This is a genomic window from Candidatus Devosia phytovorans (assembly GCA_029202405.1).
Taxonomy (GTDB): Bacteria; Pseudomonadota; Alphaproteobacteria; order Rhizobiales; family Devosiaceae; genus Devosia; species Devosia phytovorans.
The window spans coordinates 4,244,831-4,301,090 of sequence record CP119312.1; the positions used below are offsets into that span (position 1 = coordinate 4,244,831).

The 56,260-nt window shown below is 61.7% G+C and carries 54 protein-coding genes, 1 tRNA gene and 1 pseudogene (2 of these 56 cut by a window edge); 32 read left to right on the forward strand and 24 right to left on the reverse strand.

The window, feature by feature from the left end:
• From P0Y65_20960 to P0Y65_21000, 9 genes are all read left to right on the forward strand, one after another.
• Positions 1–1,001, forward strand: the 3' portion of a protein-coding gene (locus P0Y65_20960; protein ID WEK04614.1) for an ABC transporter permease. 31 nt of this gene lie to the left of the window's left edge; only the last 1,001 of its 1,032 coding nucleotides appear in the window; the start codon falls outside the window, past its left edge; its stop codon occupies positions 999–1,001.
• Entirely contained in the window at positions 985–1,890 is a 906-nt protein-coding gene (locus P0Y65_20965) for an ABC transporter permease (GenBank protein WEK04615.1), read from the forward strand. Before P0Y65_20960 ends, P0Y65_20965 begins: the two co-directional genes overlap by 17 nt.
• Before the next feature lie 3 nt (positions 1,891–1,893).
• Positions 1,894–2,856 carry an ABC transporter ATP-binding protein gene (locus P0Y65_20970; GenBank protein ID WEK04616.1) on the forward strand — a complete coding sequence of 321 codons (963 nt, stop codon included), beginning with the start codon at positions 1,894–1,896 and terminating at the stop codon, positions 2,854–2,856.
• On the forward strand, positions 2,853–3,866 hold the full coding sequence (locus tag P0Y65_20975) for an ATP-binding cassette domain-containing protein (GenBank protein WEK04617.1): 1,014 nt from the start codon (positions 2,853–2,855) through the stop codon (positions 3,864–3,866). The genes P0Y65_20970 and P0Y65_20975 overlap by 4 nt, the downstream gene beginning before the upstream one ends.
• Positions 3,863–4,870 carry a DUF6282 family protein gene (locus tag P0Y65_20980; protein ID WEK04618.1) on the forward strand — a complete coding sequence of 336 codons (1,008 nt, stop codon included), beginning with the start codon at positions 3,863–3,865 and terminating at the stop codon, positions 4,868–4,870. The genes P0Y65_20975 and P0Y65_20980 overlap by 4 nt, the downstream gene beginning before the upstream one ends.
• A gap of 11 nt (positions 4,871–4,881) precedes the next feature.
• The gene (locus P0Y65_20985) at positions 4,882–5,877 is read left to right on the forward strand and encodes a DUF6282 family protein (protein WEK04619.1); all 996 of its coding nucleotides are present in this window, start codon (positions 4,882–4,884) and stop codon (positions 5,875–5,877) included.
• On the forward strand, positions 5,877–7,283 hold the full coding sequence (gene allB / locus P0Y65_20990; GenBank protein WEK04620.1) for an allantoinase AllB: 1,407 nt from the start codon (positions 5,877–5,879) through the stop codon (positions 7,281–7,283). The genes P0Y65_20985 and allB overlap by 1 nt, the downstream gene beginning before the upstream one ends.
• Before the next feature lie 104 nt (positions 7,284–7,387).
• On the forward strand, positions 7,388–9,532 hold the full coding sequence (locus P0Y65_20995) for a GAF domain-containing sensor histidine kinase (protein ID WEK04621.1): 2,145 nt from the start codon (positions 7,388–7,390) through the stop codon (positions 9,530–9,532).
• Positions 9,529–10,167, forward strand: a complete 639-nt coding sequence (locus P0Y65_21000; GenBank protein ID WEK04622.1) for a response regulator transcription factor — start codon at positions 9,529–9,531, stop codon at positions 10,165–10,167. The genes P0Y65_20995 and P0Y65_21000 overlap by 4 nt, the downstream gene beginning before the upstream one ends.
• Before the next feature lie 103 nt (positions 10,168–10,270).
• Here the strand turns inward: P0Y65_21000 and P0Y65_21005 are convergent, their stop codons facing one another.
• The 3 genes from P0Y65_21005 to P0Y65_21015 all read right to left on the reverse strand — a co-directional run bounded on the left by P0Y65_21005 (position 10,271) and on the right by P0Y65_21015 (position 13,698).
• Complete coding sequence (locus tag P0Y65_21005) at positions 10,271–10,849, reverse strand: alkylhydroperoxidase (protein ID WEK04623.1); 579 nt, start codon at positions 10,847–10,849, stop codon at positions 10,271–10,273.
• Positions 10,850–11,779: 930 nt separating this feature from the next.
• Positions 11,780–12,076 carry a hypothetical protein gene (locus P0Y65_21010; GenBank protein ID WEK04624.1) on the reverse strand — a complete coding sequence of 99 codons (297 nt, stop codon included), beginning with the start codon at positions 12,074–12,076 and terminating at the stop codon, positions 11,780–11,782.
• 1,545 nt (positions 12,077–13,621) lie between these two features.
• Positions 13,622–13,698 (reverse strand) — tRNA-Arg (locus tag P0Y65_21015).
• Between the two features lie 179 nt (positions 13,699–13,877).
• Here P0Y65_21015 and P0Y65_21020 point away from each other — a divergent pair.
• Entirely contained in the window at positions 13,878–14,687 is an 810-nt protein-coding gene (locus tag P0Y65_21020; GenBank protein ID WEK04625.1) for a thermonuclease family protein, read from the forward strand.
• A gap of 32 nt (positions 14,688–14,719) precedes the next feature.
• Positions 14,720–16,174 carry a M48 family metalloprotease gene (locus tag P0Y65_21025; protein WEK04626.1) on the forward strand — a complete coding sequence of 485 codons (1,455 nt, stop codon included), beginning with the start codon at positions 14,720–14,722 and terminating at the stop codon, positions 16,172–16,174.
• A 38-nt stretch (positions 16,175–16,212) separates the two neighbouring features.
• Here P0Y65_21025 and P0Y65_21030 read toward each other — a convergent pair whose 3' ends face one another.
• The 5 genes from P0Y65_21030 to P0Y65_21050 form a co-directional block, all read right to left on the reverse strand.
• Positions 16,213–16,398, reverse strand: a complete 186-nt coding sequence (locus P0Y65_21030) for a Flp family type IVb pilin (GenBank protein WEK04627.1) — start codon at positions 16,396–16,398, stop codon at positions 16,213–16,215.
• 28 nt (positions 16,399–16,426) lie between these two features.
• On the reverse strand, positions 16,427–16,834 hold the full coding sequence (locus tag P0Y65_21035) for a (deoxy)nucleoside triphosphate pyrophosphohydrolase (protein WEK04628.1): 408 nt from the start codon (positions 16,832–16,834) through the stop codon (positions 16,427–16,429).
• Positions 16,831–17,580 carry a GNAT family N-acetyltransferase gene (locus tag P0Y65_21040; GenBank protein ID WEK04629.1) on the reverse strand — a complete coding sequence of 250 codons (750 nt, stop codon included), beginning with the start codon at positions 17,578–17,580 and terminating at the stop codon, positions 16,831–16,833. Before P0Y65_21040 ends, P0Y65_21035 begins: the two co-directional genes overlap by 4 nt.
• A gap of 1 nt (position 17,581) precedes the next feature.
• The gene (gene argJ / locus P0Y65_21045) at positions 17,582–18,814 is read right to left on the reverse strand and encodes a bifunctional glutamate N-acetyltransferase/amino-acid acetyltransferase ArgJ (GenBank protein ID WEK04630.1); all 1,233 of its coding nucleotides are present in this window, start codon (positions 18,812–18,814) and stop codon (positions 17,582–17,584) included.
• A 118-nt stretch (positions 18,815–18,932) separates the two neighbouring features.
• Positions 18,933–19,172, reverse strand: coding sequence for a hypothetical protein (locus P0Y65_21050; GenBank protein ID WEK04631.1), 240 nt, complete (start codon positions 19,170–19,172; stop codon positions 18,933–18,935).
• 98 nt (positions 19,173–19,270) lie between these two features.
• Between P0Y65_21050 and P0Y65_21055 the strand changes: the two genes are divergently transcribed.
• Positions 19,271–19,882 (forward strand): TetR/AcrR family transcriptional regulator, encoded by a 612-nt coding sequence (locus P0Y65_21055; protein WEK04632.1) that lies wholly within the window; start codon positions 19,271–19,273, stop codon positions 19,880–19,882.
• A 9-nt stretch (positions 19,883–19,891) separates the two neighbouring features.
• Here the strand turns inward: P0Y65_21055 and P0Y65_21060 are convergent, their stop codons facing one another.
• The gene (locus tag P0Y65_21060; protein ID WEK04633.1) at positions 19,892–20,821 is read right to left on the reverse strand and encodes a peptidylprolyl isomerase; all 930 of its coding nucleotides are present in this window, start codon (positions 20,819–20,821) and stop codon (positions 19,892–19,894) included.
• Between the two features lie 386 nt (positions 20,822–21,207).
• Here P0Y65_21060 and secA point away from each other — a divergent pair, with 386 nt between their 5' ends.
• A complete protein-coding gene (gene secA / locus P0Y65_21065) occupies positions 21,208–23,955 on the forward strand; it encodes a preprotein translocase subunit SecA (protein WEK04634.1) in 2,748 nt (915 codons plus the stop codon).
• Between the two features lie 52 nt (positions 23,956–24,007).
• Here the strand turns inward: secA and P0Y65_21070 are convergent, their stop codons facing one another.
• The 5 genes and pseudogenes from P0Y65_21070 to P0Y65_21090 all read right to left on the reverse strand — a co-directional run bounded on the left by P0Y65_21070 (position 24,008) and on the right by P0Y65_21090 (position 28,092).
• Complete coding sequence (locus tag P0Y65_21070; GenBank protein ID WEK04635.1) at positions 24,008–24,637, reverse strand: hypothetical protein; 630 nt, start codon at positions 24,635–24,637, stop codon at positions 24,008–24,010.
• A 365-nt stretch (positions 24,638–25,002) separates the two neighbouring features.
• Positions 25,003–25,554 (reverse strand): annotated as a pseudogene (locus P0Y65_21075) (murein L,D-transpeptidase).
• Positions 25,555–25,877: 323 nt separating this feature from the next.
• Positions 25,878–26,831, reverse strand: coding sequence for an acetyl-CoA carboxylase carboxyltransferase subunit alpha (locus P0Y65_21080; protein WEK04636.1), 954 nt, complete (start codon positions 26,829–26,831; stop codon positions 25,878–25,880).
• Between the two features lie 143 nt (positions 26,832–26,974).
• Positions 26,975–27,880, reverse strand: a complete 906-nt coding sequence (locus P0Y65_21085) for a site-specific tyrosine recombinase XerD (protein WEK04637.1) — start codon at positions 27,878–27,880, stop codon at positions 26,975–26,977.
• Positions 27,877–28,092, reverse strand: coding sequence for a histidine kinase (locus tag P0Y65_21090; protein ID WEK06863.1), 216 nt, complete (start codon positions 28,090–28,092; stop codon positions 27,877–27,879). Before P0Y65_21090 ends, P0Y65_21085 begins: the two co-directional genes overlap by 4 nt.
• A 150-nt stretch (positions 28,093–28,242) precedes the next feature.
• Between P0Y65_21090 and P0Y65_21095 the strand changes: the two genes are divergently transcribed.
• The gene (locus tag P0Y65_21095) at positions 28,243–28,827 is read left to right on the forward strand and encodes a shikimate kinase (GenBank protein WEK04638.1); all 585 of its coding nucleotides are present in this window, start codon (positions 28,243–28,245) and stop codon (positions 28,825–28,827) included.
• 2 nt (positions 28,828–28,829) lie between these two features.
• Complete coding sequence (aroB, locus tag P0Y65_21100; GenBank protein ID WEK04639.1) at positions 28,830–29,939, forward strand: 3-dehydroquinate synthase; 1,110 nt, start codon at positions 28,830–28,832, stop codon at positions 29,937–29,939.
• A 3-nt stretch (positions 29,940–29,942) separates the two neighbouring features.
• On the opposite strand, the gene P0Y65_21105 is transcribed toward aroB, so the two are convergent.
• Positions 29,943–30,218 carry a BolA family transcriptional regulator gene (locus P0Y65_21105; GenBank protein WEK04640.1) on the reverse strand — a complete coding sequence of 92 codons (276 nt, stop codon included), beginning with the start codon at positions 30,216–30,218 and terminating at the stop codon, positions 29,943–29,945.
• A gap of 42 nt (positions 30,219–30,260) precedes the next feature.
• Here P0Y65_21105 and P0Y65_21110 point away from each other — a divergent pair, with 42 nt between their 5' ends.
• From P0Y65_21110 to P0Y65_21125, 4 genes are all read left to right on the forward strand, one after another.
• Positions 30,261–30,896, forward strand: a complete 636-nt coding sequence (locus P0Y65_21110) for a DnaJ domain-containing protein (GenBank protein ID WEK04641.1) — start codon at positions 30,261–30,263, stop codon at positions 30,894–30,896.
• A 103-nt stretch (positions 30,897–30,999) separates the two neighbouring features.
• Positions 31,000–31,983, forward strand: coding sequence for a cobaltochelatase subunit CobS (cobS, locus tag P0Y65_21115; protein WEK04642.1), 984 nt, complete (start codon positions 31,000–31,002; stop codon positions 31,981–31,983).
• Positions 31,984–32,126: 143 nt separating this feature from the next.
• A complete protein-coding gene (cobT, locus tag P0Y65_21120) occupies positions 32,127–34,016 on the forward strand; it encodes a cobaltochelatase subunit CobT (GenBank protein WEK04643.1) in 1,890 nt (629 codons plus the stop codon).
• On the forward strand, positions 34,016–35,002 hold the full coding sequence (locus tag P0Y65_21125; protein WEK04644.1) for an esterase-like activity of phytase family protein: 987 nt from the start codon (positions 34,016–34,018) through the stop codon (positions 35,000–35,002). Before cobT ends, P0Y65_21125 begins: the two co-directional genes overlap by 1 nt.
• Positions 35,003–35,180: 178 nt before the next feature.
• On the opposite strand, the gene P0Y65_21130 is transcribed toward P0Y65_21125, so the two are convergent.
• Positions 35,181–35,870, reverse strand: a complete 690-nt coding sequence (locus P0Y65_21130) for a queuosine precursor transporter (GenBank protein ID WEK04645.1) — start codon at positions 35,868–35,870, stop codon at positions 35,181–35,183.
• A gap of 142 nt (positions 35,871–36,012) precedes the next feature.
• Positions 36,013–36,300, reverse strand: a complete 288-nt coding sequence (gene rpmB / locus P0Y65_21135; protein ID WEK04646.1) for a 50S ribosomal protein L28 — start codon at positions 36,298–36,300, stop codon at positions 36,013–36,015.
• A gap of 218 nt (positions 36,301–36,518) precedes the next feature.
• Between rpmB and P0Y65_21140 the strand changes: the two genes are divergently transcribed.
• Positions 36,519–37,298: a DUF3108 domain-containing protein gene (locus P0Y65_21140; GenBank protein WEK04647.1), complete on the forward strand. Its 780-nt coding sequence runs from the start codon at positions 36,519–36,521 to the stop codon at positions 37,296–37,298.
• Here P0Y65_21140 and P0Y65_21145 read toward each other — a convergent pair whose 3' ends face one another.
• Complete coding sequence (locus P0Y65_21145; GenBank protein ID WEK04648.1) at positions 37,299–38,390, reverse strand: flavodoxin family protein; 1,092 nt, start codon at positions 38,388–38,390, stop codon at positions 37,299–37,301.
• A 924-nt stretch (positions 38,391–39,314) separates the two neighbouring features.
• Between P0Y65_21145 and P0Y65_21150 the strand changes: the two genes are divergently transcribed.
• From P0Y65_21150 to P0Y65_21160, 3 genes are read left to right on the forward strand one after another with little or no spacing between them, the layout of a single operon-like run.
• On the forward strand, positions 39,315–42,314 hold the full coding sequence (locus P0Y65_21150; protein WEK04649.1) for a helicase-related protein: 3,000 nt from the start codon (positions 39,315–39,317) through the stop codon (positions 42,312–42,314).
• Positions 42,315–42,317: 3 nt separating this feature from the next.
• On the forward strand, positions 42,318–42,725 hold the full coding sequence (locus P0Y65_21155; protein ID WEK04650.1) for an RNA-binding S4 domain-containing protein: 408 nt from the start codon (positions 42,318–42,320) through the stop codon (positions 42,723–42,725).
• 53 nt (positions 42,726–42,778) lie between these two features.
• Entirely contained in the window at positions 42,779–43,465 is a 687-nt protein-coding gene (locus P0Y65_21160; GenBank protein WEK04651.1) for a DUF2270 domain-containing protein, read from the forward strand.
• A gap of 60 nt (positions 43,466–43,525) precedes the next feature.
• Here P0Y65_21160 and P0Y65_21165 read toward each other — a convergent pair whose 3' ends face one another.
• The gene (locus P0Y65_21165) at positions 43,526–43,828 is read right to left on the reverse strand and encodes a PRC-barrel domain-containing protein (GenBank protein ID WEK06860.1); all 303 of its coding nucleotides are present in this window, start codon (positions 43,826–43,828) and stop codon (positions 43,526–43,528) included.
• A 460-nt stretch (positions 43,829–44,288) separates the two neighbouring features.
• Between P0Y65_21165 and P0Y65_21170 the strand changes: the two genes are divergently transcribed.
• Positions 44,289–44,627, forward strand: coding sequence for a ferredoxin family protein (locus P0Y65_21170; protein WEK04652.1), 339 nt, complete (start codon positions 44,289–44,291; stop codon positions 44,625–44,627).
• Positions 44,628–44,999: 372 nt separating this feature from the next.
• Positions 45,000–45,563, forward strand: coding sequence for a CarD family transcriptional regulator (locus P0Y65_21175; protein WEK04653.1), 564 nt, complete (start codon positions 45,000–45,002; stop codon positions 45,561–45,563).
• Between the two features lie 142 nt (positions 45,564–45,705).
• On the opposite strand, the gene P0Y65_21180 is transcribed toward P0Y65_21175, so the two are convergent.
• Positions 45,706–46,536 (reverse strand): SAM-dependent methyltransferase, encoded by an 831-nt coding sequence (locus tag P0Y65_21180; GenBank protein ID WEK04654.1) that lies wholly within the window; start codon positions 46,534–46,536, stop codon positions 45,706–45,708.
• A 42-nt stretch (positions 46,537–46,578) separates the two neighbouring features.
• Here P0Y65_21180 and P0Y65_21185 point away from each other — a divergent pair, with 42 nt between their 5' ends.
• The 5 genes from P0Y65_21185 to P0Y65_21205 all read left to right on the forward strand — a co-directional run bounded on the left by P0Y65_21185 (position 46,579) and on the right by P0Y65_21205 (position 49,937).
• Positions 46,579–47,376: a ComF family protein gene (locus P0Y65_21185; protein ID WEK04655.1), complete on the forward strand. Its 798-nt coding sequence runs from the start codon at positions 46,579–46,581 to the stop codon at positions 47,374–47,376.
• A gap of 33 nt (positions 47,377–47,409) precedes the next feature.
• Complete coding sequence (gene grxC, locus P0Y65_21190; GenBank protein WEK04656.1) at positions 47,410–47,664, forward strand: glutaredoxin 3; 255 nt, start codon at positions 47,410–47,412, stop codon at positions 47,662–47,664.
• Positions 47,665–47,670: 6 nt separating this feature from the next.
• On the forward strand, positions 47,671–48,501 hold the full coding sequence (locus P0Y65_21195) for a carbon-nitrogen hydrolase family protein (protein WEK04657.1): 831 nt from the start codon (positions 47,671–47,673) through the stop codon (positions 48,499–48,501).
• A 56-nt stretch (positions 48,502–48,557) separates the two neighbouring features.
• Positions 48,558–48,983: a DUF1178 family protein gene (locus P0Y65_21200; GenBank protein WEK04658.1), complete on the forward strand. Its 426-nt coding sequence runs from the start codon at positions 48,558–48,560 to the stop codon at positions 48,981–48,983.
• An 84-nt stretch (positions 48,984–49,067) separates the two neighbouring features.
• On the forward strand, positions 49,068–49,937 hold the full coding sequence (locus tag P0Y65_21205; GenBank protein ID WEK04659.1) for an aldo/keto reductase: 870 nt from the start codon (positions 49,068–49,070) through the stop codon (positions 49,935–49,937).
• Here the strand turns inward: P0Y65_21205 and P0Y65_21210 are convergent.
• Positions 49,934–50,905, reverse strand: a complete 972-nt coding sequence (locus tag P0Y65_21210; protein WEK04660.1) for a VOC family protein — start codon at positions 50,903–50,905, stop codon at positions 49,934–49,936. The genes P0Y65_21205 and P0Y65_21210 overlap by 4 nt on opposite strands.
• A 412-nt stretch (positions 50,906–51,317) precedes the next feature.
• Here P0Y65_21210 and P0Y65_21215 point away from each other — a divergent pair, with 412 nt between their 5' ends.
• Positions 51,318–52,244 (forward strand): hypothetical protein, encoded by a 927-nt coding sequence (locus tag P0Y65_21215; protein ID WEK04661.1) that lies wholly within the window; start codon positions 51,318–51,320, stop codon positions 52,242–52,244.
• A gap of 207 nt (positions 52,245–52,451) precedes the next feature.
• Here the strand turns inward: P0Y65_21215 and ilvD are convergent, their stop codons facing one another.
• A complete protein-coding gene (gene ilvD, locus P0Y65_21220) occupies positions 52,452–54,305 on the reverse strand; it encodes a dihydroxy-acid dehydratase (protein WEK04662.1) in 1,854 nt (617 codons plus the stop codon).
• 162 nt (positions 54,306–54,467) lie between these two features.
• Here ilvD and P0Y65_21225 point away from each other — a divergent pair, with 162 nt between their 5' ends.
• Positions 54,468–54,842: a hypothetical protein gene (locus tag P0Y65_21225; GenBank protein WEK04663.1), complete on the forward strand. Its 375-nt coding sequence runs from the start codon at positions 54,468–54,470 to the stop codon at positions 54,840–54,842.
• A gap of 105 nt (positions 54,843–54,947) precedes the next feature.
• Here P0Y65_21225 and P0Y65_21230 read toward each other — a convergent pair whose 3' ends face one another.
• Together P0Y65_21230 and P0Y65_21235 are read right to left on the reverse strand one after the other, a co-directional pair.
• Positions 54,948–55,901, reverse strand: coding sequence for a hypothetical protein (locus P0Y65_21230; protein ID WEK04664.1), 954 nt, complete (start codon positions 55,899–55,901; stop codon positions 54,948–54,950).
• Between the two features lie 79 nt (positions 55,902–55,980).
• Positions 55,981–56,260, reverse strand: the 3' portion of a protein-coding gene (locus tag P0Y65_21235; GenBank protein ID WEK04665.1) for a hypothetical protein. 155 nt of this gene lie beyond the right edge of the window; only the last 280 of its 435 coding nucleotides appear in the window; its start codon lies off the right edge, out of view; it ends in the stop codon at positions 55,981–55,983.

Sequence of the window (56,260 nt, forward strand, 5' to 3'; positions counted from 1 at the left end):
TCCGGCGCGTGCTCATCAGCCTCGTCGTGCTTGTCGGCGTCTCGGCCATCGCCTTTTCCATGTCCTACCTTTTGCCCTCCGACCCCGTCACCAGCCGCTATCCCGATATCACCGACGCGCAGCGGGCCGAGATGCGGGCCCAGATGGGGCTCGATCAGCCGCTCATCGTTCAATATGCGCGCTATATGGAATCGGTTTTTCGGGGGGATTTCGGCAAGTCCTTCGGCACCGGCAATACGGTCGGGCAGGACCTTGCCATGCGCATCCCGGCGACGCTGGAGCTGGCGGTTTTCGGCATTGTCTTCGGGGTTCTCGTGGGTCTGCCCATGGGCATTCTGGGCGCGGTCTATCGCGGCAGCTGGATCGACCAGGTGATGCGGGTCAGCAACCTTCTAGCGCAGTCAATTCCCGCCTTCTGGCTGGGGGTCACCCTGATTTTCTGGCTCTACTTCCAACTGCGTGTCGTGCCGTCGCCGATCGGGCGATTGTCGCCCATGTTTACTGCGCCGGTCGGGATCACGGGCTTTTACACCGTGGACGCCATGCTGGCCGGACGGTGGGACGTGGCGTGGGCGGCGTTCCGCCAGTTGCTGTTACCCGCCTTCGTGCTGGGGCTTGGCGTGGTTTCACCCATTGCCCGCATCACCCGCGCGGCGATGAGTGACTCGCTCAAGGAAGACTACATCACCTTCGGGCGGGCGCTGGGGCTCAAATCCCGGCAATTAATCCTCGGCGATGCGTTTCGCGGCGCGATGATCCCGATCGTCACGACCATGGGCTTCATCCTTGCCAATGTGCTGGCGGGGGCGGCGATCGTCGAGACGGTGTTCGCCTGGCCAGGACTTGGCCGTTACGCGGTTACCGCCATCACCACCAGCGACATGGCGCCGGTTTCGACCTGCATCCTCCTCATCGCTTCGAGCGTAGCTATGGCCAATCTTCTCGTCGACATTTCCTACGCCTTCATCGACCCCCGGATCCGCAATGAATATGCACAGTGAGCCGATGAACCTGCCCCTTCCCAAAGTGCAGAGCGCCCCAAAACTCTCGCTGTGGCGCCGCATCTATCACGGCATCTTCGGCGGCGATGCGCTCGGCTTTTTCGGCGCGACGCTGCTCGCCCTGCTGCTTGTAGTCGCCATCATCGGGCCACTGCTGGTCACGCATGATCCGCTGCTGACGACGCCCAAGACGCTGCTGCCGCCCTCGGGCGAAAACTGGCTTGGCACGGACCACTTCGGACGTGATGTGTTTTCGCGCACCGTCACCTCGCTGCGCATCGATTTCATCGTCGCCGGGCTTGGGGTTACGGGCGCGATCTTCGTCGGCTCCTTCCTGGGCCTCGTCTGCGGCTATGTCGGTGGCTGGTTCGACGAACTAGTCATGCGGCTTGTCGATATCGTCCAATCCTTTCCGCTGCTGCTGATCGCCATGGTGCTGATCCTCGTCATGGGGCCGGGCGTCGAGAGCATCATTATCGTCACGGTGCTGATCAATATCCCGACCTATGCCCGCGTCATTCGAGGTGAGGCGCTGAGCCGCAAGACGCTCGAATATATCGATGCGGCGCGTTGCTCGGGGGCGAGCGAAGCCAGCATTCTTTTCCGGCACCTGATGCCGAATACGCTCTCACCGATCGTCGTCCATGGCAGCCTTAATCTTGCAGCAGCCGTCGGCAATGTTGCGGCGCTGTCCTTCCTCGGCGTCGGTATTCGTCCGCCCACGCCCGACCTTGGCGTTATGGTCGCTGAAGGCACGAACTATCTCATACAGGGCGCCTGGTGGATGAGCATCGGGCCGGGTCTCGTCCTCGCTGCCACGATCTTCAGCCTTAATCTTGTCGGCGACTGCCTCGAAAGCCGTCTCGATCCCCGTCGGGCGGAGGGCTGAGCCATGGCCGAAACTCTCTTTGCACTTGAAAACCTCAGCATAGACAGCGTCCGCGGCGGCGAGCGCCGGCGCATTGTCGATCATGTCGATCTCAGCGTAGCGCGCGGCGAACTCTATGGGCTGGTCGGGGAAAGCGGCTCGGGCAAATCCATCTCGATGATGGCGAGTGTTGGACTTGCGGCGACCGGCCTGGACGTCACCGGCGGTACCGTGCGCTTCGGCGATCATGCGCTCAGCGGGAAGGACCAAAAGAGTCTGCGGGGTAATCTTTCGCGGGGTGTGTCGCTGCTGTTCCAGAATGCCAAGGGCGCCCTCAATCCCTTCATGCGGGTTGGCGCCCAGGTTGAGCGGGTCTTGCGCCAGAAACGGCGGGATCGCGATATTGGCGCGGAGGTCGAAAACCTCTTTCGCGTTGTTGGTCTCAATTTCCGCGATATCGGCCAAAAGTATCCGCACCAGATCAGCGGCGGTCAGGCTCAGCGCGTGGCAATGGCCTGTGCACTCGCGACCGAGCCAGAGCTGCTGATTGCCGACGAGCCGACGACGGCTCTCGATGTGACGACGGAACGGGAGCTGCTGCGGTTTCTTGCCAAGCTTTGTGCCGAGCGCGAGATGGCCATCGTGCTGATCGCCCACAATCTCTCGCTGGTGTCAGAATACTGCAGGTCGCTCTCGATCATGCATGCGGGGCAGGTGGTCGAGGCGGGAAACCTTAGGTCAATCTTCGCCCGGCCGCTGCATCCCTACACGAAGGGCCTCATCAATGCCGTGCCAGACGTGGACAGCCCGCGCGAGCTAGTGCCGCTGATCGGGTCGGTCTGGGGCGGGCCACAGGGGGTGGAGCGGTGTCGATTCTCGCACCGCTGTCCGCATGCGCGCAGTGTCTGCGAGATGGGGCGGCCGCCGGTGATCGAGCGGGAGAACCGCGAAGTGCATTGCGTGCTCTATGAGGAGGCAATGGTATGAGCGCCCCCACTCCGGCCCTTTCGGTCCAGAACCTTACGAAGCTATTCTTCGATCCCGGCCGGCCAGAGGCAATCAGCGTCGGCGTGCGCGGTGTGTCCTTCGATGTGGCGCGCGGCGAAGTCGTTGGGCTCATTGGCGAAAGCGGCTGTGGCAAGACGACGCTCGGGCGCTGCGTCGCTGGCCTGCAGCAGGTCGATAGCGGCGATGTCGTCGTCGACGGCACGGTGTTGTCGGCGCTTTCAGGGGTGGCGAAGCGCAGATTTCGGAAGGCGATCCAGATCGTCTTTCAGCGCCCGGAAACCTGTCTCAATCCGCGCATGTCGGTTTTCACATTCGTCAAACAGGCCATGCGAAATTTCGACACCGCGCCTAAGGGGCAGGAGCGGCAGCGCATGCTGGAGCTGGCCAATCTGGTTGGCCTCAAGGAAGAGGCGCTCGACCGTTTTCCGCACCAGCTTTCCGGAGGCGAGCGTCAGCGTGTCGCCATCATGCGGGCGCTGGCCTGCGAGCCTTCGGTGATCGTTCTCGACGAGCCGACTTCGGCGCTCGACGTTTCGGTGCAGGCCCAGGTGCTGCGTACGTTGAAAGATCTGCAATCGGAGGTTGGCACGAGCTTTCTCTTCATCAGCCATGATGTTGCGGTGATCCGTTACATTTGCTCGCGGGTGATGGTGATGTATCTCGGCGTTGTCGTCGAAGAGGGGCCGAGCGAACTGGTGCTCTCCCGCCCCGCGCATCCCTATACCAAGGCGCTGCTGGCTGCCGCCCCGCGCGTCAATCCCTTGCCGGAGCCCGGCCTCTCGCTGCGCGGCGAGCTGGTTCTGGGCGACGTCAAGCCGGAGGAATGTCCGGTTCGCGCCCGCTGCCCGCTCGCCCATGAGCGCTGCCACCAGGCGCCTCTCGTTACCGAATTGCCCGGCGGACAGCGCTCCGCCTGCTGGCTCGCGGCCGATCTTGCCGCCGACTATCGCCCACCCACTCTCGATCTCTCCCAGAAGGTATCGCCATGACGACCACCGAGACATTCTACAACCGATCAATGGAGTTGCCGTCCGAGCTTTTGGTGGGCGCCATCGATAGCCATGTGCATGCCGGGCCAGTGCTGCGCTCCAATCCGGGGCATCAGGACCCGTTTGAAGTGGCCATCGAAGCGCGCGAAGCGGGCATGCGCGCGATTGTTTACTACGACGTGTTTGGCTGGGCCTCGGGCACGGCTTGGATGGTCAATCGCCATGTGCCGGGGATAAAGACCTTTGGCGGCTACCTCATGAACTCAGCCCATGGCGGGCTAAATCCGCGCTCGGTACGCACGGCGCTCTATATGGAAGAGGGCTGCCGCTTCATCAGCTTCGGATCTCACTGCACCTATTTTTCGGCAAGCCGGGAATCCACCCTGATCGATGGGGAACTGGTGCCGTTCAAGGACGCCTACCCGGAGTTCGAGAAAGAAGAGCTTTCCCGAGCCATTCGCATCCCTGAGGAAGGGCCGATTTCGGACGATCTGGCGGAAATCCTGCAAATGGTCGCGGACCATCCCGACGTCTATCTCAATACCGGGCACGTTTCCGGGCCCGAGGTGATGCGGATTCTCGACCTCGCAGAGGAGTTCAAAATCGGCAAGGTATTGATCGCCCATCCTGCCCGCCAGCAGCTCACCATCGAGCAGCAGAAGGATGCGGCGCGGCGCGGTTTCTTCCTCGAAGGGTGCCTGGTGGATTGGCTTTATCCGCATGCCCCGCGCACCCACTACTATGTCGAGAAGAAATATATGGACCGCTCCGGCGACGTGCCGCGCATACGCAAGTCGGCGACGCAATGGATGGCCGATATCCGCGAGGTGGGACCCGAATATTTTGTGCTCGGCACCGACTATGGCATTCGCGCCGCCTCCACGGCCGTGCAGGGCATGCGGACGATGATCACGACGCTGCTCGACTACGAATTCACGCCCGACGAAATCCGCACCATGACCGCCCATAACCCGGCGCGCATGATCGGGCTTGATCCCCTTTAAGGAGCGGCACCATGGCCACTTACGAACCCTTCTATAACCGCACCATGGAATTGCCCGAGGAACTGCTCGTAGGCGCTATCGACAGTCATGTGCATGCCGGCCCGGTACTGCGCTCTAATCCCGGCCATTTCGACCCTATCCAAGTGGCGGAAATGGCGCGGGCGGCGGGGATGCGGACCATCCTCTACTATGACGTTTTCGGCTGGGCCTCGGGCACGGCCTGGATGGTCAATCGCCAACTTAAGGATTTCCGCACCTATGGCGGCTATCTGATGAATTCGAGCCATGACGGGATGAATCCGCGCGCGGTGCGTACCGCGCTCAATGTGGGCGATGGCTGCCGCATGATCAGCTTCGGCTCGCACTGCACCTATCATTCGGCCTCGACGGAATCGACGCTGGTCGATGGCAAGCTGGTGCCCTTCAAGGACGCCATTCCCGGCTTTGCCGAAAAGGAGCTGGCGCGTGCCATTCGCATCCCGCTCGACGATGAGCCGGTGCCGGATGCGCTCAAGGAAATCCTCGACATGGTGGCGGAGCACCCCGAGGTCTATCTCAATACCGGCCATGTCTCGGGCCCCGAAGCGCTGCGCGTCGTCGAACTGGCGCAGGCGGCTGGCATCAAGAAGATCCTCGTCGCCCATCCGGCCCGCGCGCTGCTGACGGTGGAGGAACAAAAGGGGCTGGCGGCCAAGGGCGTATTCCTCGAAGCCTGTGCCGTGGATTTCGGCGGGCCGTGGATGCCGCAGACCCATTATTACGTCGAGCGCGAGCTGATGGATATGGGGGCGGTGGTGCATGGCAGGGCCATGACCTGGCTGCAGGGTATCCGCGATGTCGGTCCGGAACAGTTCGTGCTGGCCACGGACTATGGGGTGCGGGTGCTGCCATCGCCGATCGAGGGCATGCGGATGATGATGTCGATGTTGCTCTATTTTGGTTTTTCCATCGAGGAAGTGCAGACCATGACCTCGCACAATCCGGCGCGGATGATCGGGCTCGATTGATGGCCGTGCCCGATCTCTATGTCCGCAATGGTCGCGTCGTGGCCTCCGGCGAGAGTTTTGACGGCGGCGTTCTGGTGGCCGACGGTCGCATTCTCGAAGTGGTGCGGGGCAATCCTGATCACGATGCGGCTAAGACCATAGAGGCTTCTGGCCAGTTGATCCTGCCCGGATTGGTGGACCCCCACGTCCACTTTTCCGAGCCGGGTCGCGGGCATTGGGAGGGTTTTGCGACGGGTAGTCGCGCGGCGGCTGCGGGCGGCATTACGACATTAATCGAGATGCCGCTCAATGCCTCGCCGCCGACCATCAATGCCGGGGCGCTGGCGCTGAAGCGGGAAACTGCGCGGCAGAGCATTGTCGATTACGGGCTTTGGGGCGGGCTCGTTACCGACAATCGCGGCGATCTCAGCGATCTCCATGCGGGTGGGGTGAGTGCCTTCAAGGCATTCATGTGCACGGGCTCTTTCGACTTCCCACGTGCCGACGACGTGGTGCTTGAGGGCGGCATGGTTCAGGTCGCGAAAATGGGGAGCCTCGTCGCGGTCCACGCCGAGGATGAGGAAATGACCCAGCGCCTGACGGCCGATCTGCGGCGGGCAGGGCGCCGCGATCGTCGCGCCTGGGGCGAAGCGCGTCCGATCATCGCCGAGCTTTCTGCCATTCGGTCGGCCATCGCCATGGCCGAACGCACCGGGGTCAGGCTGCACATCGTCCATATTTCCTGCGCCGCAGGCATAGACCTTGTATCGGCTGCCAAGCGCCGTGGTGTGCCCGTGACGGCTGAAACCTGTCCGCATTACCTCGTGTTTTCCGAGGACGACCTGGAGCGTCTTGGCCCGGTTGCCAAATGCGCACCGCCGCTTAGGGCGCCGGCCGAAGTGGAGGCGCTTTGGCAGCGGGTTCTCGTTGGGGCAGTGGACGTGATCGCCTCGGACCACTCGCCCAGCCTTTGGGAAGAGAAGACGGCCGGCGACGCCAATATCTTCGAGGCCTGGGGCGGCATTTCGGGCTTGCAGTCGACCTTGCCGGCGCTGCTCGTTGAAGGCGTTGGGAAGCGGAGCCTGCCGCTGACGGATCTGGTGCGTATGACCTCGACCAATCCTGCCCGGATTTTCGGTCTTGCCGGCAAAAAGGGGGAGTTGGCCCCAGGCTACGATGCCGATATCGTGCTGGTCGATCCCGAGCGCCAAACCACACTTACGGCGGAAAATCTCTTCTATCGCAACCGCCACAGCGCCTATGTCGGGTCTACTTTGCACGGCACGGTGACGCGAACGCTGTTGCGTGGCTTGACGATCTTCGCGCAGGGGCAAATCATGGTGGACGCGCCCGCCGGACAGTTTCTGCCCGGCGCCGGTGTCGAGGCAATGCAGCCTCCGAAAGGATCGGCTGATCAATGGGGCTAGGCGGATCGACTAATGGACCGCCACCTCCGGCGAGCCCGATACGGCCACTCTATCGCGACGACGAAGACGGCACGCAAGCCGCGCGCCTGAGGCGCTTTCGGACGGTGGAAATTCCTGCGTCGGCCCGCATCGACCTCTTGGCACGGCTCGAGCGGGCGGCGCGCGTGATAGGCGCCGGTTGGGCTGCCCTGCTGGTCGAGGCTGACCAGACAACAGAAGTGGTGACGACAGCCAATATTCCGGCCTCGCTCCATCGCCTGCTGGCGGAAATGCGCTATGCGGCCGGCACCATGTCGGCCCCGCCGCCCTATGTGGTGCAGCGCGCCGCAAGCCAGGGCTTTGTGGTGGTCATGCGGCCGGTGACAACGACGGGCGAAGTGCAGGGCCATGTACTGCTGGGCTTTCCGCATTCCAATCGTCCGCGCGGGGATTTTGATGACAGCGTGGCGCTGGTCGCTGACGATATTTCGGCCTTCCTGGAGTCGCATTCGTTGGCCGGTCGCATGGACCGGGTGCACAGCAATCTCTCCCTAATCCATCGCCTGGGGCAGATGGTTACCTCTATTCGCGAGCGTGAACAGCTTTTCGCCAAAATCACCGAATTGGTTTATGCATCGCTTGGCTTTGACCATGTGCAGTTGCTGCTGACCGACGAAGATCAGCAGCGCATCTCGCTCGTGCATGCCGCCGGCCCGCTGGCAGAGAACCTGCTGTCGTCCGAGTTCAGCGAGGGTATTGGACGCGGCATCATTGGCCGCGTTGCCCAAACCGGCCATATGTGGATGAGCCAGAATGTCAGCCAGGACATTCACTTCGTCACCAATGCCCTGCTGCCTAATACCGCCTCTGAGCTCGCGCTGCCGTTGAGATTGGGTCCGCGGGTCATGGGCGTGCTCGATATCCAGAGCGATCGCCCCGATGCATTTAGGCAAAACGACGTTCTTCTGCTGCAGACGGTTGCCGACCAGATCGCCCCGGTCATCGAGCAGCACCGGCTGCTCGCGGCGGAACGGCGCGAGCGCGAACTGGCCAATACGCTCGCCGATGTGTCGCGCATCATTTCCTCGCGCCTCGATCCGCGGCATGTGCTTGAAGCGGTGCTGATGCAATTGGGTCGCGTCGTGCCCAATCGGGGGAGCCGGGTAACGCTGCTGGGCGAAGACGGACGAATGCGCGTGGTCGCGGCAAAGGGCTATCCCGACGACGGCCTCGTCAAGCGCCACAGCTTTGATCCGGCGGCCGCGGCGTTAAGCCGGCCGGTGCTCGAAGAACACCGTACACTGATCATCGATGATGTGCGCAAGGAGCCGGATTGGGTCTGGCAGCCGGGTACTGATCAAATCGTTTCCTGGTGCAGCGCGCCGCTGGTTCACGGCAATGACTGCATTGGCTGGCTCTGTGTGGACTGGCCCGAGCCCGGTTTCTTCAAGACCGAGCATGGCCGCGTAGTCCGTGCCTTTGCAGATCAGGCGGTGGTGGCTATCGAGAATGCTCGGCTGTTCGAGCGCGCGCGCGAGCTCAGCGATATCCTGGAATATAAGGTTGCCGACCGCACGCGGCTGCTGCGCGAAGCCCATGACGAGATTGCCGCCAAGGCCAAGGAATTGCAAGCCCTCTGGCGGCGCGTCGTCGATGTTCAGGAGCGAGAGCGGCAGCGCATTGCATATGATCTGCACGACAGTGTCGCCCAATCGATCCTTGCCGCGACCTATCAGCTCCAGACCATCCGGCGCAGGCTGGATGGTGATGCCGAACTTGATCGGCGGCTGATCGATTGCCAGGGTACGCTCGATGGCTGTCTGAGCGAGATGAAGCAGATCATCTATGCCCTCCGCCCCAGTGTGCTTGACGAGCTGGGGCTGGTGGCGGCGCTCGAAAACTATGTCGGCGCCTTGCCGCAAAGCGACGCACTCGAAACCAATTTTTCAGTGCGCGGACAGCCGACGGCTCTCAGCGCCGAGGCGGAACTCGCCATTTTCCGCATCATTCAGGAGGCCTGCCAGAATGTGGTGCGCCATTCCGGGGCGCGCTCGCTGACGTTACAGCTGACCTATAGCGGACGATCCGTGGATGTCGGGATTGCCGATGACGGACGTGGTTTTGTCTTCGATGATGCCAAGATGGGCCTTGGACTTGTCGGTATTCGTGAGCGCACGCAGGTCGTTGGCGGTGCCCTCTCCATCGAAACCGCGCCCGGCAAGGGCACTCGGGTGATGTTTTCCATTCCTCTGGAAGTGAGTGCGGCATGAGTATTCGCGTGATGATTGTCGATGATCACCAGATTTTCCGCATGGGTGTGAAAAGCCTGCTTGAGGACGAGATTGATATCAAAGTGGTCGGAGAGGCCGGCAACGCACAGGATGCCCTGGCGCTGGCGGCAAAGCTGAAACCCGATGTTGCCACTGTCGATATTCGCCTTGGCGGCATGGATGGCATTCAATTGGTGCGCGCTCTCAAGGCCAGCGCCTCGCCGCCGCGCTGCATGATACTGTCGACCTATGAGGACCGCCAATACCTAGTCGGTGCGCTCGAAGCCGAAGCGGACGCCTATCTTCTCAAGTCCAATTCCTACGAAACCCTGCCGGATGCGATCCGACACGTGCATGGTGGCAAGTCCATGCTCTCGCAAGAGCTGATTGGCGTGATGATGGACGAATACAAGAAGGTCGCTTCCCTACAGATCCAGCGCGACAGCGGCCTCACGCCCCAGGAAGTTAGGGTTTTGCGCCTTCTCGCCACAGGTGGCCGCACGCTCGATATCGCCAATGAGCTGGCCCTGACCGAGATAACTGTGAAGCGGAAGGTGCAGGAGATCACTACAAAGCTCGGCGCTGCGAATCGCGTTCAAGCGGTAGCGGAGGCGATAAGACGCGGCGTGATCTAGCTCCGCACGAGCGCGAGTTGCCACAATTCGAAACGGCAGCTTTTGGGACGAAAGTGATACCGCTTGAATGGCGGAAATGGGGCGCAATGCAGAAATGCTACGCTCAGGGACCGCCCATCGAAAGTTCGTCACGAATATTGGGATCACTGTCCAGAAAGTCTGCTTCGACCTCGGCGCCTACGGCGTCGAAGTAGCGGCTGAGAAAGTTTCGGATTGAAGCCGCCAAAGCAACATCGGCGATGTTGACATCGGTAAGTCCAACGGCTCGCAGGCGATCGATATCGCCCTGGTTTATGCGCGAGGCGTTGATCGTTATCTTCTCGGCATAGTCCAGAATGGCAACTTGCTGCTCAGTCAGGCCGGCATTGCGATGGTCGCGACGCACAGCCAGCGTCTGCTCGCGTCCAATCGTTGCGGAAAGAGCTTTGAAATACACATGAGAGCAGTAACTCGATGGTACGGATTTGGCTGCGATAAGGGTGATGAGCCGGAAGGTGAGCAGGTCAAGGGAAAATCCATCCCTGATTTGATGCAACAGATGTTCGACCGGTGCAAGGATATCGGGCCTAGCCGACCAGCACTGGGTTGCCTGCATGACGCGTCCCATCGACGCTATCTCATTGGCGTAGATCGAGGCGACTTCACCTCGAGCCTCGGCCGGCTCCACCGTCTTAACGAACATTATTGCCTCCCTTTGATCGCCGCCATGTGCACTGAGCATATTCTTTTTCGAATATGAGCTCTAGGAAAGAGCTTCACCGCGTGCAGGGCGTGAAGCGGTTGTGGCTTCTAATTGGACAGTTAAGGGCAACTCAGTGACCTGATAGCTACCGTCAATGCCCTTGTTCGCCCACAGGGACCCTATGCTGGTGAATTAACGACAGACCCGCATGGCGCACCGTCCGCTTTCAGGAAGCAGCAAAGACCGTCTGGATGACCGGAATGGGGCGCACAGGCGACGTCCTCAAGTGACCTGGCTCTGTGGAGGTCAACGACACCAGTGGGACTACCGCAGTTAGATTGTTGCGCTTTTTCGGGGAGCGCGCCATGGCACATGAGTACTTAGTTACGAAGATAGAGGGGCGATGGTTTGCGTGCTGGATCGATGCAGTGAGGGGTCCGTATATCTCTCAATTTTGCCGTAGAAACCCCAGCGATCCTCTCTGCTAAACAGTACTTCCGATTTGGTATTGCCGCCCGCGTCACGGCTTAGACTGATCGAAAGACAGTCATATATGACAACCAAAGAAAAAATAGCAGAAACCTTCTCTGACCAAATTATATCGCTTTAACGGCAGCTGTATATTATCGACTAAATTTTAAAGAACTCTTGAACAATAATTCAGTGAACTGTAATCAATATAAAGAGTATGAGTGACAGACGAAATTCAGAGAGAGTTCCTGTTGATATTTGGGCTACCGTTGTTTCAGACGATGGCCTCACGCGTATCAAAGTCAATGTTATCAATCAAACACGTCAGGGCATCCGAATTGCGATTGACCCAACTCAACAGCTCCCCGATCGATTTTATATCTTAATGCCTGGCAATCTTATGCACCCGGTCAACGTCATTTGGCGTGATGCGATGAGCGCGGGGATTGAATTCACTGATTAGCGCACGAGTCTTAGGCTGGGATCCGATCTTGTGCCTTCTTCCTTGGCATTGATGACCTCTTCTCCCAGCACGATATTACCTGCAAGGTCGAGGACTTCAACTGCAACGACCTCCAATATTCCGCCGAACGCGATCTGTTGTTCAGCAATGCCCTTGCCAATCCTCAGACCATCGGCAGGATCCCGAACCTCACCTAGTTTGACCACCCCGCTTTGCAATCGGAGTTGGACCTCGTGAAGTCGATGGGTTGCGAACCCTCTTACGGGTTGGCCATTTGGAATAAACGCCACCACTTGTGGTATCCTGACATCTGAGAAACGCTGAAATTGAAGCGTATCAGTTGTTTAGCTTTTCAAAAAGCGGCGCTTTGGTTCCGATTGTATCTACGGCAGTGAATTGACGATCATCCATAACAAAGCCCTCGGAGTACATCCGAGGGCTAAGCTCACCTGTGCAAGAAAAGCGTAGACTAGATGGTCAGTAAACGAAGAGGGTGAGCTGGCTACCAGACTGGCGAACAGCCAAGACACGATCAGCACTATAAGATGTTCGGCTAAGCGAAGCGCTCATAAGAGGGTCCGACTGAACCGCTTGCTGAAGCGCGAGGCCGGCTCCTGAGGTCCCGAATTGCTGCTTCAACCAAGCTCGAACATCTGCGCAAACTGCTATGGGCTGAATCTTCACACCCGATGCTCTCCCCCACGAAGAACTCATCTGTGTCGAGTTGATAAGGTTGGCCACTTGATTAGCAGGCACACCGGAGCACGGCGTACCGGCAGCACTAGAGGATGCGGACAGCCCCCCACCGATAACTCGCGTGTTCCCCGGCGCTCCAGGCGCACCTGGTGCACCCGGCATGCCGAGAGTTCCGGGGCCGCCCAAGCCGATGTCTACGTTCAGCAGGTTTGGCCTGCCTACGCCGACATTTGCTCTGACGGTTCCTCCAAGCACGCCTGCATTAACATTAACAAGACCGCCGGATGACCCACCCGATCCCACCGTCGCATCCAGAACAGAGGCAGAGCTCCCACCAATGTTCACGTCAGCGATGCTATCTCCGCCGAGACCAACGTTTACCAGGCCGCTGTCAGATGCCGATCCTGAGCTGAGAGTGACCGCCGAATTGTCTGACGAGCCGCCGAGAACACCGCCCAACAACCCCTGCGCATTAACAGGTGCGGCTATGCCGACAAGAAGCGCCGCCGTAATGGAAACAACTGCTATGAGTTTCAATTCTCTCTCCTCTGCGGCCGTTCTTGGCCTCTGCCCAGAAGATGACTCAATTCATTCTCGATGTTTATTTGATTATTCGAACATCGTGATTGCCCGACTTCTATAATACCGGTGAATTTTTGACAAAAAAATCAAATATGTCCAAAAGTTGGACTCTAAACGTATCGCGCTAAACAACGAGAAATCAATTCTGTAGTTCTATTTTGGGTTTTATACGGAATACTACTTACATTAGAGTAGAAGTATCCCCTGCTTGGGGAGCGATTTTTTGAAACAATCTAGCATTGCCAAAGCGGTGTAGACGCTAGTCGAGTCGACTGGGGAGTCGCCGGTGTCCTGCATCCCCCCACGCCTTATGGGGGGTGTAAGAATTGTCGCTATATCGGAGCCGCTCGTTGCGCGACCAGAATGGGCGCATAGCGGATAACTGCTCGCAAATATTTCAGGTCATATCCACCTACTTCCATAGCAGGTATGTAAAGTGGCGGCGTTTCCGACGCTCTATCGGTGCGGGGCACCTTTAGAATCCCTCAGTGCAATCAACGGGCTGGTTTTGTGGTAGGTGCGGGAGTATCAGCTTGTTTTTGTTGAGGTTTTAGGAATTTTGGTGATCTCGACGGGATTCGAACCCATGACCCCCGGATTAGGAATCCGGTGCTCTATCCTGCTGAGCTACGAGACCACGCGGTTTCGATAGCAAATGCGGTGGTCGAGTGGAACCCTGTTTGCGGGTGGCCGGCCGAATCCTTGCCCGCGGCAAATGTCATGCGCATTCTCACATTTCATCACGCCTGCGCGATCGTTCATCTTTTCTTGCCGCATTTGCATGCATGGTGAACGAAATCTTTCCGGGGCTCGCCTTTGCTCAACGCCAGTCTTGTTCGTCTTGCTACACTTGCCGCCCTTAGTGCGGTCGCGGCCAGCGCGCTGGCCTGCGAGAGCCTGCGCATGGCGCCGGGTGGCGTTGTCACCTCGGTAACCGATGGCGATACTGTGGTGCTCGACGACGGGCGAGTGGTCCGCATGATCGGCACCCAGGCGCCCAAGCTGCCGCTGGATCGGCCGGGTTTTGAGACCTGGCCTTTGGCGCCCGAGGCCAAGGTGGCGCTCGAAGAGCTGGCACTGAATAAAGAGGTGCGGCTTGGCTATGGCGGCGAAGAGGTCGATCGCTATGGCCGCGTGCTGGCGCATGTGTTTGTTGCCGGCGAGGGGGGCGAAATCTGGGCGCAGCATTCCATGGTCGCGGCAGGGCTGGCGCGGGTCTATTCCTTTCCCGACAACCGGGCCTGCCTTGATCTGCTGTTTGCAGCCGAAGGCCGGGCCCGGCTGGGCGGGCTTGGCATCTGGGCCGATCCCTATTACAGCATCCGTGCGGCGGACGCGCCCGGAGACCTGCTGTCCCGGGCCGGCCACTATGAACTTGTCGAGGGGAGGGTTCTGCTGGCCGAGCAACGCGGCGGGCGGGTCTATCTCAATTTCGGCCGGTTCTGGAAAGAAGACTTCACCGCCGTGATCGAGGCGCCGGGTTTGCGCCTGTTCAAGGCAGCGGAAATCGATCCGCTGAAGCTGGAAAATGCGCTGCTGCGTCTGCGCGGATGGGTGGACGACCGGGATGGTCCACGTATCGAAATCACCCATCCCGAGCAGATCGAGGTTCTGGCACTACAATGACGGGCATGGGGCAAAGCAAGAGACTGGGGCGCGTGCTGCGCAACGGAATGCTGGCAGTGTCGCTGCTGGCGCTGAGCGCGTGCTCGAGCCTCACCGGCTCGAACATCGCCGTCAGCCAGACCGGTGACGTACGCGCGCCGACCGTAGTGCCGGAAGGCACCGATCCCGATGACGTGGTGATCGGCCGCCGCGAGCACCCACGCATCATCGCGGCCTATGGCGGGGTTTATTCCGACCGACCGGCTGAAATCATGGTCGCGCGCATCGTCGGCAGGCTGCTGGCTGCGGCCAACCAGCCCAATGCGCAGTTCCAGGTCACCATTCTCGACACGTCCGAGGTCAATGCCTTCGCGCTACCGGGCGGCTATATCTATGTGACGCGTGGCCTTCTCGCCCTCGCCTCCGATACCAGCGAGCTCGCGGCGGTGCTGGCGCACGAAATCGCCCATGTGACCCTGCGCCATGCGCGCGCCCGCACTGACCGCACCCGGACGACGCAGATCGTTGATCGCGTCATCACGGGCGTGCTGGGCGGCGATACGTCCACCGATGCGACGGCCAATCGCACGCGCGAAAGCATGTCGGCCTTTGGCCAGAACCAGGAACTGGAAGCCGATCGCGAAGGCATCAAGTTTTCCGGCAAGGCGGGCTATGATCCGCAGGCTGCGGCGCGGTTCCTCGGCGTCATGGGGCGTTTTGCCAGTTTCTCGGCCGGTGCCAATGGCGGCAATGAGGGGTTCCTGTCTTCGCATCCTTCCACCCCCGCGCGTATCCAGAAGGCGATGGACACGGCCAAGACCATGTTCGGCCAGGCGCAGGTCGGCGAGACCGATCGCGATGGTTATCTCGGCGCCATCGGTGGGCTGACCTTTGGCGACAGCCCCTCGCAGGGGTCAATCGTGGGCCGCCGCTTCATCCACACCGCGTCCAAATTCACCTTCAGCGTGCCGGAAGGCTATACGCTGCAGAATTCGCAAAGCGCTGTGGTCGGCGTGGCCGGCGATGGCGAGGCCGTACGCTTCGACAGCGCCGATGTGCAGGCCAATGTAAAGCTCGAGGATTATCTCAAGTCCGGCTGGATCGCCGGGCTCAAGGCCGACAGCGTCACGACACAGAGCTTCAACGGCATCGAAATGGCCTCGGGCCTGGCGCAGACGGATCAGTGGTTCTTCCGCGTTTCGGTGATGCGGCTTGACGGGCAGGTCTATCGGTTCATCTTCGCCGCCAAGAGCGACAGCGCGCGCTTTGCGCAAGGGGCAGAGGCGACGCTCAAGAGCTTCCGCCGCGCCGAGTCCGGCGACCTCAACCAGGTGCGCAAGGTGGCCATCCGCGTGGTCACGGCCAAGGCCGGCGACAGCGCAGATAGCCTCGCCCGCCAGATGGGCGGTCTCAGCCGTGGTACCGAGCTTTTCTATATCATCAACGATCTCTATCCCGGCGATGCGGTCGTCGCGGGGCAGAAATACAAGATCGTCACGCTGCAATAGTCCTGAAGGGGCGCTTCCAGGTGAAGCGCTCTAATAGGCTAGCGGATCTTGGCTGTCTGGTTGGCCATGGTTTCGGCGCTGCCATTGTTGAACAGGCCGCGCAAGCCATCGCCCAATACCGCGACCGTACCGATGATGGTCATGCCGATCAGGGTGGCGACCAGGGCATATTCCATTGCGGTGGCGCCGGATTCATCAGCAAAAAAGGCTTTGATCAAAGTCAAGATACGCCCCCGGCGCTTATGCCCTGAACTATAACAGATCGCAGAGTGCGGCGATCAGCGGTTCGTCCGCCGGTGGCATCGGGTAATCGCGCAGGTTCTGCGGGCGCACCCATTTGAGCGCAATATGCTCCCGCGGTTCCGGCGTGCCTTGCCATTTCCGGCAGGCGTAAAGTGGCATCAATAAATGAAAACTCTCGTAAGAGTGGCTGGCGAAAGATACTGGCGCAAGGCACGCCTCCTTGGTTTCAATACCCAGCTCTTCCTGTAATTCGCGGATCAAAGCCGCCTCAGGACTTTCGCCCGGTTCGACCTTGCCGCCAGGGAATTCCCAGAGGCCAGCCATCGACTTGCCTTCTGGCCGCTGGGCGATCAGCACGCGACGGTCGGCATCGACCAGGGCCACGGCGACGACGAGGAGGAGCTTTTGGTCACTCATTGTGGGCCTGCCGGAATGCGATAGTTGTAGTCATACTGGTGGGCGTAGCCGAGACCCTCATAAAATGGGACCGCGGCAGCGTTGTCGGCCTGGACGTTAAGAGCAGCAAACATGGCACCTTCGCGTTTCGCCCAGGCGAGCCCCGAGCGCATCATCGCCGCGCCAAGCCCCTGACGGCGACGCGTGCCATCTGTCACGACATTGCCGGTGATGACGATGCCATTGGCAATTGACATGATCGATGATGCGACAGCCAGGCCATCGCGTGCCAACACCACACCTGTTGCTTGGACCTTGAGTGCACCGAGCAGGTTCTTGAGTCCGGTCATGGTTGCGTCGTCGTAGCCCTGCAGCTTCTGCGTGGCGGCGAGAAACTTCGGATCGAGCACGGAAAGAAATTCGGCCTCTTTGTCGGCCTCATGCTCGCCAAGTTCCATAGCCAGCAGGTGACTATCATCGATCTGGCGCCAGCCAGCCTCGTCGAGCGTGGCATTCAGTTCCGGGCTCGACAGGGGCGTAATGCGAAACACCGGCTTGATGCCGCGAATGACCATCCAGGTGCTGGCCGAAATGACCCGAATATCGGCGTCCTCAAAGTCATCCGGGTCAAAGCACTGGGTTGAATTGGCGCGCTTGGTATAGCCGCCTGCAGCGCGGCGCACCCAATTGCCGTCCCATTTGACCTCAATGCCAGGCCAAGCCTCAAGGCCTGCCCGCTCAAATGCCTCGACGTCCGGAAATGCCATCTCAGCTCCGGTAGTCGCCGTTGATGGTGATGTAGCCATGCGTCAGGTCGCAGGTATAGACCGTGGCGCGACCCTCGCCGAGCCCAAGGCTCACCGTCAGTTCCAGGTCCTCGCCCTTCATATAGGCGCTGGTGGCGGCCTCGTCATAGACGGTGGCGCGTTCGCCATCCTTGGCGACCAGCAGGTCGCCGAAGCGGATGGCCAGCTTGTCACGATCCGCCGGCTCGCCGGCCTTGCCGACGGCCATCACAACGCGACCCCAATTGGCGTCCTCGCCGGCAATGGCGGTCTTGACCAGGGGACTATCGGCGATCGACTTGGCGATGCGGAAGGCCGAGGCGTCCGAGGTCGCGCCTTCGACATGGACGGAAACCTGCTTGGTGGCGCCTTCGCCGTCGCGCACGGTCTGGATCGCCAGGTCGAACAGCACGTCGCGCAGCGCCTCGCCGAAGATTTCGGCGCGCGGGTCGTCAAGGCTGTCGATGGCATCGACCTTGGCCTTGCCCGTGGCAAAGACCAGCAGCGTGTCGGAGGTGGAGGTGTCGCTGTCGACGGTAATGGCGTTAAAGCTCGTCTGCACATGCTTGCTGAGCAGCGCCTGCAGGACCGGGGCGGCAATCGGCATGTCGGTGACGACAAAGCTCAGCATGGTGGCCATGTCGGGGGCAATCATGCCCGATCCCTTGGCGATGCCGTTGATCTTCACCTCGACGCCGTCGAGTTCGACAATGGCCCCGTTGAGTTTGGGGAAAGTGTCGGTGGTCATGATGGCCTTGGCCGGCTCGATCCAGGGCGTCTCGCCCAGGCGCGTCGCGGCTTCGTCCAGCACGCCGGCAAATTTTTCGGCCGGCAGGGGCTCGCCGATCACGCCGGTCGAGGCGAGGAAGACTTCGCTGGTCGCACAGCCCAATGCCTTGGCGGCATATTCGGCGGTCAGTTCGACGCTCTTCTGGCCCTTGGCGCCGGTGAAGGCGTTGGCATTGCCGGAATTGACGACAAGGCCACGCGCCTTGCCGCCGGGGAGGTTGGCCTTGCACCAGTCAACGGCCGCCGAGGAACATTTCGACTTGGTCACGACGCCGGCAGCCGTCGTGCCTTCATCGAAGGCCATCAGCAGAACGTCGGTGCGGTTCTTGTACTTGATGCCGGCTTCAGCCGTGGCGAAGCGGACGCCCTCGATGGCGGGCAGTTCGGGATAGGATTTCGGTGCGAGGGGGGAAACCGGATGGGCCATCTGCGTGAGCCTTTGAGAGCAATGCGTTGGCTCTCGTGTGCCTCAAAGATAAGGCGAGGGCAAGACAGTGGTCGCGGGGGATGGCCAAAGTCGCCCCGATGGGGCGACTTGCGATTGATCAGGCTGCCTGCACCGGCTTTTTCCCGGCAATGAACGCGCCGAAATTGCGGGTGATGAAGGGAACAACGCCGAAGACAATGGTGGTGGCCATGAAGGGCACGAGCACCAGGCTGCGCTGCCAGATGTCCCAGCCTTGGGTCAGGGGCATTAGCACATAAAGGTAGAGCGTCACGACCGGATAGACGGCGAGCGTCATCACCATGGCCATGCGGATACGGGAAGCGAGAGAGGGCTGCATGTTGCGCTCCAATGAAACGGTACGTTTCGTTATATAACTGAACGATACGTTTCGTTCAAGTGCTTTTCTTTGGTGTCGATTTCGCCCATATAGATTGCATGAGCCCAAACCCCGCCGCAGACAGTGATGACCGCCGCCGTTCCATCGGCGCCCGCCGCAATCCCGAGACCGAACAGGCGATCCTCGAGGCGGCCGATGCCATCATGGTGGAGGAGGGGATATCGGGCTTTTCCATCGAGGCGGTGGCCAAGCGGGCGCGGGCGGGCAAGCCGACGATCTATAAATGGTGGCCCGATCGCGCAGCCCTGCTGCTCGATGTCTATCACCGCCGCAAGCCCGCCAATGTGCATACCGATACCGGTACGGTGGAGGGCGATCTCTTCGCCTTCTTCACCGGCGTCTTCGCCCATTGGGATGGCGGCGCGGGGGATATTTTCCGTTTCGTCATTGCCGAGGCGCAGCGCGATGCCGGGGCAGCAGAGGCGCTGAACGGCTATGCGGCCGAGCGGCGTGTGCAATCGGGGCAGATTTTCCAGCGCGGTGTCGATCGCGGGGAATTGTCAGCTGATGTCGATGTGGGACTGTGTGCGGACATGGTGGCCGGCTTTATCTGGCAGCGGCTGCTGACCGGGCGGATCGAGCGCGATCCGGCGCAGGTGCGGCAGCTGGTTCGCCAGATGGTGCGGGGGCTTTTGGCCCCCGCAGTCTAGTTCGAAATATTATTCGGCAGCCGGCGGAGCGGTTTCGCTCTGGGCGTCGACGGCGGTCTTGAGGGCCGCGTCGGGAATGTCGACGGTCACGCCGGCCATCAGCTCTTCAACCGTGGTGTCGAACGTGTCCATCAGCAGCTGCTGCTGCAACTGGCCGGCGACCTGTTCGAAGGCCGGGGCGGTGGACTGGCGCTTTTCTTCCAGCTTGATGACGTGCCAGCCGAACTGGGACTGGACGGGAGCCGACACCTGGCCGACGTCGGTCAGGGCGAAAGCGGCGGCCTCGAAGGGGGCAACCATCATGCCCTTGCCGAAAAAGCCCAGGTCGCCGCCATTGGCCGCGCCGGGATCGATCGACTTTTCCTTGGCGATCGTGGCGAAATCGGCCCCGCCGTCGAGCTCGGTCTTGACCGTATTGGCCTCTTCCTCGGTCGGGACCAGGATGTGGCTGGCGCGGATTTCCTCGGCCGGCTGGAATTCGGCGACGAACTTGTCGTATTCGGCCCGCACGGCTTCCTCGGTCACCGAGGCGGCAATCGCGTCGGCGAAATAGGCGCGGCGCAGGGCGCGATCCTCGAGATAGGCCAGGCGCTGCTGGAACAGCGGGGTCTCGGCCATGCCGGCTTCACGGCCAGCCTGGGCCATGACCTTCATGTCGATCAGCACGCGCAGCAGGAAGGGCTTGCGCTGCTCGGGAGGCATCTGGCTCAGTTCCTGGGTCAGGTCCTCGGCGGCAAAGCTGAGATCAGCCTCGGTGATCGGCTCACCGCCGACCGTTGCCACGACCGTGTCGGGCGAAACAGCGGCAGGCGCTTCGGCGGCCGGTGCTTCGGCAGCGGGCGCGGCATCCTGGGCCATGGTCGGCACGGCCAGCGCCGTGCCGGCAAGGATCAGCGCGAGCATGCTCGTCCGGGCAAGGCGCAACGAGGAAGAAATCATAAGGTCAGTCTCCTGGCCGGTGCGGCTCGGCGCCCCGGCTCGTTGATAATCGGCAAAGCGCATCCCTGTAACAGGATGCGGATCTCGCGGCCTGCCTCACACAGCAAGGGGGCCAAAATGTGCTCCACGTCGTGAATGTGGAACCGTCATTGGGAAAACCCGTTTCTGCCGTGATTTTCGGCGGGTGTGGGAGGTGTCGCGCAATTCGGCGACGTTGACAAGACAGGGCCCCGCTCTTACATCTCACCCGCTTTTCCGCCGCCTGGCGGGATACCAGACATTCAAAAGCCGGAAAGGCTTGCTCATCGCGTCGACGCGGCCAAACGGGCCTATTCCGCACCCTTCCCCGCCCGCCTTCGCAGATGAGTCATAAAAGGACCTGACATATGGCATTTGGCTCGCTCGCCCGGCGGATCTTCGGTTCCCCGTCAGATCGGTCCGTCAAGCGCTTCCAGACCAAGGTCGCGGCGATCAATGCGCTGGAACCGGAACTGGAAAAGCTCAGCGACGACGAGCTTCGCGCCCGGACGGCCGAGTTCAAGGCGCATCTGGAAAAGGGCGGGAGCCTCGATGATCTGATCGTCCCGGCCTTCGCCACCGTGCGCGAGGCGGCCAAGCGCGTGCTGGGCATGCGGCATTTCGACGTGCAGCTGATCGGCGGCATGGTGATGAACGAGAGCGGCATCGCCGAGATGCGCACCGGTGAAGGCAAGACGCTGGTGGCGACCCTGCCGATGTATCTCAATGCGCTGACCGGCAAGGGCGCGCATCTGGTGACGGTCAACGACTACCTCGTTAAGCGCGACGCGGCCTGGATGGGCCAGGTCTATAATTTCCTGGGCCTCAGCTGGGGCGTCATCGTCCATGGCCTGACCGATGCCGAGCGCAAGGCGGCCTACACCGCTGACATTACCTATGGCACCAATAACGAGCTCGGCTTCGACTATCTGCGCGACAATATGAAATATACGCGCCAGCAGATGGTGCAGCGCGGCCATGCCTTCGCCATCGTCGACGAAGTGGACTCGATCCTGATCGACGAGGCGCGCACGCCGCTGATCATTTCGGGCCCGTCCGACGATCGCAGCGACCTCTATACCAGGATCGACACGCTGATGCCGATCATCGGCGAGGAGGATTATGACCTCGACGAAAAGCAGCGCGCCGCGACCTTTACCGACCAGGGCATTGAAAAGCTCGAAGCGCGGCTTGCCGAAGAGGGCCTGCTGAAGTCGGGTTCGCTCTATGACGTGGAAAACGTCGCTCTCGTGCACCATGCCAATTCGGCCCTGCGCGCGCACAAGCTCTTCCGCAAGGACAAGGACTATATCGTCCGCAATGACGAAGTGGTTATCATCGACGAGTTCTCTGGCCGCATGATGCCGGGTCGCCGCTATTCGGAAGGCCTGCACCAGGCGCTGGAAGCCAAGGAACACGTCAAGATCCAGCCGGAAAACCAGACGCTGGCGTCGATCACCTTCCAGAACTATTTCCGCCTCTACAAGAAGCTGGCCGGCATGACCGGTACGGCGGCGACGGAAGCGGAAGAATTCGCCGATATCTACAAGCTCGACGTGGTCACCGTTCCGACCAACGTTCCGGTGCAGCGCAAGGATGACGAAGACGCCATCTTCCGCACGGCTGCCGAAAAGTTCGACGCCATTGCCGAGCTGATCAAGGATTGCCACAAGCGCGGCCAGCCCGTGCTGGTCGGCACGACGTCCATCGAGAAGTCGGAAATGCTTGCCGATATCCTCAAGGGCAAGGGCGTGGGCGCGATGAACGTGCTCAATGCCCGTCATCACGAGCAGGAAGCCTTCATCGTGGCCGATGCCGGCCTGCCGGGCGCGATCACCATCGCCACCAACATGGCCGGCCGTGGTACCGATATCCAGCTCGGCGGCAATCTCGAAATGCGCATCACCAAGGAGGCCGAAGGCCTCGAGGGTGCCGAGCGCGAGGCCAAGATCGCCGAGATCAAGAAGACCATTGCCGAGCACAAGGCGCAGGCGCTGGCCGCCGGTGGCCTTATGGTGATCGGCACCGAGCGTCACGAAAGCCGTCGCATCGACAACCAGCTGCGTGGCCGTTCCGGCCGTCAGGGCGATCCTGGCCATTCGGCCTTCTTCCTGTCGCTGCAGGACGATCTGATGCGCATCTTCCCGGTGGATTCCATGGATTCCATGCTGGGCAAGCTCGGCCTCGAGCAGGGCGAGTCGATCACTCATCCCTGGGTCACCAAGGCCATCGAGCGTGCGCAGGGCAAGGTCGAGGCCCGCAACTTCGATATCCGCAAGAACATCCTCAAATACGACGATGTGATGAATGATCAGCGCAAGGTGATCTTCGAGCAGCGTATCGAATTGATGGATGCCGAGGATGTCAGCGAGACCGTGGTCGAGATGCGCCACGACGTTGTCGACAATATCATCACCAAGGCCATTCCGCCGCGCTCCTATCCCGAGCAGTGGAATGTCGAGCAGCTCGAAGCCGCCGCCAAGACCTATCTCAATATCGACGTGCCGGTGAAAGACTGGGCCGCCGAAGAGGGTATCGATGGCGAGGTGGTCACCGAGCGCCTGATCGGCGCCGTGGACGAGGCAGCCGCCGCCAAGGAAGCCCGCACCATTGCCATGCTGTCCGAAGCCGGCCAGCCGAACCCGGGCGTGATGCGCCAGGTGGAAAAGTCGATCCTGCTGCAGTCGATCGATGGGCTCTGGCGCGAGCATCTGGTGACGCTCGATCACCTCTCAAAGGTCGTCGGCTGGCGCGGTATCGCCCAGCGCGATCCGCTGACCGAATACAAGCAGGAAGCCTATGAGCTGTTCCAGGGGCTGCTCGCCAACCTACGCGAGCTGGTGACCACCCAGCTCAGCCATGTCGAGCTGCAGCCGCGCCCCGTGGCGCCACTACCGGTGCCCGATCTGACGCGCCTGCGCGAAACCCATATCGACCCGCTGACCGGCGAGAATGATGCCGACGGCGGCGACACGATCGCCGGCTCGCTGGGTGCGGTGGGCAATGATCCCTCGCTCGCTCCGATCGACCCGAAGCTGCTCGAAGGCGTCTCGCGCAATGCGCCATGCCCGTGTGGATCAGGCAAGAAGTTCAAGCACTGCCACGGTGCATTTTAGTTAGAAAGAAGGCCCGGAGCGATCCGGGCCTTTTTGTTACCGTTTCAGGTGGTCAGCAGGTGAGCCGTACTTCGGCATAGCCGCTGGCGGCGTCGGCTGTGACGACGCCGATCATGCAGCGGCTGCCGGGTAGGGCGATATTGCCGCCGGCGGCGATCACCGTGCCATCGGCCAGGGTGACGAAGCCGCTGTCGACGCCGGAAATCTCCACCGTGCCCGTGGCCCCGCAGACGGGATAGACATCGCCTCGCGTCACCATGAAGCGCGTGCCCGTGGGCAGGCAGTCGCCCGCCGCTGCTGCGGCAGCGTCCGGCACGATGACAGTTTGCGACGTAGCTTCCGGCGTCGGCGGCAGCGCGGCCGTGGGTGCATTGCGCCAGTTCTCTTCGAGGATATCGAGGCGATTGGTCAGGTCCGCCAGCTTGGCCGTGTCGGCCGGCGCTGCGGCGCCTTGCTGGCGGCCGAAGAGCTCAAGGCTCAGACGGAACTGGGCGATGTCGGTAGCAACCGCTGCAATCTGGCGCTGAGTGTCGCGATAGACCCAGGCGCTGGTGCCCAGAGATGCGGCGGCGACAAGACCAACGACAAAGCTCAGCAGTACCGCGCCGGAAGGGCCACGCCGTTCCCGAAGGGCGGGCGAGGACTTTTCGTCCTGGATGTCGACCTGCGGTGTCTCGTCCAAGGAAGTTCTCCGTTGCCATGGCCGGTTTCAGATCAGGGGAGATTGCGGCCCTCGTATGGTGCTGCCAAGCAAAATCAGCGCGTGAGGGTCGGGAATGGCGTCGGCGCGGGCTTGCCCGACATGACCGCAACCACATCGGCATCCTTGGCGCCGCCACCGAACATGCCGCCAATGCCGCCGATGAAGCCCGAGACGGCGGCGCTGCGCTGCTTGACGGCGGCCTCCTCATTGGCCTTGCGGGTGGCAGCGGTTGCCTCGTTGACGACGGCCTTGGTGAAGGCAGCTTCATCGGCGGCCTGTTTCTCGGCAAGGCCGGCGATCAGCGTCGTGGCTGGGCAGGGACCCATGGCATTGAGTGCGCCACCGGTGGGGTTGAAGATATACTGGCCCTCGCAGACGTCCCAGGCTGGCGGCGCCTTGGTCAGCTCGAACAGGTCATAGCCTTCCTTGATATCCTTCCAGAAATTGAGATGCTGGCTGGATGCCTCCCTGGCCAGATTGGTCGGGGTCATCTTGAAGGGGAAGATCTGCAGCTGGAAGCTGTGGTTGCCGCCCTTGAAGGTCTCGCGGGCCAGAGAATAGATTTCGGCGATGCCGTCATCGGTCATGGCGTAGCAGCCGCGCGACGAGCAATCGCCATGCACCATAAGGTCGCTCCCGGTGCGGCCATGGGCGCGGTCGAACTTGTTGGGAAAGCCGGTGTTGAAGGCGAGGTAATAGCTGGACTTGGGGTTCATCAGGCCGGGCGTGATCGTATAGAAGCCCTCGGGGCTCTGCCGGTCGCCTTCCTTGATTTTCGGGCCGAGATCGCCTGAAAAGGCGCAGATCTCGTAGGTCTTGAGCATCTTGAACTGGCCGGAGGAGGTCCGCTTCCAGACTTCGAGAGTTTTTTCCTGCTTGAACAGGCGGATGACCATGGCTTCGCCGGGCGAGGAGCCGATGGCGCGCAGGCTGCTCAGCGTGGCGCTGGGCAGCGGCTGGTTGTGACGGTTGTCGCTGGACTTGGGCAAAAAGCCGCCGCAGGCGACGAGCCCAAGGGCCACCCAGAGCAGGATGACGACGGAAGAAAGCTTGCGCAAAAGACTGGCTGTCACGATCGGCGGCCCGCTGAGGAATCAGTCCCGGCCTTTTCCAGACCTGGTTACCCAAGCATGAGAAAAGGTGGTGAAGGAAGCCTTACCACGGCCACATTTGGGCCGGAAGCGGGCGCAGATTGCACAGCTTTGTCAGACAGTCAGGCCTAAAGCGCCGAACCGATGGCGAGGAATTTCTCGCGACGGTGTTCGCGGGTCTCGAGCCGTCCCTTGCCGGAAAATTCCTTAAGGAAGCCGGCGATAGCGTCGCGGGTCGCACCCATGATGGCCTCGTGGTGGCGATGGGCGCCGCCCGTGCCTTCGGGGATGATGGCGTCGATCACGCCAAAGCCGAGCAGATCCTGCGCGGTGATCTTCTGGGCGGTGGCCATGTCCTGCGCCTTGGCGGCGTCACGGAAGAGGATCGAGGCGCCAGCTTCCGGGGAAATCACCGAATAGATCGAGTTTTCCAGCATCAGCACGCGGTTGGCCACGGCGATGGCGATGGCGCCGCCCGAGCCGCCTTCGCCGATGACGATGGCGATATTGGGCACGCCCAGCTCAAGGCATTTTTCCGTCGAACGGGCGATGGCTTCGGCCTGGCCGCGCTCTTCGGCCCCAATGCCAGGATAGGCGCCAGCGGTGTCGACGAAGGAGATCAGCGGGATGTTGAAGCGATCCGCCATTTCCATGATGCGCACGGCCTTGCGATAGCCCTCGGGGCTGGCCATGCCGAAATTATGCTTGAGGCGCGTCTCGGTATTATTGCCCTTCTCCTGGCCGAGAATGGCGACCGACTGGCCGTTGAAGCGGCCAAAGCCAGCCTGCAGCGCTGCGTCTTCGCGATATTTGCGGTCGCCGGCCAGCGGCGTCCATTCGGTGATCAGCTTGCCGACATAGTCGGAAAAATGCGGGCGCTGCGGATGGCGCGCGACCTGGGTCTTCTGCCAGGGTGTCAGGCGGCGGTAGATCTCGACCAGCGCCTCGTCGGCACGGGCGGACAGGCGGTTGACCTCCTCGTCGATGCTGACGGCCTGGTCGGTAGCGGCCATGGCCTTGAGCTCGGCGATCTTGCCTTCAAGATCGGCAACCGGCTTTTCAAAATCGAGATAGGACTGCATTAAACCTGCCCGTTGGGGGTCTCGTTACGCGACCCTAGCATATCGGCCGCTGCTGTTGCGCTTCAAAGTGGCCGGAAAGTGGCGATGACGCAACGCCAAGTCAAGGCTTGAGGCCGCATGAGGCACAGGAAATGGCCCCGCAGTCACCCTCCGGCCAGCGGGTGATGGGTCTCGACCAGCGTCTTGAGCTTCTCGTCGAGCACATGGGTATAGATCTGCGTGGTCGAGATATCGGCATGGCCGAGCAGCATCTGCACGACGCGGAGATCCGCCCCGCCGGCCAGCAGATGGCTGGCAAAGGCGTGGCGCAGCACATGGGGCGCGATGCGGACGGAGCTGATGCCGGCGCGGGCCGCGAGCCCCTTGAGATCACGGGCAAACACCTGGCGGCTGAGATAGCCCTCGGCGCCGCCGGCGGGAAAGAGGAATGGCCCGGGTTCGAGCGTTGTCACATAGGTCTTGATGGCATCGCGCGCCCGGTCGTTGAGCGGCACGACGCGGTCCTTGTTGCCCTTGCCGCGGACCGTCAGATAGCTGGTGTCACGCATTACCGCGGAGCGGCGCAGGCTTACCAGCTCGCTGACGCGCAGGCCCGTGGCATAGAGCAGTTCGAGCAGGACATAGAGCCGCAGCGCCAGGGCCTGCTGCTCGGGCTCGGCTGCTGCATTGGCCTCGGTTTCGGCCTGTGACAAGAGCCTATCCACCTCGGCAATGCTCAGGACCTTGGGCAGGGCGCGGCGCGTCCGTGGGCTGGCGACGATACGGGTCGGATCGTCGCTGCGCATGCCGTCGGTGCAGAGGAAACGGTGAAACTGGCGGATGGCCGACAATCTGCGGGCGGCGGAACTGGCGGAGAGGCCGTCGAGCCGCAGGCGGTCGAGATAGGCGGTGACGGTCTCGCGCTCGACATCGAGCAGGGTCTTGCCCTTACCAGTGATAAAGCCGGCATAGTCGGAAAGGTCGCGGCGATAGGCGTCGATGGTATTCTTCGCGGCGCCGCGTTCGGCACTCATCATCTCGAGGAATGCCGAGACCGTGTGTCCGCTCATGGGGAAACTGCTGGTGTGGCAGGATTTTGCGCTGGCGGCGCCTCGGTGCCCGGCAGGGGGCGCTGGCCGCCATTGAGCAGGTCATTGGTCGGAATGCGGATGGTCACTTCCTTTGGCGTCGGCTCGACATAGGCGATGAGCGCGACCATGCCGGCATAGACGAGGCCAGCCAGGAACAGCAGGGTGATGATGAGGCGGATCAGGGTGGGCATGGTCTTCCGTCTGGCAAGCATGCTTCAAGCAGGCTTACAGAATGCTGGCAAAAAGTTTCGTTTTGGTAGGCATGATATTGATTTCCCCGCTTCGGCTTGACAGGGGCGGCGCGCGCGGCTTGATAGGACCACTATCTGCGGAGCACTTTCTTGAATCGACCGGACGGGGCATTGCGGCAGGCCCGCGCCGAACAGCTTGTCCAGCAACTGTCCGGCAGGCCGATCGTTCTGGTCGGCATGATGGGCGCCGGCAAGACCACCGTAGGGCGGCGCCTGGCTTCCCGGCTCAATCGCCATTTTCTCGACAGCGATGAAGAGATCGAGAAGGCGGCGCAGATGACCATTCCCGAAATTTTCGAGCAGCGCGGCGAGCCCGAATTTCGCGCCGGGGAAACCCGCGTCATCGCCCGTGTGCTCAAGGAACACAATGTCGTGCTCGCTACCGGCGGCGGTGCCTTCGTCAATTTGGAGACGCGGGCCCTGGTCAAGCATGAGGCGATTTCGGTCTGGCTCAAGGCCGAGGTCGATATCCTGTTCGAGCGGGTCTCCCGCCGCTCCAATCGGCCCTTGCTCAAGACCGCCGATCCACGCGCCACGCTCGAAAAGCTGATCGAGGAGCGCTATCCCATCTATGCCGAGGCCGACGTGATCGTTTTGTCGCGCGACGTGCCGCAGGAGGTCGTGGCCGGCGACATCGTCGAGGCGGTGCTGACCTATCTCGAACAGCAGGACTGATCATGGCCATCGACCACACGGTACACGTTGCGCTGGGCGAGCGTGCCTATGACATCCTGATCGGGCCTGACCTGCTCGACGAGGCCGGCGCGATCCTGGCCAGCCGCTTTCCCGGGCGCCGCTATGGCATTATCACCGACGACAATGTTGCCAGGGCGCAATTGCCGCGCCTTGTCGCCTCGCTCGATGCGGCGGGCCTCAGCCATACCGAAATCGTGCTGCCGGCCGGCGAGAGCACCAAGAGCTGGGATCTGCTGGGGCAGGCCGTGGAGGGCATTCTTGCCGCACGGCTGGAGCGCGGCGACCTCGTCATCGCGCTGGGCGGTGGCGTCATCGGCGACCTCGCCGGTTTTGCTGCCTCGATTGCCCGGCGCGGCATGGATTTCGTGCAGATGCCGACCTCGCTTCTGGCGCAGGTCGATAGCTCCGTGGGCGGCAAGACGGGGATCAATTCGCCGCATGGCAAGAACCTGATCGGCGCCTTCCACCAGCCCAAGCTGGTCCTGGCCGATCTCTCCACGCTCGATACGCTGTCGCCCCGCCAGTTCGCTGCCGGCTATGCGGAAGTGGTCAAATATGGCTTGATCGACGACGAAGAATTCTTCTTCTGGCTCGAAGAGCATCGCGCCGAAATCTTTGCCGGTAGTCCGGCGCGCGGCGAGGCGATTGCCCGCTGCTGCGCCCACAAGGCACGCGTCGTCATCGCGGATGAAAAAGAGCTCGGCGTGCGCGCGCTGCTCAATCTCGGCCACACGTTCGGGCATGCGCTGGAAAAGGACACCGGCTATTCCGACCGTCTGCTGCATGGCGAAGGCGTGGCGATCGGCATGGTGCTGGCGCATGGTTTTTCGGCAAAGCTCGGCATGGCCCCCAGCCAGGATACCGGCCGCATCATCGCCCACTTGAAGAGCGCGGGCCTGCCCACCACCTTGGGTGATATCCCGGGGGCACTGGGCTCTACCGAAATCCTGATGGCGGCCATTGCGCAGGACAAGAAGGTCTCGCGCGGGGCGCTGACCTTCATCCTCACCCGCGGCATCGGCCGGGCCTTCATCGAAAAGAATGTCGACGGCAGCGCCGTTGCAGCCTATCTCGACGAGATGCGGGGGTAGGGCCTAAACATAGGGCCCTTCCACCGGCAGAACCTCAATCGCCAGCGCATGCACTCGGCCCTTGAGATCGGCTTCCAGCACTTCGTGAATAGCGCGGTGTTGCGCCACGCGGCTCATACCGGCAAAATGGTTGGCCGCGATTCTGACACGGAAATGGGTTTCACCACCCTCCCGCCAACCGGCGTGGCCATGGTGCTGCATCGACTCGTCGATCACATCGAGGAAAGCGGGCGTAAATCGATCGGAGAGCTTGGCGGTAAGGGTGTCTTTGACGCTCATGGCACTGGCCTCTATCTGGTTTTGGCTCTTAACTAGGCGAGAATGAAACTGTCGTCCAAGATCTTTGACTCCATTCGCATCAAGCCGCGCCGGGAAGAAAAGCCCGCGCCGGTCGAGCACGTCTGTGACTGGGAGGGCTGCGACAAGGCCGGCGAATACCGCGCGCCCAAGGGGGCGCGTGGCACGGGCGAATATCATCATTTCTGCCTCGAGCATGTCCGCCACTATAATACGTCGTTCAATTTCTTTGCCGACATGACCAAGGACGAGCTGGACGAGGCGCTGCATGCCCCGCCCAAGGCGGAGTCGCGGTCAAGCTTTGCCACCGGCAATCCCAACATGCGCTCGGCTGGCGCCCGGGCGGCGCGCGAGGCCCTGCGGCCCGGCGACAAATATGGCGATCCCTTTGGCGTTTTTGCCAAATATCGCCATCGTCAGTCGCAGAAGCCGGCGGCCGAGCGGGTCAAGCCGCTGCATGAGCAGGATCGGCGCGCGCTCGAAACCCTGGGCATTGTCGATCGCCAGCCCAAGTCGGACGATATCAAGAAGGCCTACAAGAGCCTGGTCAAGATCCACCATCCCGATGCCAATGGTGGCGACAAGAGCTCGGAAGACCGCCTGCGGGCGATCATCTCGGCCTATAGCCATCTCAAGAAGACCGGCTTTGTCGCCAAGTAGGCATGACAATCCGGTGGCTACCCCCAGCGTCACAATGCTGCTATAGAGCCCGCGAGTTTTTAAACGCTTTTCCCGCCTTTCTCACTCTCCAAGAGACAAGCCCATGACTGAGTACACCAATCTGCCCGACACCGAATTTTCGGCCCGGGAGCTGTTCGGTATCGATACGGACATGAAGGTGATGGGCTATAAAGAGGCCAATTCCCACGTTCCCCCGGTTGACCCGGATTATCTGTTCGACCGCAACACGACCCTGGCGATCCTGGCTGGCTTCCAGTTCAATCGCCGCGTCATGGTGCAGGGCTATCACGGCACCGGCAAGTCGACGCATATTGAACAAGTGGCCGCCAGGCTCAACTGGCCGCTGGTCCGCGTCAATCTCGACAGCCATGTCAGCCGTATCGATCTCGTCGGCAAGGATGCGATCGTGCTCAAGGATGGCAAGCAGATCACCGAATTCCGCGACGGCATCCTGCCCTGGGCCGTGCAGAACAATGTCGCGCTGGTGTTTGACGAATATGACGCCGGCCGTCCGGACGTGATGTTCGTGATCCAGCGCGTGCTCGAAGTCGCGGGCCGTTTGACCCTGCTCGACCAGAACCGCGTCATCACGCCCCATCCGGCCTTCCGCCTGTTCTCGACCACCAATACGATCGGTCTGGGCGATACGTCGGGGCTCTATCATGGCACCCAGCAGATCAACCAGGGCCAGATGGACCGCTGGAGCCTGGTCACCACGCTCAACTACCTGCCGCATGACAAGGAAGTGGGCATCGTCCAGGCCAAGAACAAAGCCTATGGCGAGACCGAGAAGGGCAAGAAGCTCATCTCCAACATGGTGCGCCTTGCCGACCTGACGCGTCAGGCCTTCATCAATGGCGATCTCTCGACCGTCATGTCGCCGCGTGCCGTCATCACCTGGGCCGAAAATGCCCAGATCTTTGGTGGCGATGTCGGCTTTGCCTTCCGCCTGACCTTCCTCAACAAGTGCGACGAACTCGAGCGCCCCGTGGTTGCCGAATTCTACCAGCGCGTGTTCGGTGAAGACCTGCCGGAAAGCTCGGCGAACCTCGCCGTGATGGCCTAACAAGACTTCTCCCGGCGCCAAGCCGGGAGCCCCCTTCTCCGGCCCTGCGGGCCATCTTCGCCTGAAGCGGAGACAACGCGGTGGCCGTCCAGGCTCTGTGTCGTGCCCTCGGGCCGCGACTGGGGTTTTCCGGGATAGACCAGATGGCACAACCACCGCGCAGCAAAGCCAACAAGCCCGACCAGACCCAGGTGTTCAAATCCGCCATGGGGGCGACGGTGCGCGCCATTGGCGGCAAGGCCGAGCTGGAAGTGACCTTCACGGCTGACCGGCCGTTGCTGACCTCCGACAAGGCGCGTCTCGCCAATCTCCCCCGCCTGCCGACACGGCGCGATATCGCCATTGCCCGCGGGCAGGGTGATGCCATGGCCATGCGCCTCGCCAGCCACGATCCCGATGCGCATCGCAAGCGTGCGCCGATGGACCCCGTCGCCCGCGCCGCCTTTGACGCGCTGGAACAGGCCCGCGTCGAGGCTTTGGGCTGCGTGCGCATGCCGGGCATGGTGGGCAATATCGGGGAAATGCTGGAAGATCGTCTGTTCCGCGCCAATTTCGCCGAGGTTTCCGACAAGAACGAGGCGCCGATTGCCGAGGCTCTGGGCCTGCTGCTGCGCGAAAAACTGGCCGGCGTGCCAGTGCCGCCCTCGGGCCATGCGCTGGTCGATCTCTGGCGCAAGGAGATCGAGGACAAGGGCGGCAAGTCCCTTGATCAGCTGCTGACGCGGTTCGAAAACCAGGACGAGTTTTCCAAGGCTGCGAAAGCCCTGTTGCGTGACCTCAACCTCGTACCCGAAAGCGAGCTGGAAGACCCCGACGCTTCGGACGAAGAGACCGACGAGAACCAGGAGCCCGATCAGGGCGACGCCTCGGACAAGGCGCCCGAACAGGGCGAAGGCGAGAACGACGCCGACGATACCCAGGACGACGAGCAGGCCGGTGAATCGGAAGAGACCGGCGATGTCGACGGCATGGAATCGGACATGGCCGATACCGACGACGATGCGGCGGCCGAAGCCGGTGAAGACGCGCCCATGCCGCCGCCGGCCAAGGATGGCGGCACGCAGCTCTCCAACCAGTTCAACTACAAGGTCTTCACCTCCAAGTTCGACGAGATCGTCAAGGCGGCAGAGCTTTGCCCGCCCGACGAGCTCGACCAGCTCCGGGCGCTGCTCGACAAGCAGTTGGAAAATCTCGCCGGTGCGGTGGCGCGGCTGGCCAACAAGCTGCAGCGCCGTCTGATGGCCAAGCAGAACCGCTCCTGGCAGTTCGACCTCGAAGAGGGTCTGCTCGACACAGCGCGCCTTACCCGCGTTGTGACCGATCCGATGCAGGCGCTCTCGTTCAAGGTCGAGAATGACACCGATTTCCGCGATACGGTCGTGACGCTTCTCATAGACAATTCCGGCTCGATGCGCGGAAGGCCCATCACGATCGCTGCCATTTGCGGCGACATCCTTGCCCGCACGCTGGAGCGTTGCGGCGTCAAGGTCGAAATCCTCGGCTTTACCACCCGTGCCTGGAAGGGCGGCAAGTCGCGTGAGGCGTGGCTCGAAGCGGGACGTCCTGCCAATCCGGGTCGCGTCAATGACGTGCGCCACATCATCTACAAGGCCGCCGATGAGCCGTGGCGCCATGCAAGGCGCAATCTGGGCCTGATGATGCGCGAAGGGCTTCTGAAAGAAAACATCGATGGCGAGGCGCTCGAATGGGCGCGCAAGCGGTTGATGGCGAGGCCTGAAGCCCGCCGCATCCTGATGGTGATTTCCGATGGCGCGCCAGTCGATGACAGCACGCAGTCGGTCAATGCCGGCAATTATCTCGAGGCCCATCTCCGCCAGGTGATCGAGGATATCGAGACGCGCTCGCCGATCCAGCTGGTCGCCGTGGGTATCGGCCATGACGTGACGCGCTACTATCGCCGCGCCGTGACGCTCCTGGACGCCGAGGAATTGGCCGGGGCGCTGACGGACGAGCTGGCGTCGCTGTTCGACGAGGAAATGCCGGCGCAGGCCCGCAGGCGGGTCCGCGGCTGATGCGGCTCGCGGTCCTCGCCGCGGCGCTGATGGCAGGCCTTGGGCCCGCCCTGGGGGTCGAGGCGACGGTCAATGCGACGCAAATCTCCAGCTTCCGTGATGTCGCGGTGGGCGGTAAGGTCGACCGGCTGATCTTTCGCGGCGGCATGGCGATGACCAGTCCCGACGATACATTTGGCGGACTCTCGGGCATGACCATGACCGGGCCCAATGGCCAGGCTCTCTTCGTCACCGATCGCGGCAGTTTCGTCACCGGATACCTGGCCTATGACGATGCGGGGCAGCTCTTCGGCTTTATCGGCGTCACCATTGAGCCGATGCGCAATTCGAAGGGCGAAATCCTGCCGCGCCAATATGCCAAGGATGCCGAAAGCGTCGATACGGTCTATCGCGACGGCGTGCCGGTCGCCGCGCGGGTGAGCTTCGAGCATCTGACGCGGGTGGCGGATTTTGCACTGACCAATGGCATTCCGGGCGGCCCGGCGCGGGAAGTGTCCATCCCGCAATGGCTGACGGACCTCAGAACCAATGAGTCGCTGGAATCGGTCTGCGTGGCGCCACCGGCCTCACTTGTTGCCGGCTCGACGCTGCTGCTGACCGAGAATTATCTCGACGCGGCCGGCAATCACCGCGGTTATCTTCTGGGGCAGGCCGACAAGGGCGAGATCAGCTATGTGAAGTCGCCGGCAGTCAATCCGACCGAGTGCGCCTTCCTGCCCAATGGCGACCTGCTGGTGCTGGAGCGCGGCGTCTCCATGCTGACCTTCGTCATGAACCTGCGGCGGGTGAAGGCCGATCAGGTGCGGGCGGGCAATGTCATGGCGGGCGAGCTGCTGCTCTCGGCCTCGGGCGGCTCCATTGACAATATGGAAGCCATGACCGTGCATCAGGCGCCGGGTGGCGAGACGCGGATCCTCATCGGCTCGGACAATAATTTCAACGACTGGCAGCGGAGCTTGCTGCTGGAGTTTGCGCTGGTGGATTAGAGGGGCTTTGCACACCCCGCATACTCGGTGTCACCCCGGCCTTGAGCCGGGGCCCATCCCGAGATCGCGTTGCAGCCGCAAGGTCGAACGAACGACCATGGAGCGAACCCTATCATCTCAGGATGGATCCCGGCTCAAGGCCGGGATGACACCGAGTTTTTGGTAAGGTCTGCGAGAATTACGCCGCCCGTGCACCAATCGGCTGCAGCGGCATGATCCTGCCCATCAGCACCCGATACGGCGCCAGCAGCAACAATGCCGCCAAAAACTTCACGCCGAAATCACCCGCCGCCAGCGACACCCAGAGCGGCACTTCCGGACCGACGCCCAAAAGCGGCGCGGGGAAGCCCAGTGAACCATCCGGCAGGCCATAGAGCCCATCGATGCCGGCAAAGGCGGGGGCGAAGGACAGGGTGAAAAAGATCGCCGTGTCGATCAGCGATCCGAACAGCGAGCCGAGGAGCGGCGCGACATACCAGGTCCTGTTGGCGCGCAGGCGCGAGAAGATCGAGATATCGAGCAACTGGCCGACGATGAAGGCCGAGGCGGAAGCCGTGGCAATGCGCTGGGTGGTTGCGGCAGCGCCGCCGGCATTCCAGGGCAGGGGGTGGAAGCTCAAGTAGAAAGAGACGCCAAGGCCGACGACAAAGCCGACAAGCGCCACGAGACGGGCGCGCTGGGCGCCGTCATAGCGGTTGATCAGGTCGGTGACGAGAAAGGCAAAGGGGAAGGTGAAGGCGCCCCAGGTGAGGAGATCCGCCAGGTTGATTGAACCGAGCGTCACGTTGAGCGGATAGAGCACCAGGATATTGGACGCGGCAACGACCACGACCATGGCGGTAACGGCCGCCAGGAAACGAGCAAGCATCAGAATGCATCCCTATGTGATCCGCGACCCAGCATCAGACTGGCGCGGATGAAGTCTATGATGGGCAGGCTTGCCCGTCAAAAAAACAAAACCGCGCGGGGTTGGCCCCCACGCGGCTCGAATTCGTTTGGTAGTCCGGCGCTTAGGCGGCTGCGAGAGCGGCGCGGATTTCCTTCTTGATGCCAGCTGCCAGCGGCGACAGCGTGTCGTCGCTCTGCTTGAGCAGGAAGGCATCGAGGCCACCGCGGTGCTCGACCGAACGGAGAGCAGCAGCCGAAATGCGGAACCGGATCGAGCGGTTGAGCGCGTCCGAGATCAGCGAAACGGTCACCAGGTTCGGGAGGAAGCGGCGGCGGGTGCGGTTAAGAGCGTGCGAAACGTTGTTGCCAACCATTACGCCCTTGCCAGTCAGTTCACAGCGACGTGCCATATTGAGATATCCTACTTTGTGTAAAGGTCCTGGGTGGCAGACAAGTCCGCGACCGGCCTCGATTGTTGTGAAATCTGGCGGCTCTATAGGGAAAAGGGGGGCGCCCGTCAAGGCGAAGCCGGCTCAAACGGGCGCGAGCGCCTTGCAGGAAGCCCGGTGCGCAGGCAGTTTCACTGGATCGGCTGATTCGCCCCAACCAGCACAGAGACATCAGGCCCTTGATTCCGTTCCGCTTTGTCACCCTCTCCAGCCTTGCCCTGTTGATGAGCCTGCCGGCGCAGGCCGCCGAGGTCGATGCATCGGCCAACTACGTGCTCACCCTGGGGGGCATCAACATTGCAGCAATGACGGTCGATCTTGATGACGACGGCAGCCGCTATAGTCTCGACCTGACGGCCAATGTCGCGGGTCTGGGCACGCTGGTATCGAGTGGCACGGCGACGGCGAAGTCCGTGGGTCGCTCGACCGATGCGACGCTCCATGCCGACGCATTCAATCTCGAAACCCGCGCCAATGGCGAGGTGTTCACCGTCGATGTCGATTTTGCCGGTCGCGACGTCTCCGCCTTCAAGGTCGATCCGCCGATCACCGATTATGATCGCGTGCCGATCGAGCGGCGCCACCTGACCGGCGTTTCCGACTTCCTTTCGGCCTTCGTGCTCAAGGGTACGGCGCTGGACAAGAGCCTCTGCGATCGTCGCGCCAATATTTTTACCGGCGCCGAGCGTTTCGACATTGCCATGAGCTATGCCGGCGATGACGAGGCGACCTCTCAGCGCACCGGCTATCAGGGTCCGGTCGTCCTCTGCACGGTGGACTACAACCCGATCTCGGGCCATTTCACCACGTCGGAAATCACCTCCTATCTCGCCGACAGCGACCGCATCATCATCTGGTATGCCCCGCTGGGCGAGACAGGCTATTACGTGCCCTATCGCGTGTTGCTGGGCACCAATATGGGTGATCTGAGCATGGTTCTCACGCGACTGACTTACTGATCACTTCTGCCGGGGCGGCTTGAGTTCGCTGCCCGGGATTTCCGTCTTGTCGCGATGCAGCAGCACTGCGTCGAGCAGGGTCTTTGCGACATTGCGCACTTCGCCCTGCATGGCGATGTCCTTGTCCAGCGCCTCGTGATTGGTGGCATAGGGCTCCCAATAGCCGATGTAGCGATCCAGTTCGGCCAGTGGTCCGGCCGGCGCCATTTCCATGAACTTCAGCCAGTCCGAAATCGAGCGGCGCACGTCCTTGGTGCCTTCGACGTCGCCATGGACGACCACGGCGAACAGCCGACCCTTGAGGTGGCGCGGATAGTCCCAGCCATCGAGTTCGACCTGTTTGGCGCGCTGGGCGTCCTTGCCCTGGGTGAGCGTGGGGTCGGGATTGCCGCCATCGGCACAGACCAGGCGATCCATCATGGCCTTGAGCGGGCTTGCCACCTGATACCAGTTGACCGGGCTGACGATCATCACCGCATCGGCGCGCATCCACATAGGATAGATGTCATTCATCCAGTCCTGCGTCTGGCCCAATGAGTAATTGGGATAGCAGGAGCAGGGGAAGTGGCAGAGCGCGGCGGCGGTCGAAAAGCAGCTCTTGCAGGGGTGAATGTTGCGGCCATATTCGGAGGTGGTGCGGCTGAGATCGAGGATCTCGGTTTCGAGCCCGCCTTCCTCCAGCACTTCGGCGGCCATCTGTACCATGCGGAAGCTCTTGCTCATCTCGCCGGGGCAGGTGTGTTCGCTGCGCGATGAACCGTTGATCAGCAGCACGCGCTGCGGGCGGTCGCCGCTTTCATAATCGGCCCGGGCGCGATCCACCGCCGCCTTGGCCTCGATCCAGTCCTCGGCGAGGTCATAATCGGGGTCGGCATAGCCTGGCCCGGCCTTTTGCGTGCGCGGCGCCTTGCGCGAGTTGTCATAGGCATCCCAGGCCGCATCGGCGATGCGGTCGAGCTCACCCTGCAGCTGGTCGAAGCCGGGATCGATATATTGGCTGAGGAAACGCGTTTTGAATTCGGACTTGTCGAGCGTGGGGTCCGGCATGCCCTTGCGGGGCTCCGGGGCGGTCAGGACTTTGGTTTGCTGCATTTGGGTCTCCGTGGATTCCCAATGGTGGCAGCGACACGAAGTTCCTCTTCGGCACTGTCTCGTGATGGCACGGTCAAAGGCTTTTTTGACAATTTCCCGACGGCACAGCCGCCGTGGCCGGGCTGACAGGTGTTAACGTCGGGGCGCGCGCAAAAAATGTTCGCGCAATGATCCGCTCAGGTTCGTCCGAAACAGGCCGAAATTAACGTTTCGGAAATGCATGTGAACGGCTTTTGGCGGTTTTGGGCAGGTTCGTTCTCATCCAACAGCGCACTGGTGGCACCTCTGGCACCAGACCACCATGGCTTGGGGTGAACAAAGCCGGATTTTGTGGGTTCGCCCGATTCTGACCCTGTTCGTTCCGGGTTTGGTTCAGGGGTTAACTGGAGCCTGCGCCAGCGGTAAAAGCTGTACCAGTTCGGGAAATGCACAAGACACGCCCCATCTTACTTGTCCCTACGGGCGGGAGCGCTGTGAGATGATGCGCCACCCTTGCCCCACCGTCCCATCCTGGCACGGTCAAATCTTTCTTCGTCAATTTCACCAGGCGAGAGCCGTCAAAACCGCCGTCCGGCAGATAAATCTCGCGGCGGCTGTAAATATATCCGTATTTACACTTTGTTCAGAGCTGCCTGATTTCGTCTGCATTTAACGCAAATTCAACGAAGCTGAATGGATTCCGGGCTTTTTGGGTCAGAGCGGCGGCGCGCTAGGCCGCGCTGGTAGGTCTTGTCCGATGCGAGCCACAATATATCGTGGAGAACGAATGCAGATTCATTGATTCGTTCTGATTCGATGCCATTTTGTTTCTGTAATGTTCCTTTTTTGAACATCTGACATAAAAAGGTCGCGTAGCCTGTCCTTTCTTGGGACAATGCTCACAAGCTCTCGCAACGGCCGTTTTCAACTCCTACATTGCCGGCAATGACTTTCGCCCCGCCCCAGTCGGTCAAGGCAATCCTTGGCCCCACCAATACCGGCAAGACCTATTTTGCCATCGAGCGTATGCTGGCCCATCCCACCGGGATGATCGGCTTGCCGCTGCGCCTGCTCGCGCGCGAGGTCTATCAGCGTTGCATCGAGCGGGTGGGCGAGGGCGCAGTGGCGCTGGTCACCGGCGAAGAGCGGATCATTCCAGCCAAACCGCGCTTCTGGGTCTGCACCGTCGAAGCCATGCCGATGGATATCCGTGTCGATTGCGTGGCGGTGGACGAGATCCAGACCGCGGTGGATTTCGATCGTGGCCATGTCTTTACCGACCGGATCCTGCATGCCCGCGGCAGCATGGAGACGCTGCTGCTGGGCGCGGCGACCATGGCGCCGATCATCCGAAAGCTCTTGCCGCATGCCGAAATCATCGATCGACCGCGGTTTTCCCAGCTCAGCTATGCCGGCTCCAAGAAAATCTCGCGCCAGCCGCCGCGCTCGGCCATCGTCGCCTTCTCGGCCAAGCAGGTTTACGCCATTGCCGAATTGATCCGCCGCGAGCGCGGTGGTGCCGCGGTGGTCATGGGCGCGCTGTCGCCCCGCACCCGCAATGCGCAGGTCGAGCTTTATCAGAATGGCGATGTGGATTTCCTCGTCGCCACCGACGCCATCGGCATGGGGCTCAACCTCGATATCCACCATGTGGCCTTTGCCGATGACAGCAAGTTCGACGGAAGGATCAGTCGCGACCTGACCCCGGCCGAGATCGGCCAGATCGCCGGTCGCGCCGGTCGCCACGCGAGAAACGGCACCTTTGGCGTCACCGGCGGCACCGAGGGATTCGACGAGGAACTGGTCGTTCAGCTCGAAACACATGACTTCGACGCGATAAAAGTGCTGCAATGGCGCAACAACCAGCTCGATTTCAGCTCGATCGGGGCGCTGCAAAATTCTCTCGATGCCGTGCCCGAGCATCGCAGTCTCACCCGCGTGCCCCTGGCCAAGGATCAGCAGGCGCTCGAATTCGTCTCGCGCAATGAGGCTGGGGCCCTGGCGCGTGGCCTCGATGGGGCGCGGCTGCTGTGGGAATGCTGCCAGATCCCTGATTATCAAGGGATTTCTCCGGCCAATCACGGGGAAATCGTCACGCGGATTTACTCGGATTTAGTCAAGAAGCGCGCGGTCAACGCGGACTGGATTGCCGAGCAGGTGCGGTTTTGCGACAATGTGAGCGGCGATATCGACACCTTGAGCAACCGGATCAAGCAAATCCGGACCTGGACCTTTGTCGCCAATCGCAAAAACTGGCTTGCAGACCCTTCACATTGGCGCGAAAAGACCCGAGACATTGAGGATAGGTTGAGCGACGCTCTTCATGAGCGGCTGACTCAGCGCTTCGTCGACCGGCGCACCAGCGTCTTGCTGCGTCATCTGAAAGACAAACGTATGGCATCTCCCGAGATCAATGAGCGCGGCGAAGTACGGCTGGAAGGCCATCTCATCGGCACGCTTGAAGGCTTCCGCTTTACCCTGGCGCGCAATGATGGCGACGCCGATATCAAGGGGCTGCGCGCAGCAGCCGACCAGGTGGTGGCTCCCGAGATCCACAATCGCGCCGATCGCCTGGCCGGCGCGCCCAATGAAGAATTCGTGCTGGCCACCGATGGCCGGCTGCGCTGGAAGGGCGATATCGTCGCCGAACTGATCGAGGGCGATGCGCTTTATCGCCCGCGCATCCTGATGCTGGCGGACGAAACGCTGACCGGGACCGATCTCGAGCGCGTGCAGGATCGCCTCAGCCTCTGGCTACGCCATCATATCAATACCGTGCTCGAAAGCGTCATGGCGCTGGAAGCGCCGGCCGATGTCGATGGCACCGCGCGTGGCATTGCCTATCAGCTCTACGAGCATATCGGCCTGATCCCGCGTGGCCAGGTGGCCGACGAGGTCAAGAACCTCGATCAGGACCTGCGCGGCAAACTGCGCAAGCTGGGCGTCAAGTTCGGCGCCTATCACATCTACCTGCCGCTCTCGCTCAAGCCCGCGCCGCGCGAGCTGGCGCTGATTCTGTTCGCCCTCAAGAATGGCGGCGTGCGCCAGGCTGGCGTGACCGATATTCCCCATATCGTGCTGAGCGGCCGCACCAGCTTCGTGGTTGATCCCGAAGTCGATACGCGGCTCTACGAAATGGCCGGTTTCAAGGTGGCCGGCAAGCGTGCCGTGCGCGTCGATATTCTCGAACGCCTGGCCGATATCATCCGTCCGCTGATCGCGCTCGATGCCGGTCGTTTCTATCAGGGCGAACTACCAGCCGGTGCTGCCGAAGGCAACGGTTTCCGCGTCACCGTGGAAATGACCTCGCTGCTGGGCTGCTCGGGCGAAGACTTCGCCTCGATTCTTTCGTCACTCGGCTACAAGGTAAAGCGCGTTCCCAAGGTGGCCGCGCCTGCCCCTGCCGCCGAAGCCAGTGCCGAAGCGCCGGCTCTTGAAGAAGTGCTGGCCGAGAACCCGGCCACGATCGATGCGGCTGAAGAGACCCCGGTCGAGGCCGTTGCCGAAGAGGCTGCGCCGGTCATCGAGGCCGATGTGCCCGAAACCACGATTGTGGAAGCGGCGCCCGCCGAGGCCGTTGCCGCCGAAGCCGTCGAGCCGGAGTTTGACGAGATCTGGTCGCCGGCCGGCCGTCGCCCCGACAACAAGCGTCATGAATCCCGCCGCCGTCCGGAAGGCGAGGTCCAGACCAAGCGTCCCGAGCGTCAGCGCACGGCGGGTCCGCGTCGCCCCGAGGGTGAGGTGCAGGATCTGAACAAGGCCCGTCACCTGCAGAAGCCGCGTGGTGAAAGCAAGCCGCGTCCGGAAAATCGTCGTCCCGACGATCAGAAGGGCGATCGTGCCCGCTTCCAGCAGCCGCAGCGCGACGAGCGCAAGGAAAAGGCTTTCGATCCCGATAGCCCCTTTGCCAAGCTCCTGGCGCTAAAATCGCCGAAGGGTCAGTAGGGATTGGCAGGAGCGAGCGAACCCATCCGCAAGGAGCGGCTCGACAAGTTCCTGTTTTTCTCGCGCGCGCTAAAATCGCGCACGCTGGCGCAAAAGTTCATCGAAAGCGGCGCGGTCCGCGTCAACTCCGAACGCACCGACCGTTCCGACCAAAAGGTCGGGGCGGGCGATGTTCTGACCATGACGCTGCACAATCGCATCACGGTCTGGCGCATCCTCGATTGCGGGGTGCGCCGCGGCCCGGCACCCGAAGCGCAGGGGCTCTATCAAGATCTTTCCCCGCCGCCACTGCCCAAGCCGGAGCTGTCGCCCTATGATGCAGCGATCGCCCAGCGCGGCGAAGGCGCGGGCCGGCCGACCAAGAAGGAGCGGCGCGATACGGACCGTCTGCTGGGCGGCGACGAAGACTAGACGGAACGATCGCTGACTTGGCGCGTCATCGCTCTAAAGCCAGGTATTCCATCATGTCACAGGACACATCACCCATTGCCCAGGCGCGGCTGCCGACCAATTCGGCAGAAGCGACCAATGCGATGATCCATTATTATCGCGCAGAAATGGGCCGCATGAATGCCTGGCGATCGCGCATCGATCTCACCAGCAATTGGGCGATTACCGTGGTTGCGGCGCTGCTTTCGGTGTCGCTGTCGACACCAACCGCCCATCATGGCCTGTCGCTGTTTGCCATGCTGATCGTTACGCTGCTGCTCTGCGTCGAGGCGCGGCGCTATCGTTTCTACGATGTCTATCGCATGCGGGTGCGTCAGTTCGAGCGGCACTATTTCGGCCAGCTTTTCGGGCCTGAGACGGAAAGCGGCACCGAGCCATGGCTGCTGATGCTGGCGCAGGATCTGCGGCACCCCAAGTTCCGCATCACCTACCAGTTGGCGCTCCGGCGTCGGTTGCGGCGGAATTATATCTGGATGTTTCTGATCCTGCTCTTTGCCTGGGTGGTCAAGCTGGCCTCGCCTGACCTGCAGGACGGGGCAGCGCTCGATCCGGGCCGGCCGCTGCAGACGGTCATCGGCCATGCCGCCATCGGGCCGGTCCCGGGTTGGCTGGTCGTGGTGCTGATCGTGCTTTTCTTTGCAGGCCTTGCCACAGCTTCGCTCAAAGGCAAGGATCGCGGCGGCGAAGAGGTGCATGTCTGACGAAGAAAGGCCCGGGATTGCTCCCGGGCCTTTTATCGGTCTGGCCTTGCTTGGAGGCCGTCAGTGGTGATGCTTGTGTTCCGGCATCTTTTCGAGCTGGTCCTTGGTCCAGCCGGTCACGGCGTGGACGTCGCCATGCTCGTCGCGCATGAATTCGAGGTCACTGGCCGGAACGGCCACTGGCTTGGCGCCAATGCCGAGAAAGCCGCCGACATCGACGATGATCTGGCTGCTGGCACCCAGGCCGTGCAGGTGAGAGACGTGGCCGATCTTGTGATCGTCGGCGCCATAAATGGTGGCGCCTTCGAGAACCGACGGGGTCAGTTCATTGGCGGCAAGGCGGACATGGTTGGAATGATCCATGGGATGTTCTCCTCTTGTTGTAGACCGGTTTAACCCGTCAGCATCGAGGTTGTTCCCGCCGGCTTCGGAATTGGGGACCATGGTCTCGAGCCGTTCGAGCGTGTCGCCGACGCGGCGGGCAACCTCCACGTCAAAGCTTTCGTCCGGACCGCTCATTTCGTAACGGCGCAGGTCCTCAGTGCTGACGCCCGCGGTCGCGGCGAATTCGTCGGGATCGAGGCCCATGGCGAGGCGACGGTTGTGGTCGCCCTTGGGCTGGCGGCGGGCGGGGTCCTGGGCAGATTGCTGGAAAGTGGGCATGTCGGGTCTCCTCTATTGAGGAGAACAAGCATCGCCAGGGGCAAAAGGTTTCGCTCTGGCATTAACCTGCGCCAAATGGTGCGGCTTGCCAGCCTTGCAGGCGGCCATAAAACGGTTTAGCACCGGACCCGTTGAGAACCCCGCCGGACTGCCGCCCGATATGACCTATATCGTCACCGATAATTGCATCGCCTGTAAGTACACCGACTGTGTCGAAGTCTGCCCCGTGGATTGTTTCTACGAAGGCGAAAACATGCTGGTGATCCATCCGGACGAGTGTATCGACTGCGGCGTGTGCGAGCCGGAATGCCCGGCCGAGGCGATCAAGCCCGATACCGAGAGCGGGCTCGACGAATGGCTGGCGCTCAATACCAAATTTGCCTCGATCTGGCCCAACCTGACCGAACGGCGCGACCCGCTGCCCGAGGCCAAGGCGCTTGATGGCGAAGAAGGCAAGCTGGCTAAATATTTCTCGGAAGCGCCCGGCGAGGGCGACTGAAGCTGATCTGCCGCAGCTGTTGACGGGCTGTGGGGAAGCTGTGGAATCAAGCAGATTGGGCGCCTGGCCACAGGATTGTCCTCTTGCATGGGCGCGCATATGCGCTTGATTCGTAGTTTTTGATTTTGCCGAAAATTTGTGCTATGGTCCCTCTGAATGCAGTTGAGCCCGTCACCCAGCCCGTGCCTTAAGGCACGTTTTTTCTGACAACATCGCTAGATGTGCTGACCTCCGGACAAAGCGGATCCGGATCGCCATGGGGTTATTGCTGCGCGCGGCGTCGCGTTTCGGCGCCAGAGTATGAGTATAGGGTGGATGGTCCTTCCCGCCAGGAACCGTCCATTTGGGGCGTCAACAAGGAGTTCCAAGACTATGGTAGCCAAGAAGGTACAGACACGGCTCGGTTTCAAGACCGGTGAGTACGTCGTCTATCCGGCGCATGGCGTCGGTGTGATCGTCTCGATCGAGGAACAGGAAGTTGCCGGACTGACCCTTGAACTGTTCGTCATCAGTTTCGAACAGGATAAGCTGACCCTTCGCGTTCCCGTTGCCAAGATCAAGTCCGTCGGCATGCGCAAGCTGGCCGAAGAGGACATGGTGACCCAGGCCCTGACCACCGTTACCGGTCGCGCGCGCGTCAAGCGCACCATGTGGTCGCGTCGTGCCCAGGAATATGAAGCCAAGATCAATTCGGGCGACCTGATCGCCATTTCCGAAGTCGTGCGCGATCTCTATCGCTCCGAAGAGCAGCCCGAGCAGTCCTATTCGGAACGCCAGCTGTTCGAACAGGCCATGGATCGCATGAGCCGCGAAATCGGTGCCGTCAACAAGCTGACGCTGACCGAAGCCGTGCAGCTGATCGAAAAGAACCTGGCCAAGTCGCCCAAGCGCACCAAGGCTGATGCCGAGCCGGAAGGCGACGAAGAAGCTGCCTAATCTTTCAGCTTCAACGACATGAACATTGGGCCGGTGGAAACACCGGCCCTTTTTCGCATTTTGGGGTCCGAAGTGACACTCGATGCTAACAGTCTGCTAGCCAATTGGGCCGGATGGGCCTCCGGATTGAAGCTGGTGCTACTCAGATCTTGCCCAGAACATCGCCCAGCCGGCTCGTGGCACTACCGGGCTTGAGCGGTTGCTGCTGGCTTTCATGCGGCACCCAGCCGGAGAGCCAGATGATTTCCAGCGTCGCGCGGATACGGCCGTCGGCATCGCCGTCGCGGGCTGCATAGGCTTCGGCTGCGGCCGCCAAGAGGGTGGGCGTCGCCAGGCGTTTTGGTCGGTCCATCAGGGGGTTGGAGGCGCCGAGTGCCTTGAGTTCGGCCATCAGGGCGAAGGGGCTGGCATAGCGCACGACATGGGTTTCGACATCGGCGACGGGCAGGGCAAGGCCGGCGCGCTGCAGCAGGGCGCCGGCATCGCGCACCTGGATCATCGGCGCCACCCGCGCCGCCGCGCCGCCCCATATCTCTATGTCAGCGCTGAGGAAAGCCTCGCGCAATTCAGTCAGCGTCTCGCCGCCCAGCGCTGCCACCATCAGCAGGCCGTCGGGCGCCAGATGCTTCCGCAAGCGCGCCAGATAGCCAGGCACGTCATTGATCGCCTGCAGCTCCAGCAGCGAGACAATCAGATGATAGTTTTCCCCGCTCAGCGGGGGCATGTCATCATGGCTGTCGAAGGCCCTGTAGCGCTCAAAGGTAAAGCTGGCGCTGGCGGTGCGGCCTGACGACGGGAGTTTTTCGAGATCGGGGCCAATAATGGCGGCCCTGGAGAAATCGCGGATCAGCGCGGCCAGCCTATCCTCGAGATCGGCTAGAATGAGATCGGTAACGAAGTCGCTGGTTTCCGTACGCCGCGCCAGGTGGCGGGCGATCAGGGGCTTGTCGAAAATGGCGGGCGGCTGGGTCATGTCGATCTTGCGGCCAGATGGGGCTGTGGCACTATCTGCCTTATGGAGAGGCATGAGGGGCTTGTCAAAACCGGTCTTTGGGCCAGCGGCCTGGCGCGTGGTGCGCAGACGCTGGGCAACATGCTGCTCGACCTCGCCTATCCGCCTGTCTGCCTCAATTGCGAGGCGCCGATCGCAACGGCAGACGGGCTTTGCGGACCGTGTTTTACAAGGCTCCGACCAATCACCGCGCCGCTCTGTCCGATCATGGGCCTGCCCTTTGAAATCTCCCTAGGGCCAGGCGCGCTCTCCGCAGAGGCCCTGGCCGATCCGCCGCCTTTCGGGCGGGCGCGGGCAGCGGTGATCTACAATGAGGTGGCGCGCACGCTGGTCTCCCGCCTCAAATATGGCGACCGGCCCGAGCTGGCGCGCTTTTGTGCGCGGTTGATGGCTGGTGCTGGGCATGAATTGTGGGCCGGCGAACCGGTGCTGGTGCCGGTGCCGCTGCATCCGGCGCGGCAGCGCGAGCGGCGCTATAACCAGTCGGCGGAGCTGGCGCAGGCCCTCGGCAGGCTCACCCGGCTCCGGGTCGATCCCCTGTTGGTGCGGCGTATTCGCAAGACGCGACAACAGGTTGGTCTATCTGGCGATGGCCGCCAGCGGAACGTCGCCGGTGCCTTTGCCGTTCACCCCGGCATGCTGGCACGGATCAAAGGTCGCCGCGTGGTTGTGGTGGACGATGTCTATACGACGGGCGCCACGACCAAGGCGGTGACACGGGCCTTGCGCAAGGCGGGCGTTGAATCCATTGACGTGATGACCTTTGCCCGCGTTGTCATCGGGGCAGAACTGCCCATATAAGAATAACCGCCTCTTCTCGAAGGAGAATTTCAGATGGCCAAGATTGAAATCTATACGACGCCGACCTGCCCCTATTGTCACGCCGCCAAGTCGCTGCTCAATGAAAAGGGTGCTGACTATACCGAAATTACCGTGCTTGATCCCGACCTGCGCGCCGCGATGACCCAGCGCGCGCATGGCCGCCGCACCGTGCCGCAGATCTTTATCGGCGAGACACATGTCGGTGGTTATGATGATATGGCTGCGCTCGACCGCGAAGGCGGCCTCGACAAGCTGCTGGCGTCGTAGCCTTCCATGAAAATCGCTGCCATCCAGATGCGGTCCGGGCTTGACCCCGAGGCCAATCTTGCGGCCCTCGAGCCCATGCTGGCCGAGGCCGCCGCGGCCGGCGTCACCTATGCGCTGACACCGGAAGTGACGGTTATCTTTCCGGAAAATCGCGAGCAGCTCAAAAGCGTTGCCGCGCCTTTCGAGGATCATCCGCAGCTGCGCCGCATTGGCGAACTGGCCAGGCAGCACAACATGTTCGTCCATATCGGCTCGCTTGCCGTGCCGCTGGAGGATGGCCGCTTTGCCAATCGCTCGGTGCTGTTCGGGCCCGATGGCGCGATTGTTGATACCTATGACAAGATCCATCTGTTCGATGCCGATATTGCCGGGCTCAATGCCTACCGCGAAAGTGCCACCTATGCCGGAGGCGAGCGGGCGGTAACGGCGAAACTGGGTGAATTCACCCTGGGCATGTCGATCTGCTACGACATGCGTTTTCCCAAGCTTTACAATAGCCTCGCCAATGCTGGAGCAAACCTGATCGCCGTGCCGGCGGCCTTTACCGTGCCGACGGGGCAGGCACATTGGCATGTGCTGCTGCGTGCCCGCGCCATCGAAACAGGCTCCTATGTCATTGCCGCGGCGCAGGGTGGCCATCATCCCAATGGCCGTGCCACCTATGGCCATTCGCTGGTGATCGATCCCTGGGGCCGCATCATCGCCGAACTGGAGCATGACGAACCAGGCGTGCTGCTGGCCGAAATTGGCGTGGATCATGTGGCCGACGCGCGGGCGCGCATACCGGCTCTGGCCAATGCGCGAAACTTTGCCCTGCCCGAGACGTTGCAGGACTAGGTAATCGACCTATATCCTTCCCAACAGCGCCGCCCGGCGCATGAGACTTGTCGATCGTGATCCAATATTCCCTCCATTGCTCCAAAGGGCACCGCTACGACGCCTGGTTCAGGAATGCTGCGGCATTCGATGAACAGCAGGCCCGGGGCATCGTGACCTGCGCCGTCTGCGGCGATGGTACGGTGGAGAAAGCGCTAATGGCCCCGGCTGTGGCGCGCACTGATGGCAACAGGGTTTCCCTGAGTTCGTCCAATCCCGATCTCGCAAAATTCCGCGAATTGCTGCGCGAGTATCGTCAGAAGGTCAAGAGCCAATCCGACTATGTTGGCGACCGATTTGCCGAGGAAGCGCGGAAAATCCATTTCGAGGAAGTGGAACGACGCGACATCTATGGCGAAGCCACGCGCGACGAGGTCCTGGCCCTTGCCGAAGATGGTGTCGAGTTTATGCCGCTGCCAGGCCTGCCGGACGAGCACAACTAATCCCGGGCTACCCATGCCCGGCGGGAACCTCGCGTTCCCATCCTTCCGAGCGCCACTCCCGGCGCGCAAACCGGAGATATTGCTATGACCACTCGTGATGCAGCCCTTTCGGGCACGTTCGCCATTGGCGGTGACCTTACGGTCAACCGCCTCGGTTTTGGCGCCATGCGCATTACCGGCAAGGGCATCTGGGGTCCGCCAGAGGATCCCGAAGAGGCAAAGGCGACGTTGCGCCGCCTGCCCGAGCTCAATGTCAACTTCGTCGATACGGCCGAAAGCTATGGCCCCTATGTCAGCGAAGAGCTGATCGGGGAGGTGCTGGCGCCCTATGCCAAGGGCACGATCGTCGCCACCAAGAGCGGGCTGACCCGCCATGGTCCCGATGTCTGGCCTCAGCTCGGCCGGCCTGAATTCCTGCGTCAGGGCGCCATCCAGAGCCTGCGCCGTCTCAAGGTCGATGTCATCGACCTTTGGCAGCTGCATCGCATCGACGCCAAGGTGCCGGCGCGGGAGCAGTTCGAGACCATTGCCCAGCTGCAGAAGGATGGCATCATCCGCCATGCCGGCCTCAGCGAGGTCAGCGTCGAAGAGATCAAGGAAGCCAGCAAGTATTTCAAGGTGACCACAGTCCAGAACATGTACAATCTCGTCAGCCGCAAGGCCGAGGATGTGCTGGATTACTGCGAGGCCAATGGCATCGGCTTCATTCCATGGCGTCCGATCGACGGCGGCAATCTTGAGAGCACCAGCGCCGAGTTCAAGGCGATCATGGACAGGCATGACGCTTCCGCCAGCCAGCTGGCGCTGGCCTGGATGCTGAAGCGCTCGCCGGTCATGCTGCCCATTCCGGGCACCGGCAAGGTCAAGCATCTGGAAGAAAACGTCGCCGCCGCGGCCATCGAGCTCAGCGACGACGAGTTCCAGACCCTCGACCGGATCGGCAAGCAGGGCTAGCTCGCCGCCAGACGTACTGAAGTACCCCAAGGGTCGGCAGCGATGAGGTCGCTGCCGGCCTCTGCCATGTCCACGCCCGCTTCGGCCAGCCGCTGGCGGATGGGTTCGAGCAGCGTGGCGTCATCAAACTGCAGGGTGAATTCGGCCAGCCCGGTTTTCAGCCGGTCGCGCGGCCCCGCGCCCTCGCTTTGCCAGGTATTGACCGCCACATGATGGTGGTAGCGCCCTGATGACATGAAGGCTGCGCCGTTGCGGCCGCGCACGATATCAAGCCCAAGCGCGCCATTGTAGAAGGCGGTGGCCGTTTCGATCTCGCCGGCGCGCAGATGGATATGGCCGATCCGCGTGGCTTCGGGCGCGCCGGTGAAAGTATCGACATTGGTGTTGGTGAGCTGGAACAGGCTTTCCACATCGAGCGCTTCGCTACCCATCACCACCTGGTCGCCCGCCCAGGTCCAGCTGTCCGGCGCGCGATCGGCATAGACTTCCACGCCATTGCCTTCCGGGTCGTCGAGATAGACGGCCTCGCTCACCAGATGATCGGCAAAGCCGGTCAGCGGCACATCCATCATGGCGACATGCACCAGCCAGCGCGCCAGCTCCGTGCGCGAGGGCATGAGGAAAGCCGTATGATAAAGCCCGGCCTCGCTGGGAGCGGAGAAGGGCGCTTCCGGCGCCGACAGCAGGGTCAGCAGCGTGGTGTCGCCGACGCCCAATGCCACCTCGTCGTTGCTTTCGCGCAAAACCTTGAGGCCGATGACCAGCTGATAATATTGCTTCATCAGGTCGATGTTGCGGGCGCGCAGGGTGACGTCGCGCACATGGATCGGTGCCTCGGTGGCTACGGTGACCTCGGGCGTCGGCGCCAGCAGCGCAAAGCCCTCGGCGCGCAAAGCATTGGTCAGCGCGGCGCTGGCGGTGGTCACGCCGGCGAGGCGCAGGAGGTGGCGGCGGGAAATCTTCGACATGCTGACGCTCATGCAAATGGTGTTGGCCATGGCTAACACGGGTGCGTGAGCTTGGGGCCTGACAAGCGCGTGTGCCAGTACGATCGCGCGCAAACGCAGCGTTCGCCGGGCAGGATATATCGATGTCGGGGGAGGTTAGAGTCGGTCCGATAGGGAGGGTGGAATCCCCGCTATCGAACCTGACCAGTCCAGCTGTCTTGGCAGACCGCTGGGTGGCTGGGCGGGGCTTTAGCACCGGCATTTCGGCTTGGCGACAGAAATGTCGTCATCTCGTCACAAATCTTGTCTGTTCTGAGCAGGTCTATTTCAGCGTCAACCCATTGTCCGGTCTCGTATGCCCTTATCACGCCGTCACTTTCTTGGCCTTGCGGGAGCTGCCCTTTTCACTCCGGCCCTCGCCAAGGAGAAGATATTGCACGCCTATAATATCGAGATGCTGCACCAGAGCATTGGCGAGGGCGATCCTCGCGGCGATGGCTGGGCTTTCGGCCTGCCGCCAGGCATCAGCCCGGCGCAATGGCCGCTCGATCCTAACAACGGCTATCCGCTCAATCACGGTTTCACTATCCGCCTGCCCGAGGATTATCGCGTGCATGGGCCCGATATCGTCGCGCTCAGTTTTTTCGCGGTGGCCTTCGACCACAATGACGGCATGCCGCTCACCGCGCCCAGGGTGCGAGCGTTTTTCGACGAGGTCGATCCACAAAAGCCGAGCGATCCGTTCCTTGTGCCCTTCTGGGAGGCGCGGCAGGGGGAGCATCCGCGTCTGCACCGCATGAAGGACATTCTAGATCTTGAATATGCGGTCATCCTGCTGACCGAAAAAGAGTTCAACGGGCCCTTCACCTGGCCGCCGCGCTTCGACGGCAATCCGCACCTTGTCGAGGTTCCGACGCCCGCCTGGATGGATCATGGCTCGGCTTCTGCCTTCTGGGATGCGAGCTACATCATGGGGCCGATGCCGCCGGAGGACTATTTCGTCTACAAGCAGCTGGGCGGCATTCCCGATCCTGGCCTGGCATTCAACCGCGCCATCAGGATCACGACCCGCAACGAGGATCCCAATGCCGGTGTTGCGCCGGACGAGTTTGGCGACAACGGCTACCAGCGCGAATATTACTGGGAAGGCGGCGTCGTCGAGACGGAGAATTACCGTCTGCACAAATGGGTCAAAAGCCACCTGCCCAACCATATCGGCGGCACAATGCGCCCCATCCAGGGCTTCCCCGATTTCAGCCCCTATCACTTAGGCTTTGAAGAATATTTCGGCGGCTACAACTTCGGTGGCGGCAATGCCCAGCTCGATTTTAAGGACATGAAGTTCGACTGGGCGCAGTGAGTTTATAGCGTCTGTCCGGTCACCGGGTCATCTCCGCCCACGGTGTCATCCCGGCCTTGAGCCGGGATCCATCCGCAGATGGTTGTCTTGCCGCAAGGCCGCCGTCGCTATCGCCACCACCCTGCAGCTGCGGCTTGATCTCAAGATGGGCCCCGGCTCAAGGCCGGGGTGACATCGAGTTTGAGGCGCTGCCGGAGAAAACCGAACCTAATTCCACAGCTTGTCGATGGCCTTGGTGTCGCGCACGGCACCCTTTGATGCCGAGGTCACCAGAGCGGCGTAGGCCTTGAGGGCCGTCGTCACGTTGCGCTTGCGCGGCTTGGCTGGCTTCCAGCCGAGCTTGTCCTGTTCGGCGCGGCGGGTGGCCAGTTCGGCGTCGCTGACCAGCACGTTGACGGTGCGGTTGGGGATATCGATCTCGACAATATCGCCCTCGCGCACGAGGCCGATGGCGCCGCCTTCGGCAGCTTCGGGCGATGCGTGGCCGATGGAAAGGCCCGAGGTGCCCCCGGAGAAACGGCCGTCGGTGAGGAGGGCACAGGCCTTGCCGAGGCCTTTCGACTTCAGATAGCTCGTCGGGTAGAGCATTTCCTGCATGCCTGGTCCGCCGCGCGGGCCTTCGTAGCGGATCACCAGCACGTCGCCGGCCTTGATCTCGTTGCTGAGAATGGCTTTCACCGTCGCATCCTGGCTCTCGAAGACGCGGGCCGGACCGGTGAACTTGAGGATGGATTCATCGACACCGGCGGTCTTCACGATGCAGCCGTCGAGCGCGATATTGCCCTTGAGCACTGCGAGGCCGCCGTCCTTGGAGAAGGGCGTTTCGGCCGAGCGAATGACGCCGTTCTGGCGATCGAGATCGAGTTCGGCCCAGCGGTTGGATTGGGAGAAAGCCTGGGTGGTGCGCACGCCGCCGGGGGCGGCCATGTAGAAATTGCGCACGCTTTCCGAATTGGTGCGGGAAATGTCCCACTTGTCGATGGCGTCACCCATGGTCGCGGCATGGACGGTGGGTTCGCTGCGATTGATCAGGCCGGCGCGATCGAGCTGACCCAGGATGGCGAAGATGCCGCCGGCACGGTGTACGTCTTCCATATGCACGTCATTTTTAGCGGGCGCGACCTTGGAGAGCACCGGCACCTTGAGGCTCAAGCGGTTGATGTCGTCCATGGTGAAATCGACGCCGCCTTCATAGGCAGCGGCCAGGATATGCAGCACGGTGTTGGTCGAGCCACCCATGGAAATGTCGAGCGCCATGGCGTTTTCGAAGGCGGCCTTGGTGGCGATGGAGCGTGGCAGGACCGAAGCGTCGTCCTGCTCATACCAGCGGCGGGCCAGGTCGACGATCAGATGGCCGGCTTCCTGGAACAGGCGCTTGCGGTCCGAATGGGTGGCGAGCGTGGAACCGTTGCCGGGCAGGCTCAGACCCAGCGCTTCGGTCAGGCAGTTCATCGAGTTGGCGGTGAACATGCCCGAGCAGGAGCCGCAAGTGGGGCAGGCGGCTTCTTCCACGGCCTGCACTTCCTCGTCGGTATAATGTTCGTCGGCGGCCATCACCATGGCGTCGACCAGGTCGAGGGCCTGCAGCTTGCCCTTGATCATCGCTTTGCCGGCTTCCATGGGGCCACCGGAGACAAAGACCACGGGGATGTTGAGCCGCATGGCGGCGTTGAGCATGCCGGGGGTGATCTTGTCACAATTGGAAATGCAGACCATGGCATCGGCGGTATGAGCATTGACCATATATTCCACCGAGTCCGCGATGATGTCGCGGCTGGGCAGCGAATAGAGCATGCCGTCATGGCCCATGGCGATGCCGTCATCGACCGCGATGGTGTTGAATTCCTTGGCAACGCCACCGGCCGCCTCGATCTCGCGGGCGACCAACTGGCCGAGATCTTTCAGATGCACATGGCCGGGAACGAACTGGGTGAAGCTGTTGACGACGGCGATGATGGGCTTGCCGAAATCGCCGTCCTTCATGCCCGTGGCGCGCCAGAGGCCACGCGCGCCGGCCATGTTGCGGCCATGGGTGGTGGTGCGGGAACGATATGCGGGCATGACACAATCCTCGAAGGTCTGACGCGATTAGACACGCGTTGTTTGGCCTTTCTTAGACCCATTCCAGAATCGGATCAATGCAAACCGTACCCGCGGGTACGGTTTGTTGCTGCATCGTCATCGCTGCTCGCGCGTTGGCTTGCACGGACAGAGGAGCATTTCATGGCTGAACAGCGAAATTATCGACAGGTAGGGATCGGGGAGGCCAATCTCGAAGCGGTGACGGTGGGGATCGAGAAAGGGATGGATGGCGGGCTCAAGGCCGCTGTCTGGTGGGAGGCGGTGGGCGATGTTGATGCCGACGAGGCCGAGTTTGACGATGTGCTGGCGGCGCTTGCAGCGGCCGAGGCGGCGCGGGAGTTACACGGGCTCAAGGAAGTGGTGATTGCCCTTCAGGAAGACATCACCTGGCAGGCGCAATGGGGCGCGCTCGACGTCCGCAACAAGGAGCCGATCGGCGATATCAGGCCGACCGATCTTTCGAGCGATGAAGCCTATGAGCTGGCCGCAGGGATCGAGGAGCAGCGGGACGCCTGAGACAAAAAGTCCGTGCGGCGCAGGTGCGCCACACGGACAAGGAAGGTAGTTAGGTCGAAACCACCGACCCCCAGATAAGCACAGACATGCCTCTTGCGGTGGAATTTATTGCGTAGATCGCTGAATTTCTGCGACCTGTGCGCGAGTTAGCTGCCACCAGCGATCATTGGCCGACATCATGCTGGCAATGAAATAGTCGGCGTGACGCCAGAGTTCGGGGGTCAGTTCGATGTCATTGCCACCGTTGCCATAGCGCCGCAGCAGTCCAGAACTCTCCAACGCTGCCAGCAGATTGCGAATATGGGTCCGCGAGGTGTCGATGCGTTCCGAAGCCGCCGCATAGCTCAGCGACACTCGGGAAGGATCGCCTCCGGCCAAGGCCCGCTGAAGATAAAGAAAGATGATCTTGGCCCCATCCTGCCGCATCACGAAGCCCACCAGCGGATTGACCTTGGTGTCCAGAACGTCGAAGGCCTTTTCATGCAGGTCGTTGCTGATGGCGCGGTGCACCTGGCGATGCAGGGGCTCGTGCGCAAACATTGCGTCATAGTCCCGGCTGTCGGGCCGCAACACGGCGAGCGCACGGGTATGGTTGTCGTGCCAGGCGCAATCTTCGGCAACCATGCGTTGCGTCGGTCGCACCAGGCGGACCCGCTTGTCGGCCGGTGCCACCTGCAGCTCGATCAGGCCGATCTGGCGCATGCGTGCCAGCATCTCGTCGGTGCTGCGGTCACTGGCAAGGCCGAAGTTTGCGAAGCTTTCGCGAATGCGGTTGATCGTCGGCCAGTCTTTTCGGGCCTCGCCGCGTGCCTCGTAGATGGCGATGACGAGATTGAACAGCACGAGCCCCGCAACATCCTGCATGACGCGACTTATGGCAGGGTCGGGACTGTGGCTCTGGACCAGGACCTGAATGTAACAATCACGCGCCTGAGGCCAGCGCGGATGGGCGAGGATCTGTTCTGTCGAAAGGAAGGTGATCTGCGCGAGAAGGGACGAAATGCCTGTGCCGTCACGCTCCGCTGCAGGCGCGCCCGCCTTGAATTGATCCGAAGTCATGATGTTCCGCCTGGCCCCAGTGACCAGACGGTAGCGGCGCTAAATTGGGCTGCCAATAAAGGATTTGATTGACAAAATCTCAGTTGTTTATGCTGACGATCCCCCATTGTGTCTCGGCGCAGGCCTCGTCGAGGCAGACATTGGTCATCCACAGCGCGCCATTGGCAAAGCCGACACCCTCGCCGGTGACGATCAGGTCGGCGTAATCCTGGCTGGCCAGCGCTGCCTGGATGTCGGGCGTGAGGATAGTGTCGAAATTCTCGACCAGATCCTCGGGGGTCTCGATCTCGTAGCTGACTTCAGCGCCATTGATGGCCAGGGGATAAAAGGCCAGGTCGGCAAAGGCGGTTCGGTCGTCG

Excerpts from the sequence above, each read along its gene's own strand:
- P0Y65_21230 (WEK04664.1), bottom strand. The coding sequence starts at position 55,901 with ATGACTTCGGATCAATTCAAGGCGGGCGCGCCTGCAGCGGAGCGTGAC.
- P0Y65_21150 (WEK04649.1), top strand. The coding sequence starts at position 39,315 with ATGACTTTCGCCCCGCCCCAGTCGGTCAAGGCAATCCTTGGCCCCACC.
- P0Y65_21035 (WEK04628.1), bottom strand. The coding sequence starts at position 16,834 with ATGAGTGACCAAAAGCTCCTCCTCGTCGTCGCCGTGGCCCTGGTCGAT.
- P0Y65_21125 (WEK04644.1), top strand. The coding sequence starts at position 34,016 with ATGCGGCTCGCGGTCCTCGCCGCGGCGCTGATGGCAGGCCTTGGGCCC.
- aroB (WEK04639.1), top strand. The coding sequence starts at position 28,830 with ATGGCCATCGACCACACGGTACACGTTGCGCTGGGCGAGCGTGCCTAT.
- P0Y65_21055 (WEK04632.1), top strand. The coding sequence starts at position 19,271 with ATGAGCCCAAACCCCGCCGCAGACAGTGATGACCGCCGCCGTTCCATC.
- P0Y65_21180 (WEK04654.1), bottom strand. The coding sequence starts at position 46,536 with ATGACCCAGCCGCCCGCCATTTTCGACAAGCCCCTGATCGCCCGCCAC.
- P0Y65_20985 (WEK04619.1), top strand. The coding sequence starts at position 4,882 with ATGGCCACTTACGAACCCTTCTATAACCGCACCATGGAATTGCCCGAG.
- P0Y65_21145 (WEK04648.1), bottom strand. The coding sequence starts at position 38,390 with ATGCAGCAAACCAAAGTCCTGACCGCCCCGGAGCCCCGCAAGGGCATG.
- P0Y65_21110 (WEK04641.1), top strand. The coding sequence starts at position 30,261 with ATGAAACTGTCGTCCAAGATCTTTGACTCCATTCGCATCAAGCCGCGC.
- P0Y65_21130 (WEK04645.1), bottom strand. The coding sequence starts at position 35,870 with ATGCTTGCTCGTTTCCTGGCGGCCGTTACCGCCATGGTCGTGGTCGTT.
- P0Y65_21210 (WEK04660.1), bottom strand. The coding sequence starts at position 50,905 with ATGTCGAAGATTTCCCGCCGCCACCTCCTGCGCCTCGCCGGCGTGACC.
- P0Y65_21170 (WEK04652.1), top strand. The coding sequence starts at position 44,289 with ATGACCTATATCGTCACCGATAATTGCATCGCCTGTAAGTACACCGAC.
- P0Y65_21105 (WEK04640.1), bottom strand. The coding sequence starts at position 30,218 with ATGAGCGTCAAAGACACCCTTACCGCCAAGCTCTCCGATCGATTTACG.
- argJ (WEK04630.1), bottom strand. The coding sequence starts at position 18,814 with ATGGCCCATCCGGTTTCCCCCCTCGCACCGAAATCCTATCCCGAACTG.
- P0Y65_21175 (WEK04653.1), top strand. The coding sequence starts at position 45,000 with ATGGTAGCCAAGAAGGTACAGACACGGCTCGGTTTCAAGACCGGTGAG.
- cobT (WEK04643.1), top strand. The coding sequence starts at position 32,127 with ATGGCACAACCACCGCGCAGCAAAGCCAACAAGCCCGACCAGACCCAG.
- P0Y65_20970 (WEK04616.1), top strand. The coding sequence starts at position 1,894 with ATGGCCGAAACTCTCTTTGCACTTGAAAACCTCAGCATAGACAGCGTC.
- secA (WEK04634.1), top strand. The coding sequence starts at position 21,208 with ATGGCATTTGGCTCGCTCGCCCGGCGGATCTTCGGTTCCCCGTCAGAT.
- P0Y65_21060 (WEK04633.1), bottom strand. The coding sequence starts at position 20,821 with ATGATTTCTTCCTCGTTGCGCCTTGCCCGGACGAGCATGCTCGCGCTG.
- P0Y65_21185 (WEK04655.1), top strand. The coding sequence starts at position 46,579 with ATGGAGAGGCATGAGGGGCTTGTCAAAACCGGTCTTTGGGCCAGCGGC.
- allB (WEK04620.1), top strand. The coding sequence starts at position 5,877 with ATGGCCGTGCCCGATCTCTATGTCCGCAATGGTCGCGTCGTGGCCTCC.
- P0Y65_21005 (WEK04623.1), bottom strand. The coding sequence starts at position 10,849 with ATGTTCGTTAAGACGGTGGAGCCGGCCGAGGCTCGAGGTGAAGTCGCC.
- P0Y65_21195 (WEK04657.1), top strand. The coding sequence starts at position 47,671 with ATGAAAATCGCTGCCATCCAGATGCGGTCCGGGCTTGACCCCGAGGCC.
- cobS (WEK04642.1), top strand. The coding sequence starts at position 31,000 with ATGACTGAGTACACCAATCTGCCCGACACCGAATTTTCGGCCCGGGAG.
- P0Y65_20980 (WEK04618.1), top strand. The coding sequence starts at position 3,863 with ATGACGACCACCGAGACATTCTACAACCGATCAATGGAGTTGCCGTCC.
- P0Y65_21205 (WEK04659.1), top strand. The coding sequence starts at position 49,068 with ATGACCACTCGTGATGCAGCCCTTTCGGGCACGTTCGCCATTGGCGGT.
- P0Y65_20975 (WEK04617.1), top strand. The coding sequence starts at position 2,853 with ATGAGCGCCCCCACTCCGGCCCTTTCGGTCCAGAACCTTACGAAGCTA.
- rpmB (WEK04646.1), bottom strand. The coding sequence starts at position 36,300 with ATGGCACGTCGCTGTGAACTGACTGGCAAGGGCGTAATGGTTGGCAAC.
- P0Y65_21050 (WEK04631.1), bottom strand. The coding sequence starts at position 19,172 with ATGCAGCCCTCTCTCGCTTCCCGTATCCGCATGGCCATGGTGATGACG.
- P0Y65_21090 (WEK06863.1), bottom strand. The coding sequence starts at position 28,092 with ATGCCCACCCTGATCCGCCTCATCATCACCCTGCTGTTCCTGGCTGGC.
- P0Y65_21080 (WEK04636.1), bottom strand. The coding sequence starts at position 26,831 with ATGCAGTCCTATCTCGATTTTGAAAAGCCGGTTGCCGATCTTGAAGGC.
- P0Y65_20965 (WEK04615.1), top strand. The coding sequence starts at position 985 with ATGAATATGCACAGTGAGCCGATGAACCTGCCCCTTCCCAAAGTGCAG.
- P0Y65_21160 (WEK04651.1), top strand. The coding sequence starts at position 42,779 with ATGTCACAGGACACATCACCCATTGCCCAGGCGCGGCTGCCGACCAAT.
- P0Y65_21165 (WEK06860.1), bottom strand. The coding sequence starts at position 43,828 with ATGGATCATTCCAACCATGTCCGCCTTGCCGCCAATGAACTGACCCCG.
- ilvD (WEK04662.1), bottom strand. The coding sequence starts at position 54,305 with ATGCCCGCATATCGTTCCCGCACCACCACCCATGGCCGCAACATGGCC.
- grxC (WEK04656.1), top strand. The coding sequence starts at position 47,410 with ATGGCCAAGATTGAAATCTATACGACGCCGACCTGCCCCTATTGTCAC.
- P0Y65_21000 (WEK04622.1), top strand. The coding sequence starts at position 9,529 with ATGAGTATTCGCGTGATGATTGTCGATGATCACCAGATTTTCCGCATG.
- P0Y65_21225 (WEK04663.1), top strand. The coding sequence starts at position 54,468 with ATGGCTGAACAGCGAAATTATCGACAGGTAGGGATCGGGGAGGCCAAT.
- P0Y65_21085 (WEK04637.1), bottom strand. The coding sequence starts at position 27,880 with ATGAGCGGACACACGGTCTCGGCATTCCTCGAGATGATGAGTGCCGAA.
- P0Y65_21040 (WEK04629.1), bottom strand. The coding sequence starts at position 17,580 with ATGGCATTTCCGGACGTCGAGGCATTTGAGCGGGCAGGCCTTGAGGCT.